Below are 56,029 nucleotides of genomic sequence, written 5' to 3'. Positions count from 1 at the left end.
ATGGCCGTGCAGACGCTCGTTCTACGCGAGCGCGCACAGGCTGCTGCGTAAGCTCTCCGGCGTAAGGCTCCAATGTGTTTCGAAGACTTCGCGACGATTGGCATGAGCCAGCAAGCTATCGTCAAGGGTTGTACGTCTCTGTGGTCAGAGCTTGCTCCGCAGATACTTGCTCAATGTCCTAGATCTGCTTCTCAATGAAGTGGAGCAATCCTGCGTGGATTGAAGAAATGTCGCTTCTATCCTTTAGCGACAAATAGATTCCTCCACCGATATCAGCAGGCATCTTCGCCCCCTCCTCTCGAACAACCAGGACGCGCTCTCGCCCTTTCGCTTCCATGAACATGCCCATCTCAAAGATGACGTTATCTCTGGGGGCCGCATAGTTTTCCTCACCGAGAAACTCGTCATCCTTTGTCAGAAGCATCACCGCACCGAGGCAATTGCGTGACGCTTCGTGAAGACGGTCGAGTATCGTTCCAGCGGGGGCAAAGTCGATTTCCCAGTCCTTGACGGTCACGTTTCGGGATGTCAGAAATCGATGTATATCAAGCGCAGTGCTTCTTCCTTTGCTGCTGTATGCAAGAAAGATGTCGTCGACGTCTTTTACCGCTTCAATCCAAGCGTCAAGTTGCCGCTTTGCATCCTCCGATTGCAGCCATTCAGGGCCAGTTTCGGTCGGAGCACGAAGGACCAACTGCCCTCCGCCGCCCCAAGTGATTCCGTCTTCCGAAACATGCTCTTCTGTGATTACAAGCAATTCCTTCTTTAGCGCGAGTGCGAATGCACCTTCAAAGTGATTCCAGACCGTGGGAATCGCGAGCCCATTCTGAACACCTTGAGCGTGCCATCTGGCGAATCCCAATATCAGTGCGCCATGGCACCGTGCCATGATGTCCCGAACTGCTTGGAACGTGTATGGTGAACGCAGTGGTAATCCGGAAACCTGAAATTCCTGCGGTTCAATTCCCTGGGCGCGCAATTCTTTGAGAATGGCCTGTTTCAGTATTCTTTGCGTTGGCCCTAAATTGTGGTCTCTGGGAACGCTGATAAATACCCGCTTCGGCCGGTTCTTCGTACTGTCCATCGTCGCTCCGATCAAGAGGAAGTGGTTGCGCTTGGAGACGCGGCGTTCTCCAACGGAATCTACCGTTTGACTTGACGAACCTCAAGCGAAATGGTGAAACGCTCGGCTTCGAGTGTTCCACCATGAGGCGCTTGCCCTTCCGGTTTTTGATCCGGGCCAACACGGCCACCGCCATGCGACGCTTCCGCCGCGATTCCGGTGTGCGTCGACTCAGCGCGTCGGCGGGTTCAGGATCACCGGCGGCGGAGGCGGCACCGGCATCACGGGCGCCGGCGGATTGAAGGGCTGCTGCGGCACCACCGGCGTCGCGCCGGGAATGGAATTCGCCGGCACCGGCACCGGGCTGATCGTCGCGGCCGAAGGCACGGTCGGCGAAGCGCCCGCCGCCGCACTGCCGGCCTGTGCCAGCGTGGCATTGATCGGCTGCAGGTCCACCGGCACCAGCGTGCCGTTGGCTTGGCGCAGCTTCAGGTTGCCCAGCAGCACGCCATAGCGCGCCAAGGCCAGGTCGCGCTTGGTCTGGTAGAGCTGGCTCTGCGAATTCAGCACGTCGATGTTGATGCGCACGCCGACCTGGTAGCCCAGACGGTTGGCATCGAGTGCGCTCTGGCTGGAGGCCTCGGCCGCTTCCAGCGCCTTGACCTGCCCCGCGCCCGACACCAGGCTGAGGTAGACACTTCGCGTGAGCTGGTTGACGGTGCGGCGCGTCGAATCGAGGATCGAGCGCGACTGGTCTTCCAGGGCCAGTGTTTCCTTGATGCGGTTCTCGGTCGCGAAGCCTGCGAACAGCGGCATGTTGAACACCACGCCGACCGTGCCCGCGTTGATGCGCGACTTGCCGAGCGCCGTCGAGGTGCCTTGCGGGTTGTTGGTGACGTTGTAGCCGGCCTGCACGTCGAGCGTGGGCTTGTGGCCGGCCTCGGCCTTCTTGACTTCGAGCCCGGCCACGTCGACGCCGAGCTTCGCCTGCAGGATCGATGGATGCACCGCCTCGGCCTGCGCCACCCAGACATTGACATCCGCCGGCAGCAAGGCGGGCAGGGTCACGGGCGCGGCCAGCGGCGTGGGGTTGGTGCCGATCCGGCCGACCAGTTCATCGAGCGCGATCTTCTTGATCTGCAGGTCGTTCTCGGCCGCGATCTCCTGTGCGACGACCAGGTCGAAGCGGGCCTGGGCCTCGCGCGTGTCGGTGATGGTGGCGGTGCCGACTTCGAAGTTGCGCTTGGCCGACGCCAGTTGTTCCGCCGTTGCCGCCTTCTGGGCGCGCACCAGCGCCAGCGTGTCCTGGCTGGCGAGTACATCGAAGTAGCCCTGGCTCACGCGCACGATGAGGTCCTGCTCGGCCGCGGTCAGCACTGCTTGCGCGATTTCGGCCTGGCGCTTGCCCTGCTCGTAGGTGGCCCAGTTGGCCGGACGGTACAGCGGCTGCGTGGCATTGACGCCACCGGCCTGCGTGTTGATCTTTCGCGTGATGTCGGCCTGCGGCGTCTCGACATTGATGTTGCTGTGCACGGCGCTGCCCGACAGACCCACGGCCGGCAGGATGCCCGCCTTGGCCTGCGCGGCGCGGGCGATGCTGGCGTCGTACTGCGCAAGCGCCGCCTTGTAGGTGGCGTCGTAGCCGCGCGCGGCGTCATAGAGTTCGATCAGGCTCTGGCCATGAGCCGGCAATGAAAGCGCCACGAGCAATGCGGCAGGGAGGGGGAGCAGCCGGGGCCAGAGGGGCATCAAGAATCCTCAAAGATAAAGCGGGACGGATGGGTCACGATGCCGTTCGTGAAACACCGCAGGGCGAGCAAGGCAAAGCCTGTTCGTGGGCACCCGCGGAACCGGCTTTGCCGGGCCGCTGGGTGCGCCCCCTTGAGGGGGAGCGCCGCAGGCGCATTCGGGGGTGGGCCATCCTAGTAGCGGGGGACGGTGGGGTCGTGCTGGACCGACCAGGCGTTGATGCCGCCGGCCACATTGGCCAACGCATCAAATCCGTTCTGGGCCAGGAACATGGCCACGCGCTGGCTGCGCGCGCCGTGGTGGCACAGGCAGGCCACGCGCTGGGCCGGATCGAGTTCGGACAGGCGTCCCGGAATCTCGTTCATGGGAATGGTGAGCAGCGTGAAGCCGGAGGGCGTGACGCTGGCGGTCTGCCATTCCCAGGGCTCGCGCACGTCCAGCAGCACCGGCGCGGCGGCCGCATCGGCGGCGAACCAAGCGGCCAGGTCGGCGGGGGCGACTTGATCGATCATCGCGTCGTGCTCAGAACGCGAAGCGCGAGGGCTCGGGGAAGTTCAGCAGGCGCGGCGCCACCGTGTCCCAGGGCTGGGCGGTGCTCCATTGGCCTTCGCCGGTGCGCGTGACGAAGTGCATGCGCATCATGGGTTCCTGGCCGACGATGGCTGCGAGGCGGCCGCCGATCTTCAGCGAGCCCAGCAGGTTCTGCGGGATCTTCGCGACCGAACCGCTCAGCACGATCACATCGAATGTGGGGCCACTGGGCAGCGGCTTGGAGCCATCGGCCACGCGCACCTCGACGTTCCGCACGCCGTTGCGGCGCAGCGTCTCCCTGGCGGTCGCGGCGATCTCGGGGTTGATCTCGAGCGTCAGCACGCTGGCGCCGCTGCTGGCCAGCAGCGCGGCCATGAAGCCGGAGCCGGTGCCGATCTCGAGCACGGTCTCGTGCTTCTGCACCTTCAGGTCGTTGAGCGTGCGCGCTTCGATCTTGGGCGCCAGCATGATTTCGCCGGGCACGCTGCCGTCGCCGAGCGGCAGTTCCATGTCGAAGAAGGACAGGGTGCGGTGCGCCTCGGGCGTGTAGTCCTCGCGATGGATCTCGTTGAGCAGTGCAAGGACGGCTGGATCGTGCACATCCCAGGGTCGGATTTGCTGCTCGATCATGTTGAAGCGCAGGTTTTCAAGCGTGGGGTTGGCGTGAGGATTCATGGTCTTTCTCGGGCGGGTCAGGACAAGCCTTCAATTTTAGGTGTGGCGTCCACCGGCGCGGCTGGCGCGCCATGCCATTTGCGTCGCGCCCAGTTGGCCAGGTCGTCCATGTAGCAGTACACGACCGGCACCACGACCAGCGTCAGCAGCGACGAGGTGATCACCCCGCCGATCACCGCCTGGCCCATCGGTGCACGTTGCTCGGCGCCTTCGCTCAGCGCAAAGGCCAGCGGCACCATGCCGAAGATCATCGCCAGCGTGGTCATGAGGATGGGCCGCAGCCGTACCCGGGCCGCGAGCAGCAGGGCGTCCGCACGGTCCAGGCCGGGCACCGTGCTGCCGTCGTCGGCAAGATGCGGCGCGCGCGAACGGATGGCGAAGTCGACCAGCAGGATGGCGTTCTTCGTCACCAGCCCCATCAGCATCACGATGCCGATGATCGAGAACATCGACAGTGTCGAATGGAAGGTCAGCAGCGCCAGCACCACGCCGATGAGGGTGAGCGGCAGCGCGGTCATCAGCGCGAGCGGCTGCAGGAAGCTCTTGAACTGGCTGGCCAGGATCATGTAGATGAAGATGATCGCCAGCGCCAGCGCCGATACGGCATAGCCGAAGGACTCCTGCATGTTCTTGGCCGAGCCGCTGAACTGGTAGCCGTAGCCGGGCGGGAAGGCGATGCCGTCGAGCGCGGTACGGATGTCGGCCGACACCTCGCCGGCCGAGCGCACGTCGGTGTTGGCGTTGATCGAGACTTCGCGGGCGAGGGCGCGACGGTTGATCTGGTTGGGACCGGTGGACTCGCGCACGTCGGCCACCTGCTGCAGGCGCACGATGCGGCTGCTGCCGTCGGCGTTGGCGCCCATGGCGTTGCTGACGAAGGGCAGTCGCGCCAGGTCGCCCGGTGTGTTGCGCACCTCGGGGGCGAGGCGCACGTTGACGTCGTAGGTCTGGTCGTCCGGTGCGCGCCAGGTGCCGACCGTGGTGCCGGCCACCAGCGTGCGCAAGGCGTTCGCGATGGACGCCACGCCCAGGCCCAGGTCGGAGGCCGCGTCGCGCTTGACCACCACGCTCACCGTCGGCTTGTTGGGCTTGAGGCTGGAGTCGAGGTCGACCAGGCCGGGGATGGTGCGGATGCGCTCGGTGACGAGCTTGGTCAGGCGCTCCAGTTCCTGCAGGTCGGGGCCTTGCAGCGAGAACTCGATCGGCTTGTTGCCGCCCACCGAATCGCGCAGGCCGACGTGCGTGACGGTGATGCCGGGCACTGCGCGCAGCTTCTCGCGCAGCACGGCGGACATCTGGTCGACGCTGCGATTGCGTGACTTGCGGTCGACCAGGCGCACGTAGATGCTCGCGTAGATCTTGCCCTGTGCATCGCCGGTGTTGATGGTGGTGAGCGTGTAGCGCACCTCGGGCATGTCGTGCAGGATGGCGTCGACCTGCGTCGCCTTGGATTCCGTCACTTCGAGCGAGGAGCCGACCGGGGTGTAGAAGTTGATCGCCGTCTCGGAGAAGTCGGCCTTGGGCACGAACTCGGTGCCCAGCAGCGGCACCATGAAGATGCTGCCGATGAAGATGCCGACCGCGGCGAACACTGTGGCCAGCTTGTGCTTGAGCGACCAGCGCAGGATGGACTGGTAGCCGTCCGCCAGCTTCTCGGTCGCATCGTCGAACCAGCCGGTGACGCGGCCGATGGTCTTGTCGTAGAAGGTGACCGGCTTGCCGCGCTTCTTGCCGTGCTTGTCGATGGCGGGGTCGTGCCACAGGCTGGACAGCATCGGGTCCAGCGTGAAGCTCACGAACATCGAGATCATCACCGCCGCGACGATGGTGATGCCGAACTCGTGGAAGAACTTGCCGATGATGCCGCCCATGAAGCCGATCGGCAGGAACACCGCGACGATCGACAGCGTGGTGGCCAGCACCGCCAGGCCGATCTCCTGCGTGCCGTCGAGCGCGGCCTTGTAGGGTGCCTTGCCCATCTGCACATGGCGCACGATGTTCTCGCGCACCACGATCGCGTCGTCGATCAGCAGGCCCACGCACAGCGACAGCGCCATGAGCGTGATCATGTTGATCGTGAAGCCGAACATCTGCATGAACCAGAAGGTGCCGATCAAGGCGATCGGCAGCGTGAGCCCGGTGATGACCGTCGAGCGCCACGAGTTCAGGAACAGGAACACGATCAGCACGGTGAGCAGCGCGCCTTCGATCAGCGTCTGGCGCACGTTCTGCACGGCCACGCGGATCGAACGTGACGCGTCACCGATGGGCTCCAGCTTCACGCCGGGCGGCAGTTGCGGCTTGATGTCGGCGATGGCCTTGACCAAGCCGTCGACCACGCCGATGGTGTTCTCGTCCTGCGCCTTCTGCACGGAAAGCAGCAGCGTGCGCTGGCCGTTGTAGAGGGCGAGGGTGTCGACCTCCTGCGCGCCATCCGAGACGCGCGCGACCTGGTCCACGCGGATCGGCGCGCCGGCCTTGCGGGCCACGATGATCTTGCCGAAATCTTCCGGCCGCTCCATGCGCGCATCGATCTGCACCACGCGGTCCTGTTCCAGCGAACGCACGGAGCCGACCGGCAGCGCCTGGTTTTCGTTGCGCACCGCGTTCACCACTTGCTCGGCGGTGACGCCGAGCGACTCCATCGCGCCCGGATTGAGGTAGAGATTGATCTCACGCTTGGTGCCGCCCACGAGCGTGACGGAGCCGACGCCGCGCACGTTCTCCAGGCGCTTCTTCAGCACCTGGTCGGCCCAGTTGGTGAGTTCGATGGCGCTGGGCTGGCGGCCTGATGGCGCGCTCGTCGCCGCATCGGGTAGCACCGCCACCGACCACACCGCGCGTGATGCCGGGTCGAAGCGCAGCACCCGTGGGTCCTTCACCTCGTCGCGGAACAAGGGGCGAACCGCGGCCACCTTCTCGCGCACGTCATCGGCGGCCTTGCGTCCGTCGACATACAACTGGAACTCGATGATGACGACCGACTGGCCTTCATAGCTGCGCGAGGTCAGGTTGTTGATGCCGGCGATCGAGTTGACGCCTTCCTCGATCTTCTTGGTGACTTCGCTCTCGACGATTTCGGGCGAGGCGCCGGGGTATTCGGTGATGACCACCACCACCGGAAAGTCGATGTTCGGGAACTGGTCGATCTTCAGGCGCTGGTACGAGAAGGCGCCGAGCACCACCAGCGCCAGCATCAGCATGGTGGCGAAGACAGGGTTGCGCAGGCTGACGCGAGTGAACCACATGGCCGGGCGCGCCGATCAGGGCGCCGGACGCGCGGCGCCCGATGCGGCGGGGGCGGCGGGCGCCGACGCAACAGCAGCCTCGGGGGCCGGTGCCGCAGGGGCTGGTGCCGCCGGGGCCGCGGGCGCGGGCGAAGCAGCGGGTGCTGCGGATGCCGCAGGCGCGGCAACAGGCGCCGCCGCGCCCTCGGCCAGCTTGACGCGCGTGCCTTCGCGCAGCGGGCCGACCGTGCCGGCCACCACCAGCGCACCGTCTTCCACGCCGGTCACCGCCACCAGCGTCTGGCCGTTCACTTGGCCGCGCAGCCCGGTCTGCACTTGACGGTAGGCAATGCGCCCATCGACCACGGTCTGCACGTAGGGCGCGGGCTTGTCGATGCGCACGGCAGTCAGCGGCAGTGCCAGCGCGGTGGTCCGACCCACATCGATCGTGCCCTGCGCGAACAGCCCTTGGCGGAAGCCGGTGTTGCTGTCCAGGCGCAGGTAGACCAGCACGCTGCGGCTGCCCGCCTGTGCGCTCGGATTCACGCGGACCACGCTCGCAGTGACCTTGCGTTCCGCCGACGCCGTGCTCGCCATGCCTGCGGTGCTGCCTTCGATCTGCAGCGAGGCGCGCTGGCCGACGCGCACCGACACCGAATCGGCCGCCGACATGGTCGCCTCGACTTCGATCCGGCTCAGGTCGACCACTTCCAGCACGCGGCCATCGATGGCCACGCGCTCGCCGGGTTGTGCCAGGCGTGCCGCGACCTGACCGGAGATCGGGCTCTTGAGCACCGTGTCGTTGAGCGACTTGCGCGCCACGTCGACCGCGGCGAGGGCAGCACGGTGCGTGGATTGCGCCGCGTTGAGGGTCGATTGCGATGTGTCGAGCGCGTTGCGCGAGATGAAGCCCTGGTCGACCAGCGCCTTGTTGTTGTCGAGCGTGCGCTGCGCCATTTCGGTTTGCGCGCGGGCCGAATCGGCCTGCTCCTGCGCCTGCTGCACGCGGAAGTTGTATTCGGTGGGATCGATGCGCGCGACCACCTGACCGGCCGTGACCGAGTCGCCTTCGCGCAGCGTGAGGCCGATCAGTTCGCCGGCCACGCGCGCCTTGACCACGGCCGAGTCGACCGCGCGCAGCGTGCCGGAGACCGGCAGCGTCTGCATCAGTTCGCGCTGCGTCGCGCGCACCGTCTCGGAAGGCGTCAGCACCACTTCGGTCTCGGCGGGTTGCGCGGCGGCGGCGATGGCGGCTTGCTGGGCCTTGCGCGCCGAGAGCGCGCGCAGCACGCTGGCGCCGATCAGCACCAGCACCAGTGCGGCGATCACCCAGCGCAGCCAGGTCTTCTTCATGCGCCGCTCCCAGTCGGCGAACAGACGCCGTTCAACAGCGTCTCGGCTTGCAGTGCGATGTACTTGTCGGCGTCGAGTTCGATGCTCGGCGCCATGCAGATGTTGCTGGAATGTTTGGACAGCATGAGAAAGATCATGGGGGCGACGATGGTGTAGACCGCCATGTCGATATCGATCGGCTTGAATTCGCCGCGTTCCACGCCGCGCCGGAACACGCGACGCAACAGTTCATGGCCGGGCATGACCACCTCGGCCTGGTAGAAGGCGGCGAGTTCCGGGAAGTTGCTGCCCTCGCTCATCATGAGCTTGGTGATGCCGGAAAGGCGCGTGGCACCGATGCGTTCCCACCAGGTGCGCATCACGTGGCGCAGCATGTCGGGCGTGCTGCCCTCGAAGGCCTCGAACTCCTTGTTCCAGTCCGGGAAATGGCCGGACATGTTCTCGCGGACCACGGCCTTGAAGAGCTCTTCCTTGCTGGGGAAGTAGAGGAACAGCGTGCCCTTGGAAACGCCGGCGCGCGCCGCGACTTCCTCGGAGCGAGTGGCGGCAAAGCCTTTTTCGACGAACAGGTCGAGGGCGGCGTCGAGCAGTTCGCCAGGGCGGGCTTCCTTGCGGCGCTCGCGCTTGGCGCTGACTGCGCGCACCTTGTCGGCAAGAAAGCTGGAAGACGGCATGAAAATTAATGACTAGCGGGTTAGTAATGTAGTGAGCGACGCGCCGAGCGTCAAGCCGCGACAATGCCGGGCTGTGTCTTTTGCCACATCCGGGACTGCAATCCATGTCTTCCTCGACTGAATCCATCGTGCTGGGCGGCGGCTGTTTCTGGTGCACCGAGGCGGTATTCGACCGCGTCCAGGGTGTGACCGACGTGGAATCGGGCTACTGCAACGGCCCGGTGGTCAATCCGAGCTACGAGCAGGTGTGCACCGGCCGCACCGGGCATGTGGAGGTGGTCAAGGTCGAGTTCGACACGGCACAGATCTCCTTGCGCGAGATCCTCGAGATCTTCTTCGTGGTGCACGACCCGACCACGTTGAACCGGCAGGGCAACGACACCGGCACCCAATACCGGAGCGGCATCTACACGACCACCGAGGCGCAACGCGAGGTGGCGCAGTCGGTCATCCGCGAGACCACCGAGAGCAAGACCTGGCGCTCGCCCATCGTCACCGAGGTCGAGCCCCTGGCCAACTACTCCACGGCGGAGGCCTGGCACCAGGACTACTTCAAGAACAACCCGAACCAGGGCTATTGCGCCTTCGTGGTCGGGCCGAAGGTCGAGAAGTTTCTGAAGACCTTCGCAAGTCGGGTGAAGCACTGAATACGACGGTCATTTCCTCGCTGCTGCCCGTGGTCCTGCTGATCGCGGCGGGCTACCTCGCGGGCAAGCGCGGCTGGATCGGCGGCAAGTCGGTCAAGGACCTGTCGAACCTGATCTTCATGCTGCTGGCGCCGGCGCTGCTGTTCCGCTCGATGAGCACGGTCCACGTGGAGCAGTTGAGCCTGCGGCCGGTGGCGGCGTACTTCCTGGCGGCCGGGCTGATCTTCGCGGCGACGATGTTCTGGCGCGGCTTCAACCGGACGGCCGCCGTGCTGGCGCTGGCCAACACCTACAGCAACACCGTGATGATCGGCATCGCGCTGGTCGGGCTGGCCTACGGGCCGGAGGGCATGGTGGTGCTGTTGACGCTGATCTCGCTGCATTCGCTGGTGTTGCTGACGAGCGCCACGGTGGTGCTGGAACTGGCGGTGGCACATGAAAACGCGGCCCAGAGCGGCGGGCGGCAGGACCGCAAGGCGATGCTGCGCACGGTGGGCCGCGCCTTGCGCAACGCCATCATTCATCCGGTGCCCCTGCCCATCATCGCGGGGCTGCTGTTCGCGCAGACCGGCTGGACGTTGCCGGTGGCAATCGATACGCCCATCAATCTGCTTGGGCAGGCCTTCAGCCCGGTCGCACTCGCCATGGTGGGCGTCACGCTGGCGCTGACGCCCGTGGGACAGCACTGGCGCGGCGCGCTGGTGCAGGCGCTGTTCAAGAACGTGGTGCATCCGCTGCTGACGCTCGGCCTCGGCTGGGTCATGGGCCTGCGCGGCTTACCGCTGGCTGTGATGGTGGTCGCTGCGGCGCTGCCGATCGGCGCCAACGTGTTCCTGTTCTCGCAGCGCTACAAGGTGGCGGAGGAACTGGTCACGGCCAGCGTGGTGGTGTCGACGGTGCTGGCGTTGGTCACGCTGTCGGGTGTGATGGCCCTCGTCGGCTATCTCTGAGGCGTTTCAATCAAGGTGCCAGGCGCTCACGCAGCCATGCACCGTCTTGCAGGCGGTAGCGCAGCCGGTCATGCAGCCGACTCGCGCGGCCCTGCCAGAACTCCCAGCGATCAGGCACCAGCCGATAGCCACCCCAATGCGGCGGCCGCGGCGGCGACAGCAGATGCTTGGCCGCGATGACCGCGGCGTTCTTCACCAGCACTTGCCGCCCCTCGATCACTTCGCTCTGCGGACTGGCCCATGCACCGATGCGGGAATCCAGCGGACGGCTGGCGAAGTAGGCGTCGCTCTCGGCCCCATCGACCTTCTCGACGCGGCCCTCGATGCGCACCACGCGCTCCAGCTCGACCCAATGGAACTGCAGCGCCGCGAACGGATTGCCCGCCAGCTCCTGGCCTTTGCGGCTCTGGTAGTTGGTGAACCAGACGATGCCGCGGGCGTCGTAGCCCTTGATCAGCACGATGCGCGTCGAGGGCCGCAGGTCGCCGGCCACGGTGGCCAGCGTCATGGCGTTGGGTTCGGGCACCTTGGCGTCGATGGCTTCGGTGAGCCAGCGCTCGAACTGCTTCAGCGGATCGCTGGCGCTGGCGGTTTCGTCCAGTTCGGCGCGCTCGTAGCTCTTGCGCAGGCCGGCGAGGGAATCGTTCGGTGAGCTCATCCGTCCATTGTCGCGCCCTGCCGCCGCACACCGACAGGACACCGATACTCCGACCATGACCGACACACTGCCCACCGTCATCGTGCTGGCCTCCGGACGCGGCGAACGCTTCGTCGCTTCCGGCGGCACTGGTTCCAAGCTGCAGGCCTTGCTGGCCGGCAAGGCGGTGCTGGCGCACACGCTGGCCCATGTGCAGGCGAGTGGCTTGCCGTGGCGCCTGGAGGACGCGGGCCATCCGGGCATGGGCGACTCGATCGCGGCGGCGGTGCGCAACACGCCCGATGCAGCCGGCTGGATGATCCTGCCGGGCGACCTGCCGCTGGTCCGGGCTTCCACGCTGCGTCAGGTCGCAGAGGCGCTCGGCGGCGAGACGCAGGCGGCGCAGCCCTTCTTTCGGGGCGAGCGCGGCCATCCGGTCGGCTTCGCACGGGCCAACCGTGACGCGCTGATGGCGTTGGAAGGCAACCTGGGCGCCGCGCCCGTGCTCAAGGCGCTGCGGGCTGCAGGCAAGGTCGCGGACATCGAGGTCGACGACGTCGGCATCGTGACCGACATCGACACGCTCGAAGCACTCGCACGCGCCGAGGCGCTGTTGGGGCGACTCTGAACCAGTCCTTCGCGGGCCGCGCGTCCTCGCGAGGACTTTTTCAGAGCCTCCCTCTCAACCCTTCGTGATCACCGCGCAAGCAGTGCGCGGCCCCGAGTTGCCGGCCGGTTGCGTCTTGAAGTCATCCGGGTCGCGATGAACCACCAGCGCGCGCCCCACCACGTTGTTGGTGGCGCCGTCGGTCAATGAGATCGAATGCACCTCGACGTTGAAGCGCGCGACGCCGGTGCCGTCGGCCACCAGGCTGGGCAGTTCGCCCGCGTGGCTGCCCGCCTGCTCGAACTTTCCATGGGTACCGCCGGCCGGGTTGAAGTGGCCGCCCGCTGCCATCGCGTTGTCGCCGCAGTCGCCTTTTTCATGGATGTGGAAGCCATGTTCGCTGCCCGGAGGCAGGCCGCTGACTTCGCCTGTGAGGCGGACGCCATGGTCCAGCGCCGTGAAGCTCGCCTTGCCCTTGGTCGGGTTGGGTGTGAGGGCGCCCGTGGGCGCGAGGTTGGCGACGGCAGCGGCCTTTCCCGTGCCCATGCTGCCGCAGCCGGCAAGGAAGGCACCCGCAAGGACGAGGGTGGACAAGGCAGCGAATCGAAGGTTCATGGCTTCTCCTGATGTATTGCGGCACCAGTATCCGGCGGCGCCTTGCGCGGGTAAAGGCCGCGCAGCACAAGCCTCCGCATCACGGGGAGTTGTCCGACGCCGCCGATGCCTGCGACGCCGGGTTGCCGTGCAATGCCGCCACCAGGTCATCCCCTGCCATCCTCACCAGCCGCGCCAGTGCCGCGTCATGGATGCCATGACGGCGCAGTTCCAGGAAGGTCTGCCGCGCATAGTCGATCGACGTGCCGTAGCGCCCGGCCGCACTGGCAAAGATCTCGCGGTAGCGCGCCTCGGCCAGTTCACCGGTGAAGTTGGGGCTGCGCCGCGACAAGGTGAAAGCCAGCGCGCGCACCTTGCCGCCGGGCGTGTTGCAGTCGAGCCAGCGCGGGTCATACACGCCGGTCGGCATCTCGCGCAGCCACAGGCGGCCCAGCGTCTCCAGCCCGTCGGCTGCCGGGATGCGAAACACCATCCCCTGCACGCTGCCGCCCGAGAGCAAGCCGAACACCAGCCCCGGGTTCGACGGTGTGCCGCGATTGACCCGGCTCCACATCTTGAGCGCACGGTGCCAGCCATGCACCTTGGCGGGCCGGCGCTCGGCGTGCTCGAACTCCTGCTTCCAGATCAGCGAGCCGTAGCCGAAGAGCCACAGGTCGTGGTGGCCGCCCCATTCCTCGATCACGCGGTCGAGCATCGGCTTGGGGTCGCGCAGCGGCTTCGGCATGGGGTCGAGCCCGGGGGGACCGGGATCGGGCACCGGTGCACCTACAATTTGCTGTACATGGTTCACCGCACCATTATTTACTTGCCCCTCAATAACGGAGTTCGCCCGATGGCATCCCCCAGCGACGACGATAGTCAACAAAACCTCATTCTCGGCATCGCAGTGGGCGTCATTGCCCTGGTGCTGTTCCTCGTGATCGGCATTGCGCTGTATGCGAACGGCAAGGCGCACAAGGCCAAGCCTGCGGTCGTGGCAGCCACTGCACCTGTCGTGGCCACGGTCACCGAAACAGTGGTGGTCGTGATTCCGGATGGCGCCAGCATCCGTGTGGAAAACGGTGTCGTGAACTTCTACTTCGCTACCGGCAGCACCGACCTCGCTCCTGGCGCTGCCGAAGCGCTGGCCGCCGTGATCCAGGGGATCCAGGCCGGCAAGCGTGCCGTGATCTCCGGCTACCACGACACCACGGGCGACGCCGCCATCAACGAGCAACTCTCCAAGAAGCGCGCCGAAGCGGTGCGTGACGTGCTGGTCGGTCTTGGTGTGCCGGCCGACAAGCTCGAACTCAAGAAGCCCGAAACCACCGAGGGCACCGGCAGCAACGCGCAGGCCCGTCGCGTCGAAGTCAAGCTGGTCGACTGACAACGGGGCGCGCAAGGCGCAAGAGCGTATTGATGAAAAGCCCGGTAGCACCGGGCTTTTCATATTGCTTTGGTACGATGATTGGCCATGACCACACACCCCACAGTCCTAGAGGTCACCGAGCGGATTCGTGCGCGCAGCCAGCCGATGCGCAGTGCCTACCTGCAGCAGTTGGCCGAAATACGTGACCGCGACCGAGGCTCCGATCGCATGGGATGCGCCAACGTCGCGCATGCCGTGGCCGCCATACCGGCCAATGACAAGTTCAAGGTGGTGAGCGAGCGGGCGCCGAACATCGGCGTCGTCACCGCCTACAACGACATGCTCTCGGCCCATGCGCCGTACCAGCACTACCCCGACATCATCAAGAACGAGGCGCGCAAGCTCGGCGCCACTGCCCAGGTGGCCGGCGGCGTTCCCGCCATGTGCGACGGCGTGACGCAGGGCACGCCCGGCATGGAACTGAGCCTGTTCAGCCGCGACATCATCGCGATGAGCACGGCCGTGGCCCTGACCCATGACATGTTCGATGCGGCACTGCTGCTCGGCGTGTGCGACAAGATCGTGCCGGGCCTGCTCATCGGCTCGCTGCACTTCGGTCATCTGCCGACGGTTTTCGTGCCGGCGGGGCCGATGCCGTCGGGCCTGTCGAACACGGCCAAGTCGAAGGTGCGCGAGCAGGCCGCGCAAGGCCTGGTCGGCCGCAAGGGCTTGCTCGAAGCGGAGATGGCGGCCTATCACGGCCAAGGCACCTGCACCTTCTACGGCACCGCCAACAGCAACCAGATGCTGCTGGAAGCGATGGGCCTGCATGTGCCCGGCAGCGCGTTCATCCAGCCCGCCGATTCGATGCGGGAGGCGCTCACGCGCGAGGCGGTTCGCACGGTGCTCGGACGTGCCGCGGCGCAGGCCTACGACTGCCCGCCGATCGGTGTGATGGTCGATGAACGGGCCATCGTCAATGCGATGGCCGCGCTGCTGGCCACGGGCGGCTCGACCAACCATTTGATCCACTGGGTGGCGGTCGCCCGCGCGGCCGGGATCCTGATCGACTGGGATGACTTCTCCAAGCTCTCCGACGTGATCCCGCTGCTGGCGCGCGTGTATCCCAACGGCGTCGCCGACGTCAACGAGTTCCAGTCCGCGGGCGGTCCGGGCTTCGTCATCGGCGAGCTGGTCGACGCCGGCCTGATGCATGCCGATGTGATGACGGTGCGCGCGGGCGGCATCCGAGAATTCGCCGGCATCCCTGAACTGGCGGACGCAGCCACTGCAACGCTGCGTTGGAATGCAGCGGCGCCGCTGGCCAACGAGGCCATCACGCGACCGGTCGGCAAGCCCTTCAGCGCCACGGGCGGCCTCAAGCTGCTGAGCGGCAACCTGGGGCGCAGCGTGATCAAGGTGTCGTCGGTGCCTGATGACCGCCATGTGATCGAGGCGCCGGCGCGCGTGTTCGATTCGCAGTTCGCGTTGCAGAAGGCCTTCACCGCTGGCGAACTGGATCGCGACGTGGTGTGCGTGGTGCGCTGGCAGGGTCCGCAGGCCAACGGCATGCCGGAGTTGCACAAGCTCACGCCGCCGCTGTCGGTGTTGCAAGGCAAGGGCTTCCGCGTGGCGCTCGTCACGGACGGGCGCATGAGCGGCGCGTCGGGCAAGATCCCTGCGGCCATTCATCTCTCGCCCGAGGCGGCTGCCGGCGGCCCGCTGGCCAAGGTGCGCGACGGCGACCTGATCCGTCTCGACGCCGTGGCCGGCACGCTGGCTGTGCTGCTGCCCGAAGACGAATGGGCCGCGCGCGAGAACGCCGTCCAGCCTGAATCCCAGCGCGATGCCGATGGCCGAGGCCTCGGCCGCGAACTGTTCGCCGGCATGCGCCGCAATGCTTTGACCGCAGAAAAAGGAGCCTGTACATGGCTGTGAAAGAGACATTGACCGCGCTCCAGGTGATGCGCGACGCACCGGTGATCCCGGTCATCGTGCTGCACGACGTGGCCCATGCCGTGCCGCTGGCGCGCGCGCTGGTGGCCGGTGGCATCCGCATGCTGGAGGTGACGCTGCGCACGCCGCAGGCGCTGCAGTGCATCGAGGCCATTGCCAAGGAGGTGCCCGATGCCGTTGCCGGCGCCGGCACCATCCGCAGCGCGGCGGACGCGCAGGCCTCCGCGCTGGCTGGCGCGAAGTTCGGCGTCAGCCCCGGCTACACGCGCGCCGTCGGCAAGGCCTGCCATGACCTCGGCCTGCCGCTGTTGCCTGGCGTTGCGACAGGCAGCGAGATCATGACGGCGCAGGAGGACGGCTACACGGAGCTCAAGTTCTTCCCCGCCATGCAGGCCGGCGGCCTGCCGATGCTGAAGGCGTGGCAAGGCCCGTTCGGCGATGTCACCTTCTGCCCGACAGGCGGCGTGAGCCTGGCCAACGCCCCGGACTTCCTGGCGCTCTCCAACGTGGCCTGCGTTGGCGGCTCATGGATCGTGCCGACCGACGCCATCGCCCAAGGCGACTGGGCGCGGATCGAGACGCTGGCGCGCGAGGCGAGCCGGTTGACGCGCTGAGCGCTTCGGCAATGCGGATGGCCGGCTACGGACAGCCGAACGCAGAGGTCGCAAAGGTTTCGCAGACGGCGTAAGAGAATCCAGTTTGCCTCTGTTTGCTGGGTGAGTCGCCTTCCTTTGGGCTGGCTAAATCAACGCCTGCGTGATCGGAGCATGAGCGGCCATACCGATCGTGCTCTGCCACTGCGCGCACCACTATGAACAGCAGACCCATCGCGAGGGCGAACAGCACCTTCCAAACTGGCGAGGAGTACCGACGGCGGCTCGGTGGCGGTCCGTTCTAGGGACCATCCGTGTTATCGGGCACATAGAACGTGCCGCCACGCTCAACCGTTTCCGCCTCCTTGCCAGTTCGCCGCTTCCACCACGCATCCTGCTGTTCTGGGGTCATCCTTTTCACTCCTCGTCGCCGTGAAATTCTTCGTGCATGTCCTCCAAGGATTTTCCATTGAACGTCCAATACAACTTCGACGCCACTCCCCGGCCAACGATTTCCGGCATGAGCTTTAGCGAGACGCGCTGCAACGAGGATTCCTCGCCTTGGTAGTTCACCGTGTGCGGCCCGGCAATCGTTGCTGTCGCGACCCCGTCCTTGAACGTGATGGTGTCGCCCACCTGAAGGCCGATTTCAAGGTAGTTGATCTTGGGGCGCATCTTTCGTTTGTGGCTGGCGGCTGATGCTAGAGACTCGGGATCGGTCTGCGCTTCGGCCTGCTCCTCCACCTGCGCTGTAACTTCCTCGCCCTGATGCAGCAACTTCAGTATGGCTATGACTTGATCCGGTTTCGTTTTGAAAAACTCGCGCGATGGATTGATGCGGTCCGGTGCGAACGCACGGTGCAGCGCCTGCTCCACCTTTCTTGCATCCGGAACATTGCAGGCAAAGACGCAGTCAAAGGGAAGGGGGACGGATGTACTCTTGCCCAGTTCTGCAATGCGTTGGGCCACATCCGACGCCTTCGTCATCCCAATCTTCACGATGTCCGGCATGGCCGGATTCGTAAGCACGTAGACCGTTTGAAGCTCCGGCGAGACCGTCTGAACGGCCGGCGAGACCGGCGGCGAGTTTGCTTCTTCCATCGCGTTTCCCTCGGTGTTGCTTGACGCATTGTCGCCGCGTGGATGGTCTAGTGCGACGAGGGCGACGAGCCGGCTGGTACGACTACGGCCCTGCACAGTCGGCTGGACCGCCGCGCCGGACCGCCTCCGGACACTTCCTCTCAAGCGCCTACCATGCTCCCTCCGTCCCGCGCTGCCTCCGACTTCCAGCCCGTAGCTGTGCCCAATCGGTGTACGGTACACGCTGCGTACACCGGAGGGGAAAACTATCATCCCCTTCATCAGCCCCGCAGCGGGCGTCAAACGGAAATCGGGGAAAGATCAAGGGAAACGATGAACCAAGAATCGCAGAAACCCAGCAGCGACGCGCTCAAGGTCATCGCCTTCGACATTTTCGGCACGGTCGTCGACTGGCACGGCGGCATCTCCGCCGAAGTGGCGCAGGTGCTGCCCGAGGTCGATGCCGATGCCTTCGCCATGGCTTGGCGCGCGGGCTACCAGCCGGCGATGCGCGGCGTGATGGAGCGGCTCGCGGCGGGCGAGGGCGGCTTTACGCTCATCGACGAATTGCACCTGGCGATCCTTGAAGATGTGCTGCGCGAGTTCAAGATTGACCGTCTCGACAAGGTCCAGAAGCGCGACCTCAACCGCGCCTGGCATCGCTTGCCGGCATGGCCCGACGCGGTCGAGGGGCTGACGCGGCTCAAGCGCAAGTTCACGATCTGCACCTTGTCGAACGGCAACATCGGCCTGCTCACCGAGATGGCCAAGCGCGCCGGCCTGCCCTGGGATTGCGTGCTGTCGGCAGAGGTATTCAAGGCCTACAAGCCGGACCCGCGCACCTACCTGGGCGTGGCGGGTGTGTTCGACCTGAGCCCCGGTGAAGTGATGCTGGCCGCCGCGCACCACGACGATCTGGAGGCCGCGCGCAGCTGCGGCTTGCAAACCGGGTACATCGAGCGGCCTCTGGAGTTCGGTGCGAAGCGGCCAAAGGATGTTTCGTCGCGCGAGAGCAACACCCTGCACGCACACGATATCAATGCGCTGGCGGATCTGCTGGGCTGCGGCGAACAGCGCTGAACCCTGGGTCAGGGGCGCCGCGTTCGCGCCCCCGTAGCGCTTCGTTGCCTGGCATCTTGATCACGGCACAAGTGGCCGGTCTGGCTTGTCGCCTGCCGTCGCCCACTTGGCCCACCCCGTGACGAACAAGTTCGCCGCGCGTTTGCCTAAAACCGCACCATCCCGCGGGCTTACCGATGCCATTGGCCAATTGACAAAACAATTGGACCTTGAGCATGAAGAAATATTTCCAATTCAATCGAAGGATGCATTGACCGGCGCGAAAGGCGGGAAAAGGGCTGTCCGCGTCCAGGGAGGACGCGTCGTCGAATTGCGCGAACCAAAAAATAACAATTGTCTAATTAAAATTGACAATTCGCGAAATGGGTAAATTGCACTCCCGGGTTGTAGGCCTTTAGTTGTTCATGATTTACTTCGAGTGGGGCGACTATTGAACTATTAACTATTCCCGAGAATTGTCAATGAATAAGAATCATCGTGTGGTCTGGAACGAATCGCTGGGCGGCTACGTTGCGGTGCAGGAAACGGCCAAGGGGCGCAGCAAGTCCGCCACTCGCAGCAGGTTACCGCAACTTTTGCTGGGCGCCGCAGCGCTGACCAGTGGGCCGGCGATGGCGCTCGACGTGACCATCGCCGAAGACTGGAACAGTGCCAGGAACAGCAACAAGGCAGGCCAGACCGTTTTCACCACCAACGGCACGAACAGCCTTTCCGGCCCCGCCAATTTCCAGACAATTCCGGCCGGCTACTACATCCCATGGGCCGATGCGATTTCGCAGGGTTATGCCACCGCCCCGGACGTGACGGGCAAGATGCAATTGGTGGTGGGTGCCAAGAATTCGACAATCACGCTGCCGGACCCGATTACCGGCAATATGCAGTCCCTGCCGGTTTACAGCGCCGCGTCATTTACGCAAGGGCCTATCGGAACGGCCTTTGCAAATGCCTACTTCGTCAATGCGGTGCAGATTTTCCCGAAGAATGCCCAGGCTTATGTCGACTTGCGCCTCGCGACCGTCCAGAACGGGACGCTCAATATCGATCTGGGCACCAGCCGTCTTGACCTGAACGCCGCCAAGCAGACCGCCCTGGTCCATGTCGACGGCACGACCGGCAGCAAGACGGAGGCCCGCTGGCAATCGGGCAATTACGTGCGGTTCGGCGATGCTTACCAGATCACGGCGGCCCCGACGCAGACTGCCGCACGCGACCAGGTCTTCGATGCCGTGGCCTACAGCGGCACGTTCAACGTCAAGGATGCCAGAGGCACCACCACCTCTCACACGGTGACGGACCTGGCCTCGCTGACCCAGTACAACGCCTGGCTGGTCCAGGAAATCCGAGCTGGCCGCATCAACTACGCGAACTACGACGCGAGCGTGAAGCTGGCCTATGGCACATCGCCGGTCACGGTTCACATCATGCCGACGGGCAGCGATGCGCCACTGCCGCCGAACGATCCGCTCTACATCAACGCCGGCAATCGCGCCGTCCTCCAGGCCGTGGGGCCCAACGCCACGGCGCGCGTCGCCAATCCCGGCGGCACCACCCTGCAACTGGCCGATGGCGACGCGTTGCGCGGGGAGGGGGGTGCCACCGTGATCAATGACGGCCGCATCGCCGAGCTGGCGGGGACGGCGCGGGCCTTTGTCGTCCAGAGCGGTTCGCAGGGCGTCAACAACGGCGTGGTGACGGTGGGCTACGCGTCGACCGCCGCCAATGCTTCGGCGCCGGGCGTGGTCTACATCGGGGGCAACAGTTCAGTCGATGGGGCGGGCTCGGTGCTGACCAACAAGGGCATCTTCAACGTCGGCGCGGTCAACTCGGACACGCGGGCGCTCACCGGTTTCTCGCGCATCGATGTGACCAACCAGGGCAGCTTCATCAACGAAGGCGCGATGAACATCGGCGCCAACAACTCGGAACTGGCCAGCCCGGTGCTGGGTGTGATGGCGACCAAGGGGAGCAAGGTCGTGAACACGGCGACCGGCGTGCTGTACCTGGGCCGCGAGGCGGCCGGTGAGATCGAATCAGGAAGCCTGGCCGGCAGCATGGCCGCGGGCGGCGCCGACACCTCGGTGCGGGCCGGTGGGCAAGCGGTGGTCATCCAGGACAGCAGCCAGTTCGTCAACGATGGCTACATCGGCATCGGCAGCGGCATGCAGGACGCGACCGGCATCCTGGTGCAAGGCGTGACGTCGGCCAGCGTGGCGAACAACGGAACGATCGACGTGAAGGGCGCGCGTGCCGGCGCGCCGCTGGAGAACCGCGGGATCTGGGTCCAAGGCCCCACAGGCAGCTCGATCATCGACAACGCGGGCACGATCAACCTGCTCGGCACCAACGGCGTCGGCCTCAAGGTCACGGGCGGTGGCAAGGCAAGGAGCAGCGGCACGATCAACCTCGGCACCTCCAGCAACCCGAGCTTGCCCAACTACGGCGTGTGGGCCGAAGGCACCGGCAGCGCGGTCACCCTCGGCGGCGCGGTGAACCTGAGCGGCGACAACGCGATCGGCGTGCATGCGCGGGCGGGCGGCACGATCGACGTGAACGGCGGCAACGTCACGTTCAACGGCGGTGAGCGCCAGGTCGGCTTCTTCGCCCATGGCGTGGGCTCCGTGGTGAACATCAACAACGCGCCGGCGGGGGGCGCGCTGGACGTGTCGACGAAGAACTCGACGCTGTTCCGCATCGAGGACGGCGCCACCATCAACAACGCGACCTCCGCGCCGCTGGAGGCCTCGGGCGAGGGGTCGACGGCGATCCTCGTGACGGGCGTGGGCTCGACCGCGAACCTGGACAACATGGACCTGACGGTCTCGGGCAAGGGCGCCACGGCAGTCAAGGTGGAGGGCGGGGCGACGGGGACGATGACCGGTGCGGCGAAGGTCCTCTCGTTCCGCGACGACACGATCGCGGTATCGGTGGACAACAACAAGTACGACCTGGGCGGCAAGGTCGTCGGGCAGGGGGCTTCCAGGTTCACGAACACTGCCGACATCACGGTGGACGACAGCGCGCTCAACGTGACCGTGTTCCAGGTGAAGAATGGCGCGGAACTGAGCAATGCCGGCGACATCGACCTGGCGCATGGCACGGCCATCGAGATCACGGGCGTGGGCTCGCGCGTGACGCCGATGGACGGCAAGGCCGGCACCATCACCGTGCACGACGGCAAGGCTGGCATCTGGGTGCATGACGGCGGCACGCTGACCACCTCGGACACCATCACGGTCGACAAGGGCGCTTCGGGCGTGCTGATCGGTACGGACGCCGGGCGCGTCGTGCTGACGAAGGACGCTTCGATCATCGGCCTGGGTGGCGGCTTCGGCAATCTGGTCACCAACCAGGGCAAGCCGGGCAACACGCTGCTGGACGGCACCTTCCTCGAAATGAAGGGCAGCGGCGCGGCGCTGCTGACCGAGAACAATCTCGATGCGGCCTCGCACGGCACGATCCTCGTGAGCAGCAACACGGCCGGCAAGGGCTTGGCGCTGACGCGCGCCGACGGCACCGCGACGGACGGCGACCTGGTGGTGGGCAACGCGTTCGACATCAGCGTGACGGGCAATGGCTCGGGTGTCTACGCGAACACGACCGGTGACCTGACGGTGACGAGCAAGTCGATCAATGTCGGCGGCACGGGCCAGGGCGTGCTGGTCAAGTCGGCCGGCACGGTGACGATTGACCAGGAGGCCAAGCTCACGGCTACGAATCCGGGCGCGGTGCTGGTCCAGGGCGCGCCCACGTCGCTCGTCAACCACGGCACGCTGCAAGGCGTGGCCGGTTCCAACGCGGTGGTCCTGGACGACAGCGGCCATGCCTTCGAGAACAGCGCGGGCGGCAACATCACCGGTAACGTCGTGATGGGCAACGGCACCAACACCGCTTTGCTGACGAACAGCTCGATCACCGGAAATGTCGTGGGCGGCACGGGTCAGGACACGGTGACCCTGCGCGGCAACGCGGTCCAGGTGACGGGCTTGCTGGATGGCGGCGTGGGCGCTGCGCGCGACGCGCTGGTGCTCGACAACGTGCAGATGAGTTACGACAGTGCGACGAGCCCCATCCGCAACTTCGAGAATGCCAACCTGACCAACGGTTCGGTCGTCACGCTGAAGACGGCCCTCAAGCTCGACGACAACCAGGCCGATACCGGCATCCTCAGCATCGACAAGAGCAGCACGCTCGCCACCGCGACCGGCGGCGCCTTCGCGTTGAACAACAAGCTGGCAGGCACCGGCACGGTCGTGACCGACACCGCGGGCCAGGCCTTCGATTTCACTGGCAATGTCGGAAATGCCTTTGCGGGCACGGTCAGGCTCGGCAACAGCAGCTTCGCGCTGGGCGGCGCCAACACCGCGGCCCTGCAGAACGCCATGCTGGAACTGGGCGCGCAGAGCATCACTACGGTGGGCGATGGCGAGCAGAAGATCGGCGGGCTCAGGTTCAACGGCGGTACCGCGCTGTTCAACGGCACGGCGCCGGATTACAAGGTTGCGGTCAGCTCGATCACCGCCGGCACGCTGGATGCGAGCGGTGCGGGCACGGTGCGGGTCAATGTGCCCGCGCCCTACAACGCCGAGAGGCCGACCGTCGACACCCGGGCCTCGCTGATGGAGCAGGACGACGCGAACATCGGCATGAAGCTCGTCAACGCGGCCACCACCGTGGGCACCGGCGGCAACCTCGTGCTGCGCGACCAGGGCGGGCAGTTGATCTCCGACAAGCGCACGCTCGACATTGCCCAGGGTGGCCAGGTCGTCGCGAAGGGCGATTACGACTACCGGCTGGCTGTCCGGAAAGACGACGGCCTGTACGTCAACTACGGCCTGACGCTGCTCGACCTGCTGCAAGGCCGGACGCTGACCCTGCAGCAACGCATCGGCGCCGCGGGTGATGCGGCCGATCAGTCGGCCCGCATCACGGGCAGCGGCAACCTCGCGATCGACGCCGGCTCCGGGCTGGTGTCCTTGTCGAACACGGCCAACGACTACAGCGGCCAGACCAGCGTCGTCGGGGGCACGCTCCAACTCGCGGCCGACAACGCCTTGGGCAACACCAGTTCGCTCAACCTCAGGAATTCGACGCAGGCCCAACTCGCTGGCCACACGCAGGCCATCGGCCAGTTGCAGACGGATGGGGGCTCGAAGCTGGACTTCGGGCGCGGCACCCTCGACATCGCCAACGGCGGCCGGGTCGATGGCAGCATGGCCGGCGCGGGCCAGCTCGACATCAACGGCGGCACGCTGGCCGTTTCGAGTTCGAACGCATCGATGACGGCGGCGACGTTCATCGCCCAGGGCGCAGGGGCTTCGATCAAGCAGGTGGATGGCCTGGGCAGTGGCGCCATCGCGAACGCCGGCACCTTGACCTTCGACGGTGCGCAAGGCACCTTCGTCAACACGGTCGGCGGCCCAGGTAGCGTGGTCAAGAACGGCCCGGGCGCCGTGACGGTGAATGACAACATGCAGCACACCGGTCGCACCGACATCAACGGCGGCACGCTGATCGCGCTCGGCAGCTTCGGCGGCGTCGGCGCAGGAGAGGTCACGGTGGCCCCGGCCGGCGTGCTGTCGGGCACGGGCACGGTGAACGGCCATGTGAGCAACTACGGCACGGTGGCGGCCTTCAACGCGCTGGGCGCGATGCCGAATCCGGGCAACAGCGTGTTCACGCTGGCCAACGGCCTGGGCAACAGCGGTGTCGTCAACCTGGCCGGCCCCTTCGGCAGCGTGCCTGGCAACAACCTGGTGGTGCAGGGCGGCTACGTCGGCAACGGCGGAAGCCTGGTGATCCGCACGGTGATGGGCGGCGACGCGTCGCCCACCGACAAGCTGGTGATCGACGGCGGCAGCGCGACCGGGTCCACGGGCCTGGTGGTGAAGTCCGCGGGCACCGCCGGCGCGCAGACGCAGCAAGGCATTCGCGTGGTGGAAACGCGCAATGGCGGCACGACCTCTGCCGGCGCGTTCGGGTTGGACCCCCGCTCGGACGGTTACCGCATAGGCAGTGGCGCTCTTGCTTCCGGGGCCTTCAACTATCGCCTTGTGCGCGGTGGCGACGGTGGGCAGGTGCAGGATTGGTACCTCGTCAACACCTCGAGCCTCGTGGCCTTCCGGCCGCCGGTCGATGGCGGCGGGGGGGTATCGGTGCAGCTTCCTGTGTATCGCCCGGAGGTCGGCGCCTATCTGGCCAATCGCCAGGCCGCGATGCAGATGTCCGTGCACACCCTGCACGAGCGGCAAGGACAGGCGCCAGGACTGGAAGGCAAGGATCTCAAGGCGTCGAGCGACAGCAACGGCTGGCTGCGCGTGGTGGACAGGTACGCCAGCCGCGACGGTGCGAGCCCGCAGTCCACGCTCGCCGGCCGCACCTACCTGCTGCACGGTGGCGCCGACCTGGCCCGCTACAGCGACTGGGGTGACGGCAGCATCCGTATCGGCGCGATGGGCATGTACGGCCGGACTGAAAGCCGTTCGAACAATGCCGACGGCACCTCGGCCGAAGGCACCGTGCATGGCTACAACGTGGGCCTGTACGCCACCTGGTACGGCAACCGCGACATCCTGTCCGGCCCGTATGTGGACGCGTGGATCCTGGGCGGCTCCTACAAGAACAAGGTGAAGGGCCTCGGCCTGCCGCAGGAGTCGTACAACTCGCGCAGCATCACGGCGTCGCTGGAAGCCGGTTACTCGTTCAAGGTGTTCGACGACGGAAAGAGCCAGATGTACTTCGAGCCGCAGGCGCAACTGATCCTTCAGGACCTGCGCGCCAGCGACCACATCGAGTCGACGAGCACGGTGGTGTCGCGACTGAATGCCAGTGGTCCGACCACGCGCGTCGGCCTGCGCGTGCATGGCAACACGGACGACGACGCAGGCAACAAGCTGATGCGTCCGTTTGCGGAGGTGAACTGGTGGCATGGGACCGCTGCAGACAAATCGATGATGTTCGACTCGGATCGCGTGGTCGATCGCATGCCCAAGGATCGCTTCGAATTCAAGATCGGCCTGCAAGGCAACTTGACGAAGAGCGTGAGCGTCTGGGGCAGCGTGGGCGGCGAGTTCGGCGCGCGCAACTACACGGCGAGCAAGGCGCAGGCCGGCGTGAAGTACAGCTGGTAGCGCGGGGGGCAGTGCGTGCGCGGAATCAGTCGGTGGTGAGTTTTTCCACCGTTCGCAGGTTCCGCGTGGTGATGCTGGTCTTGTAGACCGGCTTGGCCAGCAGCCTTGCGACAGGGGTGTCGGTGCTGCTGCCTCGCGGGCATTGCCAGTACAGCACGCCCTTGCCGGCTTGCAGGCGCTCGACGGCGGGGTCGATGGGTGCGGACTGGTGGATCAATGCGTTGAGCACCTTGGCGTCCGAGCTGAAGACGACGTAGGGATGGCGCTCGTCGTCGATGCGTTCGAAGGGCCAGGCTGCCGCGACATCTGCGAGTTGCGCCTGGGTCTGCAGCACGATCCAGGCGTCATAGGCGAAGCGCTCGCGCAAGGCGGCTTCGATGCGCTTCTTGAGTGTTGCGGCACTGCCCGTGGCGTCGAACAGCACATTGCCGCTGGCGAGCACCGTGCGCACGTTGGCAAAGCCAAGTTCGACGAACAGCTTCTTCAGGTCGACGCTGCGGATGGTGATGCCGTTCACGTTCACGCCACGCAGCAGTGCGACGTGGCGTGTCATGGCGCAAGTGTCAGCGCAGCCCGCCGCCGGCGGCGTGTTCTGCGCGCTGGATGAGTTCGATCTTGTACCCATCCGGGTCCGTCACGAAGGCGATGACGGTGGAGCCGCCCTTGACCGGCCCGGCTTCGCGCGTGACGTTGCCGCCGTTGGCCTTGATCTTTTCGCAGGCGGCGTAGGCATCGGGCACGCCAAGGGCGATGTGGCCGTAGGCCGTGCCGAGGTCGTAGCTCTCGGTGCCCCAGTTGTAGGTCAGCTCGATCTCGGCTTGCGCCGGGTTGCCTTCGTAGCCGACGAAGGCCAGGCTGTACTTGTATTCGGGGTTTTCTGAAGTCCGCAGCAATTGCATGCCGAGCACCTGCGTGTAGAAGTCAATCGAGCGCTGGAGGTTGCCAACGCGCAGCATCGTGTGGAGGAGTCTCATGAAAGGGATTATTGCGCTCCCCCAAGGCGCCGCGCCACGGGAATGTGACTCTCCCCCAGGTCGCTGCGTCACTGCGTGTCGCGACTCCCACCCCCTCGCCGGGGGCAACACCAGTGGCCCTGCAAAGCCGGTTCCACGGTAAGGACTGTCGCTCTCCCCCAGGTCGCTGCGCTACTGTGTGTCACGACTCCCACCCCCTCACCGGGGGCAACACCAGTGGCCCGGCGAAGCCGGTTCCACGGTGTTTCTGGAAAGAGACCGGCGTGCTATTCGCCAGGAGGGCGAGTGGCGGTCCAGTGCGCGAGCTTGCCGGAATGCATTGTGCCCATGTGATCGGCCAGCGCGTGGGCTTCGGCCTCGTTGTGCGTGACGAGCATGGCGGTCTGGCCGGCCTCGCGCAGGATGGTGCGGACCTCCGCGACCAGTCGCTCGCGGGTGGCGCCGTCGAGGTTGGAAAACGGCTCGTCGAGCAGCAGCAGGTCCGGCGACGGCGCCAGCGCACGGGCCAGCGCCACGCGTTGCTGCTGTCCGCCGGACAACTCATGCGGATAGCGTCGCGCGGCATCGGCCAGGCCCACCAGCGACAGCATCCCGGCGATGCGCGACTCGCGCTCCGCCCGCGCCATGTGGCGCAGGCCGAAGGCCACGTTGTCGTGGGCCGAGAGGTGCGGGAACAGCGCGTACTCCTGGAACATCATGCCCACGCGCCGGCGCTCGGGCGGCAGGTGCGTCGTGGCCGAGGAGAGCAGCGTGTCGCCCAGGCGGATGCTGCCGGCACGCGTCGGCTCGAAGCCGGCAATGGCGCGCAGCACGGTGGTCTTGCCGCAGCCCGAGGGGCCGAGCAGGCAGCCGATCTGCCCCTGCGCGAGCGACAGCGAGAAGCCGTCGACGACGGTGTGCAGGCCGTGCGCGCCTTCGTACGCGAGGCGCAGGCCTTCGATGTGCAGCGGCGCGGTCATGCGGCGGCCTGTCCCATGGGTTGGTGTTGCAACTGCGTGCGCGCCAGCCACGCGACCGGCAGCAGTCCGGCCAGGACGATGGCGAGTGCGGCCACGGCGCCTTCCTCGTAGGTGCCGCGTGCGGCTTCGGCATAGAGCAGGGTGGCCAGCGTGTCGAAGTTGGCCGGACGCAGCAGGAGCGTGGCCGGCAATTCCTTCATCGCGTCGACGAAGACCAGCAGCGCGCTGGTCGCCAGCGCCGGTGCGAGCAGCGGCAGGTGCACCCGACACAGCGTGCCGGTGGCCGTCTCGCCCAGCAGGCGCGAGGCCTGTTCGAGCGCGGGCGGGATGCGGCTGAGGCCGGCCTCGATGGCGCCGACCGGCATCGCCAGGAAGCGCGTCGCGCAGGCGGCAACGAGCACGATGCCGGCGGTCATCAAGGGCAGGTTGCGCAGGCCCAGCAGGTCGGCCAGCGCGTTGTCCAGCGCGAGCGCGGGTGTGAGCAGCCCGATGGCCAGCACCGTGCCCGGCACCGCGTAGCCGAGGGTGGCGATGCGCGCCGCGCCGGCGCCGGCACGCGGCCCGCTGCCGGCACGCAGCGCCCGCGCACTCCATGCGACCACCAGTCCGCAAGCGACCGCGGCGGCGGTGACACCGGCTGCCAGCATCAGCGTGTTCCCGAGGCTGCCGACCAGGGCCGGCGACAAGCCATGGCCGAGCCGGAATCGCTTGACGCTCTCCCACACCAGATAAAGCGCCGGTGCCGCAAAGCCGATGGCGATCGGCGTCGAAGCCACCACCGTCGCGGCCCAGGCCGCCGCCCCCTGCAGGCGGCGCGGCTGCATCGCACGCATGCGCTGGCCCGACGAAAAGCGCTGGTGCCGGCGGCCGTGCCGCTCCAGCATCACCAGCAGCACCACCGCCAGCAGCATCGTGCAGGCGATCTGCGCCGCGCCGGCCAGGTCGGAGCGCGTGATCCAGGTGGTGTAGACGGCCACGGTGAGCGTGTTCACGCCGAGGAACTCCGAGGCGCCGATGTCGTTGATGGTCTCCAGCAACGCGAGGCTCAGCCCCACCGCCAGCGCCGGCCGCGCCAGCGGCAGCGCGACGCGGAAGAAGGCCTCGCTGCGGGTCGCGCCGAGCGTGCGTGCGGCTTCGAGCAGGTGGGCCGGCTGCGTCATGAACATCGCGCGTGCCGTCATGTAGACGTAGGGGTAGAGCACGAAGCCGAGCACGAAGACCGCGCCCGGCAAGGAGCGCAGGTCGGGGAGCCGGAACTCACGCGGGCTGTCGTAGCCGAGCAGCCAGCGGATCGCGCCCTGCACCGGGCCGATCGGGTGCAGCAGGTCGAGGTAGGCGAAGGCGACGATGTAGGTCGGCATCGCCAGCGGCAGCAGCAGGGCCCAGTGCAACACACCGCGGCCCGGAAAGTCGCAGGCCGACACCAGCCAGGCGCAGCCGGTGCCGATCAGCAGCACCAGCAAGCCCACGCCGGCCAGCAGCAAGGCGGTGTCGACCACGGCGTTCGGCAGCACGTACAGCGCCAAGTGCGCCCAATGCGCGGCCTTGCCGTTCAGCGCCAGCCACAGCAGCGACGCGATGGGCGCGAGCACCCCCAGCGCGATCAGCAAGGAGGCCGCGCGCCAGGCCGGCCCCACGGGTTGCAGGCCGCGCGGCGCGAGCCACGCGCGCAGCGCGGTCACTGGTCGAAGCCGACCTTGTCGACCAGCGCGCTGGCCTGCTTGCGGTACTTGGCGACCTCGGTCAAGGGCAGCGGATCGACCGTCAGTTGACCGATGCTGCCGGCGATGATCGGGTCGAGCGCGACGCCCTTGCGCACCGGGTATTCGTAGTTGGTCTGTGCATAGAGCACCTGCGCCGGCTCGGAGACCAGGAACTCCAGCAGCTTGACCGCGTTGGCCTTGTTCGGCGCGCTCTTCGCGACGGCCGCGCCGCTGATGTTGACGTGCGTGCCGCCGCTCTTCGGGTTGGAGAAGGTCGGGCGGATCACCTTGATGGCGTCGCCCCACTTGCGGTTGTCGCTGCCTTCCTTGGCGCTTTTCATCTGGCCGACGTAGTAGGAGTTCGCCAGACCGATGTCGCAGATGCCGCCGAGGATGTCGCGCGCCACGTCGCGGTCGCCGCCGGTGGCCTTGCGCGCGAGGTTGGCTTTGACGCCGCGCAGCCATTGCTCGGCCTCGGGCTCGCCGTCGTGCGCGATCATCGCGGCGACGAGCGCCGTGTTGTACGGGTGCTGGCCGGCGCGGATGCAGACCTTGCCCTTGTACTTCGGGTTGGCCAGGTCTTCGTAACGGAAGCTGGTGAGCTTCATGGCCTTGTCGGCATAGAGCACGCGCGCGCGCAGGGAGAGGGCGTACCACTGGCCGTCGGTGCCGCGCAGGTTGGCTGGCACGGCCGCGTCGAGCGCGGCGGATTTCACCGGCTGCGTGACGCCGCCGTCGACCAGGTCAAGCAGGTTGCCGATGTCCACCGTCATCAGCACGTCGGCCGGCGAGCGGGCGCCCTCGGCCTTGACGCGTTCGAGCAGGCCGTCCTTCACGAACACCGTGTTGACGTTGATCTTCGTCTGCGCCGTGAAGGCGGAGATCAGCGGCTGGATCAGGCCGGCCTCGCGCGTGGTGTAGAGCGTGAGTTCCTCGGCGGCGCTGGCGGGGATGGCGAAACAGGCGGCCGAAGCAAGGGCAAGGCAGGTCAGCGCACACGAAGTGCTTGGCGAACGGGTCATCGGTTCCTCCGGAGGGCGGTTGTTATGAGGGCATCAGGCAGCGCTCGACGCTGATGCGAATCATTATTAACTGCGTTTCCTCCGGCCCTACGCAAGAACCTGCGCGGCCTGGGCTCTTTTTCAGCGCTTGGGCAGTTCGAACACCAGGCAGGTGGTCGTGGCATGCGCGTACAGCGTGCCATCGGGCCCGAACAGGCGCGCCTCCGCGGTGGCGAGCTGCTTGCCGCAATGGATGACCTTGCCTTCGGCGCGCACGCGTTCGATCCTTGGCGTGAGGCCCTTGACGTAGTTCACGCCGAGTTCTGCGGTGGTGTAGCCGCGGCCGGGCGGCATCATGGTGTGGACCGAGCAGCCCAGCGCCGAATCCAGCATCGTAGCGACCCAGCCGCCGTGGATGGTGCCCAGCGGATTCAGGTGCTGCGGCAGGGGCGTGCCCTGGAAGATCGCGACGCCGGGGCGGGCCTCGATGATGGTGAAGTCCAGCGTCTTGGCGATGGCGGCATAGGGAATCGCGCCGGCCAGCATCATCTGCATGACTTCGAGGCCGGTCTTGCCCTCGATCTGGTCCGGGCGTGCCAGGCCAGGGCCGGGGCCGCCATCGAGGCGGGCAATGATTTCGCGCTCTTCGGCGAGCCACTGTTCGAGAAGGTTGCTTTGCGACATGGTCTTTCCTTTACGGTTGCATATGCAATGATTGTAGCTACAATTCAGCCCATGAACACAATCGCCAAACCCCAAGGTTGCACAAATTTGCGACTGCGACGCCTCAGCCGCCTGGTGTCGCGCCACTACGACGCGCACGTGGCGGCGAGCGGGCTCAAGACGACGCAGTACTCGCTGCTCTCGCATGTGCTGCATCTCGGCCCGCTGCGCCCGGTGGACCTGGCTCGCGCAATGAACATCGAGGCGTCCACGCTGACGCGCAACCTCAAGCCGCTGGTGGTGGCGGGATGGGTGACGCAGGGTGAAGGCGTCGATGCGCGCAGCCGTCTGATCGCCATCACCGAGTCCGGCCGCGCCAAGCGCGCCGACGCCCAACGGCATTGGCGCGAGGCGCAGGAAGGCCTGAACGAACTGCTGGGTGTGGAGCGCGTGCTGGCACTGCACGCGCTGCTCGATGAAAGCCTGGAGGTGCTGCAGCGCGCGGGCCTGTCCGACGAACAAGGAGAGAACGATGAATGAATCCCTCACGGCCTCCGCGGCGCAGGCCACGAAGCCGGCTTACCGCACCCTCTGGCTGGTGCTGCTGGGCGCGGCCGGCGCCTTTGCGCTCACGATGGGCGTGCGGCAGACGATGGGGCTGTTCCTGTCGGCGCTCAACACGTCGACGGCGCTGGGTGTCGGCAGCATCAGCCTGGCCTTCGCGTTCGGCCAGCTCTGGTGGGGCCTGACGCAGCCTTTCGCTGGCGCGGTGGCCGACCGGATCGGCACGGGGCGGGTGATCTTCATCGGTGTGGTGCTGGTCGCCATCGGTACGGTGATCACGCCGCTGATGACGAGCACAGCAGGCTTGATCCTGGCGATCGGCGTGCTGGCGGCGGGTGGCGCGGGGATGGCGGGACCGTCCGTGCTGATGGGGGCGACGACGCGCCTCGTGCCGCCCGAGAAGCGCGGCCTGGCCACCGGAATAGTCAACGCGGGCGGCTCTTTCGGCCAGTTCGCGATGGCGCCGATTGCGATCGGGCTCACGGCGGCGGTCGGCTGGGCCGGCGCGATGCAATGGCTGGGCGTGCTGGTGTTGCTGGCGCTGCCCGCGGCCTTCCTGCTCAAGGGCAATTCGAAGGCGCTGGCGGCGCAGGCTGCGGCGGCTTCGGGCCAGAAGGCGCTGACTGCGCGTGAGGCGGTCAGCCAGGCGCTGGCCACGCCGAGCTATCGCTACCTCGCGCTCGGCTTCCTGGTCTGCGGCTTTCACGTGGCCTTCCTGGCAACGCACTTGCCGAGTGTGATCGCGGCGTGTGGACTGCCGGCGGAGGTGGGTGGCTGGTCGCTTGGGATGATCGGGCTTTTCAACATCGTCGGCAGCCTGGCGATGGGCTGGGCGGTGGGGCGCTGGCGCATGAAGTCGCTGCTGTCGCTGCTGTATGCGACGCGTGGGTTGGCGGTGCTCATCTTCCTGTTCGCGCCGAAGACGACGGGCGTGATGCTGGTGTTCGCCGCCGTGATGGGCGTCACCTTCCTGTCGACCGTGCCGCCGACGGCGGGGCTGGTCGCCAAGATGTTCGGGCCGGCCAACATGGCGATGCTGTTCGGCATCGTGATGCTGGCGCACCAGGTCGGCGGCTTCCTCGGCGCGTTCCTGGGCGGCTACATCTTCCAGGCGACGGGGAGCTATGACTGGGTCTGGTACATCGACATCATGCTGGCCGTCGGCGCCGCGCTGGTGAACCTGCCGATTCGTGAAGCACTGCTGCCGGCACGCACCGCCAAGGTGGCCGCATGAGCGCACAAGAAAAAGCGCTGGACCCGCGCACGCGGATGCTGCTGGAAGCGCCGATCGTGCCCACGCTGCTGAAGCTGGCCGCGCCCAACATCCTGGTGATGGTCGCGCAGGCGGCGACCGGGCTCATCGAGACCTACTTCGTCGGCAAGCTGGGGCTCGATGCGCTGGCGGGCATGGCGCTGGTGTTCCCGATCGTGATGCTGATGCAGATGACCTCGGCCGGTGCGATGGGCGGCGGCATCGCGTCGGCGATCGCGCGTGCGCTCGGTGGCGGGCGGCGGGCCGATGCGGATGGCCTGGTGCTGCATGCCATCGTCATCGCGCTGGGCTTTGGCGTGGTCTTCTCGCTGGCGCTGTTGCTGGGCGGGCGCTGGCTCTACACGCTGATGGGGGGCTCGGGTGAAGCGCTGGAGGCGGCGCTGGTCTATTCGAACTGGGTGTTCGTCGGCGCGATCCTGGTGTGGCTGTTCAACTCGCTGGCGGCGGTGATCCGGGGCACGGGCAACATGGCGGTGCCGGCCAACGTGATGGTGGCGGGCGTGGTGTTCCTGGTGCCGGCGTCGCCATTGCTGATCTTCGGCTGGGGCCCGATCCCGGGCATGGGCATCGCGGGTGGCGCGGTGGCGCTGCTGCTGTACTACCTGCTCGGCACGATCGCGCTGGTGGTGTACCTGCGCTCGAATCGCAGCCTGTTGAAGCTGAAGCTCACCGGCATACCGCTGCGCTGGGCGCTGTTCCGCGACATCCTGCGCGTGGGGCTGCTGGGGTCGGTGTCGACCCTTTCGACCAATCTCGCGATCGGCATTGCGACGGCGCTGGCGGGGCACTTCGGCGCCAGCGCGATTGCGGGCTACGGCACGGCGTCGCGGCTGGAATACCTGCTGGTGCCCTTGGTGTTCGGACTGGGTGCGCCACTGCTGGCGATGGTCGGCACCTGTATGGGCGCCGGGCAGCGGGAGCGGGCGATGCGGGCCGCATGGGCGGGCGCGGCGCTGGCGTTTGCATTGACCGAGACCATCGGGCTGGCCGCTGCCCTGTTCCCGCGCCCATGGCTGCAACTGTTCGGCAGCGACCCCGGCATGCTGGAAACGGGCACGCAATATTTGCAAGCGGCCGGGCCGATGTATGGCTTCTTTGGCGTCGGGCTGGTGCTGTACTTCGCCTCGCAAGGGGCGGGGCGGCTGTTGTGGCCGGTGATGGGCAATCTGGTGCGCCTGGCGGTGGCTGCAATCGGCGGCTGGCTGGCCCTTCGTTGGGGTGGCAACCTGATGCAGGTTTTCGCGATGCAGGGCGTGGCGATGGTGGCGTATGGCGTGGTCATTGCGGCGGCCATCGCGGGTGGTGCCTGGTTCGGCCGCGTGGGCTGGCCGCGCACCACGGCCGGCATGTTGCAGCGCGTGCAGCGCGCCTGATTTCTTTTCCTACTCAACTGAAAGATGTCGATGAAGCTCAAGGATTCCGTCGTATTCGTGACTGGGGCCAACCGTGGCCTGGGACTGGCCTTCGCGAAGGCCGCGCTGGCTGCCGGGGCACGCAAGGTCTATGGGGCGGCGCGCGACCCGGCCACCGTGACGCTGGCGGGTGTGACGCCGGTGGCGCTCGATGTGACGAACGCTGCACAGGTCGAGGCGGCGGCTGCGGCTTGCGGCGATGTGACGCTGTTGATCAACAACGCGGGGATCTCTCGGGGTGGTGCGCTGCTCGGGCCTGCGACGGCCTTCGATGCGGCGCGTGCGGAGTTCGAAACCAACTTCTTTGGACCGTGGTCCATGGCCCGTGCGTTCGCGCCGGCGCTCAAGGCCAATGGGGGCGGTGCGATCCTCAACGTGCTGTCCGTGCTCAGCTGGCTCAGCCTGCCGAATGCCGCAACCTACAGCGCATCGAAGTCGGCCGCGTGGTCCTTGAGCAATGGCTTGCGCGATGCATTGCGCGAACAAGGCACGCAGGTCACGAGCCTGCATGTGGCGTTCATGGAAACCGACATGACGGCCGGCATTCCAGGGCCGAAGGCTTCGCCGGAAGACGTGGCCCGCCAGGCGCTGGAAGGCGTGGAGGCCGGGCAGGTCGAGGTGCTTGCCGATGGCTTGACGCGGCAAGTGAAACAGAGCCTGTCGAGCGACGCACCTGCGTACGCGGCAGCACGCTGAGCGCTTCCGGCCCGACGATTCAAGCGACGTGGGCCGCACTGTTCAACCGGCCTGCCGCCTTCGCCCCGCCTCGCCCCGAAGAGGGAACTGTCGCCGCGGCACCTTGCATGCCGCGGCGACGGACTCAATAGCGGTACGGATTGTTCGGCTGACGGTCGTAGCGGTTAGGCACGCCATCGCCATCGCGGTCGCGGCGGTAATGGCCGTGTCCGTGGCGCTCGTCCCAGCGGCGGGCGCGATCATGGTCGTAGAAGCGATGCTGGGGCGGCGGGGGCGGTCCGTAGTAGACCGGTGCCGGACGCACGTAGACAGGCTGCGGCGGGCTTACATAAACCGGGGGAGGGGCGCCGAGGTAGATCTGCGCGTTCACGTGGGGCTGTGCTTGCGCAACGGTCCCAACGGCGCCGAGCGAAACGAGGGCCGCTGCGGCAACTGCGAAAGTAAGCTTTTTCATGACAACTCCAGAAGAGCGATAAGTGCCTTCATGGTGACCCGCTCATGTCAACGGCGTGTAAGCGGGAAGCGAAGTGTCGTGAAGTTCTGTGAGCCGTCAGGTTGCCCTCAGGGTGCTGCGTGGGAATCCGCTGACGCGAGGAATGCGTGAAGGTGCGCAGGTTTGGGCCACGTGGCGGTCAGGTTGGTCTGGTTCTTGCCCAACTTCGCATAGGCGGGTGGCGATGTCCTGCTGGCAGTTGCGCATGCCCACTCATCGCTGCTGCTGACGCACCGGGGCGGCCTTGTCGCCGCCGGGAGCATGAAAACAAGCGGCAAGGTAGCCTGTCGCCATGGATTCCCTGATCGCCGCCGCCGCACGCGCGCTCGCCGCGGGCGATGCGCTCGGCGCGCTCAAGCGCGTGGCCTTGCGCGACGACCCGCCGGCGCTGGCGCTGCGAGGCATCGCCATGGCCCAGCTTGGCGAGCTTGCGCGGGCGCGTGAACTGCTGCGCCGTGCCGCGCGCGGATTCGGCGCCCATGAGCAACACTCCCGCGCCCGCTGCGTCGTCGCTGAAGCCGAGGTGGCGCTGGCCATGCGCGACCTGGGCGGTTCGCCGCGCGCGCTGGACGCCGCGGCGAGCACGCTGGAGGCGCGCGGCGATCATGCCAATGCAAGGCAGGCGCGGTTGATCGCGGCGCGGCGCCTGCTGCTGATCGGCCGACTCGACGAGGCGACGCTGGCACTCGCGGGGATCGACATGCATGGATTGCCGCCTTCATTGGCAGCAGTGGCGGAACTGGCCGCCGCGGAACTGGCGCTGCGCTCGCTGCAGATCGGCCCGGCGCAGGCGGCGCTGGCACGGGCGTGCGAGGCGGCAGAGCGCGCTCGCGTGCCGGCGCTGCGGGGCGAGGTCGCGGAAGCGCAGGCCGCGCTGGGTCGCACGGCTGCAAGGCGGCGTGTCAATGGCAGCGAGCAGGCGCTGCGCCTCGACGAAGTGGCCGCACTGCTCGACTCCGACGCGCTGGTGGTCGACGCGCTGCGCCACCGCGTGCACGCCGCCGACGCGTGGTTGCCGCTGGCACGCCGGCCGGTGTTGTTCGCGCTGGCGCGCGCGCTGGCCGAGGCCTGGCCCGGCGATGCCGACCGCGAGGCCTTGATCGCGTACGCCTTTCGCACCCGCCACCCTGATGAGACGCACCGGGCACGCTTGCGTGTCGAGATCGGCCGCCTGCGCGCACTGCTCAAGCCGCTGGCCCGGATCGAGGCCACGGCGCGGGGCTTCGTGCTGCAGCCGCACGACGCGCGCGATGTCGTGGTGCTCGCGCCGCCCGTCGATGGAGAACAGGGCGCATTGGTGGCACTGCTGTCCGACGGCGCGGCCTGGTCGACCTCCGCGCTGGCCTTGGCGCTGGGGGCCAGCCAGCGCACGGTGCAGCGCGCGCTGGCCGACCTGGAGGCGGAGGGCAGGGTGCGCGCCATCGGCCAAGCGCGGGCGCGGCGCTGGTTGTCGCCGCCGCTCGCGGGATTCACGACGATCTTGTTACTCCCCACGGCGCTGCCGATTGAATAGAGTTCGCTCCATGGCGCCGCTTCCAGGCGCGACAAGGAGTCAGCGATGGCCGTCAGTACCACCCCCACCCGCAGCAAGGCCAAGCCCGAAGCCGCCGCGCAAGCCGCGGAGATCGTGCGCGAATACGGCCCCTTCGCCGGCGCCGAAAAGATCGCCGGCGTGACCAGCGACGGCGAGCGCATCTGGGCCGCCACCGGCGCCCGCCTGATCGCTTTCGACCCTCGGAGCGGGGAAACCACGCGCGCACTCGATCGCGCCTGCGATGCCGGTACCGCCTTTGATGGCAAGCACCTCTACCAGATCGCCGAGCAGCGCATCGACAAGATCGACCCGGCCACGGGCGAGGTGCTGGCCACCATCCCGGCGCCGGGCCATGGCTTCGACTCCGGGCTTACCTGGGCCGAAGGCAGCCTGTGGGTGGGCCAGTACCGCGACCGCAAGATCCACCAGATCGATCCGCAGACCGGCACGGTGATCCGCACCATCGAGACCAATCGCTTCGTCACCGGCGTGACCTGGGTCGACGGTGAGTTGTGGCACGGCACCTGGGAAGAGGAGGCGAGCGAACTGCGCCGCATCGACCCGGACAGCGGCACGGTGATCGAGCGGGTGGCGATGCCGCCGGGTGTCGCCGTCAGCGGCCTCGAGTCCGATGGGGCCGGCCTCTTCTACTGTGGCGGTGGGTCGAGCGGCAAGGTGCGCGTCGTACGCCGACCTGCGCGCGCATCGCGCACCACCTCTGCTTCAGGCAAGGCAAGCACGCCGGGCTGACGACCCTTCCGGTCTTCCGATCACGACACGCGCGGGCCAGCGATGGGCTGGCCGGGCCGCGCATTGTCAAACGCAAGCCTCTCATCGAGCCAAGGAGCACACCGCCATGAACACCGCCACCGCCGAATCCAGCACGACGAACCATCCCGTCGTCTCGCGCGAGCGATGGCTTGCTGAACGCCTGGCATTGCTCGATCGCGAAAAGGAACTGACGCGCCTGCGCGACGACATCGCCCGCGCACGCCGCGCGCTGCCCTGGACGCGCATCGACAAGGACTACGTCTTCGACACGCTCGACGGCCCGTGCCGCCTTGCCGACCTGTTCGAAGGCCGCAGCCAGTTGCTGGTGCAGCACTTCATGCTCGGCCCGGGCTGGGCGCAGGGCTGCCAGAGCTGCTCGTACATGGCCGACCATATCGACGGCATGCAGGTCCACCTCGAACACCGCGACGTGACGATGCTCGTCATCTCGCGCGCGCCGCTGGTCGAGATCGAGCACTTTCGGGAGCGCATGGGCTGGCGCTTCAAGTGGGTGTCTGCGCACGGCAGCGACTTCAATTTCGACTTCGGCGTCAGCTTCACGCCGGAGCAAAAAGACCGAGGCGAGGTCGACTACAACTTTGGCAAGCGCGGCTTCATGAGCGAGGAACTTCCCGGCGTCAGCGTGTTCTGCAAGGACGATGCGGGCGACGTGTTTCATACCTACTCGACCTACGGCCGAGGCGTCGAGGTGATGATGGGCACCTACGCCATGCTGGACCTCACTCCCAAGGGCCGTGACGAGCACAACCCGGCGTATCCCATGGATTGGGTGCGCCACCACGACCGCTACGCGCCAGCGCCGGTCGCGAAGCCTGCGCCGGTCAGCGGGGCGTGCTGCCACGCTGAGGCGTGAGACGCGGCGGCGACGTGCGTCGAGGGCAATGACATGGACAGCATGGCGAGCCTCTGGCCCTGGCTGGCGGTCGCGGGGCTCGGCGCCTTTCACGGGCTGAACCCGGCCAGCGGCTGGATGCTGGCTGCCGCCTGGGCCTTGCGTTCGCACGATCGGGCGCAGGCGCTGCGGGCCTTGCTGCCGATCGCGGCCGGGCACGCCGCATCGGTCGCGCTCGTCGCTGCGGCGGTGGCCTTCGGCGTGTCGATGGACCGCACCGTGCTGCAGGTTGTCGCTGGCGGGCTCATGGTGGTGGCCGTTGCGGTGCACCTGTCGGGGCACGCACCCCGCGTGGCGCGCAAGCCGGCAGGGCATGCCGGGCTGGCGCTCTGGTCTTTCATGATGTCCACCGCGCATGGCGCCGGCCTGATGCTGGTCCCGGCCCTGGCGCCGTTGTGCCTGGGTGGCCCCGTGGCGGGGCAGGGCGGTGCATCGGATGCCTTGCTGCTCGCGTTCGCGGCCGTGGGCGTCCACATGGTCGCGATGCTCGCGGTGACGGGCGTCGTTGCCAGCGGGGTGTGCCGCGGCTTTGACGCTTGGCGACGTTGGAGAGAAGTCGACGAATCCTGACGCGTGCAGCATAGGTTTGGGGCTACATCAGGGATCATCGGCGAGTTCATGGCGGACCTTCCAGGAGTTTCCGCCGCGGCAGAAGGCGGCGAGCTTCACGGTCGAGCAAGCGCATGACAAGTTGGCGAGTTCGGGGAGTGCGTCGAAGTAGGGCGCTGCGGATTCACACCCTTGTCTTGGCCGTCGGTGACTTGGCCATCGTTGCGCGGTCGAAGCGCAACCGTTATCGGATCGAGATTCCGGTAATTCGAATCCATGGGGATGCACTCGCTGAGCGAGGGCTGCGTCAGCCTCTCCCGGGCCTTGGCGCGGCCGCCCTTTCAATTCAAAGCATCGCTTGCAGGCATCTCATTCCATATCGGAGGTACGTGCATTCCTATATGCTGGTGCTGCGTGAAGGGACGCGGTCGGTCGCCGTCTTCTCAATCGGGTTTCGCGTGCCGCCCAGGCAACAGGAGGTCCACATGAACAGCTCGGATTTCGATCGTGGAGAAGCAATGCGTCGGACGGTGCTGGGCGATCCCCACGTGGATCGTGAGCTGAGCAACCCCGACCAGTTTTTCCAGCCAATGCAGGCGATGGTGACCAGCTTTGCCTGGGGCGACGTCTGGACGCGAGACGATCTACCGCTCAAGACGCGCAGCCTGATCACGCTGGCCATGCTGATAGCCCTCAACCGCCCGAACGAACTGCAGGTTCACACGCTCGGCGCTTTGCGCAATGGGTGTTCAGTGTCCGAGATACGTGGTGTGCTGATGCATTCGGCCGTGTACTGCGGATTCCCAGCTGCGCTGGATTCGTTCCGCACCGTGTCCAAGGCCCTGAAGAGTGCCGGCATCGACACTGAAGAACACTTCACCAAGTTCCCGGTTTGAAAGTGTGGCCGTCTGTCGAAGTCACCTCCGACAGATTCGGCCGCACCCATGGCTCCTACTTCAGGAAGCCCGTGGAGAACCACGGGATCGCAGTCACGACGATCAGACCAACGAACAGGGCGAGCATGTAGCCGATGATGGGCTTCATGCCTTCGTCCGGGTGAATGCGACTGATGGCACAGGCCGCGTAGTACCCAACGCCGAAGGGCGGCGCAAACAGGCCCAGGCCCATCGACAACACGACCACCATCGCGTAGTGGATGTCGTTGATACCGAGCTTGTGCGCAATCGGAAACATCAAAGGGCCGAACAGCACGATCGCGGGGATGCCTTCAAGCAGACTTCCGAGCACGATGAAAGCGAGCACCGAGACGGCCAGGAAGGTCCATGCGCCGCCAGGGAGCGAGCCCATGAAGTCGGCCAGTGCATTGGAGAAGCCGGACTGGGTCAGCGCCCATGCCATGGCAGTCGCTGCTCCGATGATCAACAGGATCGCCCCTGACAATGAAGCCGTGTCCACCAGCATTGGCCGCAGGCGCCGCCAGTCGAACTGCCGATAGACAAGCAGGCCCATGACGACTGCATAGGCGATGCCGATGGTCGACACTTCGGTTGCGGTTGCCACGCCTTCGATGACGGCGGCTCGAATGATGAAGGGCAACGCGATGGCGGGCAGGGCGATGACCAAAGTCTTGCCGATCTCTGCGAAGCTGGCGCGCTTGATGCCCTCGAGGCTCTCCCCGCGATGGCGCCACCAGACCACCATGCAGAGACCGACACCAAGAACAATGGCCGGCATCAGGCCGCCAATGAACAATGCCGAAATCGAAAGACCGGTGACGGATCCGATCGTGATCAGGACGATGCTTGGCGGCACGGTTTCGGTCTGCGCGCCCGTGGCCGACAAGAGGGCGACCAGATCGCCGCGCTTGGCGCCCCGCTTTTCCATCTCTGGAAACAGGACCGGCGCGATGGCCGCCATGTCCGCCGCCTTCGATCCGGAGATGCCGGAAACGAGATACATCGCACCGACCAGAACATAGCTGAGGCCGCCGCGCACATGGCCGAGAAGACTGGCCAGGAAGCGCACCATCGCGCGCGCCATGCCGGTCATCTCGATCAGCAATCCGAGGAACACGAAAAGCGGGACAGCGAGCAGGATCAGGTGCGACATGCCTTCGTCCATGCGGCTTACAACGACCGTCAGTGGCATCGGGGTCGCCACCGCCAGATAGCCGAAGGTCGCAAGCCCGAAGCAAAAGGCAATCGGCACACCGGCCAGGACAGTCCCTGCAACGATGACAACGAAGAAGATGACGAGGTTCAGGTTTCCAAGCCCCTTGAGAACGGGTTGCAGCCCCCACAGCACCGCGCAAATGGCGGCGATTCCCGCCAGCGCCGTTGCCACCAGTTTGACGTTGCCGACCTGCGCGAGTCGAATCAAGGCGGTCGCAATCATCAACGCGATGCCCACGGGAAGCGCGCCTGCGCGCCATGAGTTGGGGATTTCCAACGCGGGCGTCGTGATGAAGGCTTCATCGACGAAATACTCGTACGAAGGCCAAAGCATCATCACCAGGAAGGCCAGCGCAGCGGCGACGGCCACCACTTCGAAGAAGGCACGTCGCGATGGCGATAGCCCGCTCACGAGCGCCGTCATGCGCATGTGCTCTCCGCGGCGGAACGCCACCACTGCACCGAGCATCGCCAGCCACAGGAAGAGGATGGAGGCCAATTCATCCGACCAGATCACGGGCCGGTGCAAGAGGTATCGAAAGACCACGCCCGTCAGGAGCACGATCACTTCGGCCAGCACCAACAAGGCGGCAGGGACCTCGACCAATACGCCGAGCCACCTGTCGATGACCGATAGAGCGCCGCCAACCCGTAGCGGGTTGACGTCGGTTGCGGGATGTGCAGTGTGTTGCATGTCGTTCAACCGCGGTTGCTCAGCTCAATTGCCCGGCGTACTTTTCAAGCAAAGTCCAGGCTTCAGCGCCGAACTTTTCCTTCCATTCAGCGTAGTAGCCGGCCTGCTTGAGCTTCGCGCGGAAGGGGGCGACGTCGATCTCGTTGAACTTCAGCCCCTTCGTCGTCAGGCTCTGGCGCAGCGACGCGTCCTGGTTGGCCATGTCGGTGCGCTGGTCCAATGCCGAGCGGTCGAAGTTCTTGCTCACGATGGCCTGGAGGTCGGGCGCCAGACGCGCGAATGATTTACGGTTTCCCAACACCCAGTAGCCGTCCCACATGTGGTTCGTGAGCGTGCAGTACTGTTGCACCTCGTACAGGCGGTTGGTGTCGAGGATCACCAGCGGGTTCTCCTGGCCGTTGACCACCTTTGTCTGCAGCGATGTGTAGAGCTCGGCGAAATTGATGGCGGTCGGACTCGCCCCGAAGCTCTTGAAAAGCGACACCCACATCGGGCTCGCCGGGACACGGATCTTGAAGTTGTCGAAGTCGGCCGGTGTGCGGATCGGGCCCGTGCTGCTGGTGACCTGGCGGAAGCCGCTGGTCCAGACCTTCGGCATGGTGATGAGGCCGGCTTTCTCGATCTGCTTGCGCAGGTGGGCACCGACATCCCCGTCCATTGCGGCGAGCGCGGTGGCGGTGTCCTTGAAGGCGAACCCGACGCCTGGCAATGCTGCGCCAGGCACCAGCGGTGCGACAAGTTGGGTCGAGTACATGAAGAAGTCGAGTGCGCCGGAGCGCAGCTGATTCAGCATGTCGGGGCCGCCACCCAACTGGTTGTTGGGGAAGAGCTTGATGTCGACGCGACCGCTGGTCTCCTCCTTGATGCGGGCGACGGCTTCCAGTGTCCGCACGTTGCACGGGTGACTCGCGGGCGTGTCGCTGGCGATCTTGAATTCGAACTCCGCGGCATGCGCAAATCGCGGCAGCAGCACCGTGCCTGCAAGCGCTGCGGAACCGGAGAGGATTTGGCGACGATTGAGTTGATGTCTCATGATTTGATACTCCAGAGTGGTGCCAGGCCGGTCGTTGAAAGTGATACCGGCACAGCGGACAAATAACTTGCAAGAGGAATTCGCGCGCTCTGTTCGGAGCGAGACGCGAAAGGCAATCAGCCTTCGTTTTCGGACTTTCCGAGGAAGCCTTCGTCATCCAGGGCCAGCACCAGCGCCGTGAGGGCCCCGATGTAGCTGTACTGGCGCATGCCCATGCACATGCCTGTCGCCGTGTGCGTGAAGCTCGAACGGATGCTGCCGCCGCCGAGGCCGCGCGCGCCTCCGGCGCCCGCGCTGATGTTCGCGAAGTGAACCTCGATCACCGGCCGACCCGTGTCCTCGAGTGCATGGCGCACGCCTTCGCCCACGGTCGTCAGGCCTGCCGGGTTGATGATGTAGCCGTCCACGCGTTCGGCGGATTCGTGGATGAACTCCAGGATGTCGCCCTGGTGGTTGGAGGAGAAGGCTTCGACATCGACGCCGAGTCGCGTGCCGAAGCCGGCCACGTAGGCCTTGAGTTCATCGAGTGATCCGATCTTGCCGTAGACCTTCTTGCTGCGTGCCCCGAGGTTGGACATGTTCGGACCATCGATCACCGCGATGCGATGCCTGCGAGCCGTCTCGCGCTCGATCGTTGCCGTGCTTGCGGATTGCATGTTTGTCTTCCTTTTTTGGCGCGCCGGCTTCAGTTGAAGCGCAGGCCGGCGTCGACGTTGAGCGTCTGGCCGGTGATGTACTTGGCGGCGTCGGAAGCCAGGAACATGGTGGCGCCGATCATGTCGCTCACGTCGCCCTTGCGCTTGAGCGCCTGCGCGGAAAGGATGGCATCCCACTGCTCGGGCTTGATGGTGTCGCGCGGGACCTCGGTCACGATGCCGTGCGGGCTGATCGCGTTGACGTTGATGCCCACTTCGCCGAGCTCGGTCGCGAGCGCCCGGGTCAAGGCCACGACGGCGCCCTTGGAAGCGACGTAGTGCGCGTAGTTGGCACGGCCCGTGACGACGACGCTCGACGAGATGTTGATGATCTTTCCGCTTTTCTGGGCGCGCATCGGCTTTGCGGCTGCCTGTGCGCTGAAGAACACGCCGCGCGCATTCACAGCCATCACGCGATCCCATTCGTCGCCATCGATTTCCTCGAATGGCTTCATCTTGAGGGTGGAAAAGATGGCGGCGTTGTTGATGAGCACATCGACGCGGCCGAAGCTTTCGATGGCCTTGTCGATCATGGCCTGGGCGCTCGCCTTGTCGGCCACGTCGACCTTGATGGCGACGGCCTTGCCACCCGCCGCGTTGACTTCCGCCGCGACCTTGTTGGCCTGCTCTTCGTTGAGATCGGCCACGACGACCGCGGCGCCAGCCTTGGCGAACTCGATGGCATAAGCGCGACCGATGCCTTGGCCGGACCCCGTGATGACAACGACCTTGTTGGTGAATTCCATGATGTGCTTCCGTAGTGATAGTGAATGTGAGAGGTGAGCGAGATACGTGAGTGAGAGCGCCTCAGCGGGGCATGCGCAAGGCCGTCATGCCACCGTCGAGGTTGATGACGCTGCCGACCGTGGAGTGCGCGCCCGAGCGCGCCAGGTAGGCGACCGCTTCTCCGACTTCTTGCGCAGAAATCATGCGGCCGGTGGGTTGGCGGGATTCGAACGAGGCGCGCTTGGCGGCGGGATCCGGATCGCGTGCGGCGAGCTCTGCCATGAAGGGCGTGTCGACAGTGCCCGGGCTCACGCAATTGACGCGGATGCCTTCGGTGACAAGGTCCGCCGCGACGGCCATGGTCATCGACTGGACCGCACCCTTGGTCGCGGAGTAGAGCGCGCGCTGCGGCAGCCCGTTGACGGCGGTGCAGGAGGACATGTTGACGATCGCGGCATCCGACGAACGGCGCAGCCATGGCAGCGCGGCGCGCGTCGCGCGCATCATGCCGACCACGTTGATGTCGTAGATGCGATGCCAATCGGCGTCACTGCCGTCCTCGATGGTGCCCACAAAGCTGACACCGGCGTTGTTGACCAGCACATCGATGCGGCCATGGGCCTCTCCGAAGCCGCCGATGGCTTGATCGAGTGCGGCCTGATCGCGCACATCGGCGACCAGGGCCGTCGCGCCCTCCGGCACACCCTTCGCGGTGAGGTCGACGGCTCCGACGATGTAGCCGTGGCTCTGCAAGACGGCGACGACGGCTTGCCCGATCCCGGCTGCACCTCCGGTCACGACGGCGACGCGTCCGCGGGTTGAATCTGTGCCTTGCGGCTGGGTAGTGTTGGCCATGGTCAGTGCTTCGATGAAGGTTGAACGGTGTGGGCGAGCCAATGCACGCGCAGTGCGCCGACCAGCTCGGGCGCGGCGAACAGCGGAGCCATGTGGCCGCCGGAGGCAAGCGTCGTGAACGCCACGTTGTCGGCTCGCCCCGCCTTTTTGAATGCCTCCACGATGGGCTGCATGGCATGCGGCGGGGTCGAAAGATCGTCTGCCGCCGTGATGCAGAGGGTCGGCGGCAGCAAGTCGGCGATGTCGTCGTAGCCCGGGAATTGCGCGAGCGCCTCCCAGGCACCGGCGAAGCCCTCCGACTGCATCGCATTCAGGGTCGATCGCGCATAGCTTTGGGGTGCGTTGTCGAGCGCGGCACCTTCTTCGCCAAACCAGCGAAACATCGTCGGCGCGACAGCCGCTCGAACGCCGTCAGCACGCACGGCGGCCGCGCGCTCCGTGAACCCAAGCATGCCGCGCGAGGGCGAGGAAATGAGCGTGAGCGTGGCGATGCGGCCCGGGCTCCCGCACGCCGTGCGCGCAGCAAGAAGCGCGGCAACCGCCCCACCCATCGAATGGCCCAACAGATGAACGGGGCCATCACTGCATTCGGCCAATGCCAGGGCGGCATCGTCGACATACTGTTCGAGCGACGTTGCCGGCCGATTCACTTGCGCGCCGTGTCCCCGCTGATCGAAGGAGGTGATGCGCCAATCCGGTCCAACGGCCTCACGCAACGCGTCGAAGGAATGGGCATCCAGCCCGATCGAATGAAGCGCCAGCACCTGGCCGCCCTGTCCGACGGGAAGGTTGTTCGTGCTCACGGCGCCACTGCCTTGGCGGTGGCCGAGGCACCCGATTGGAGACTGGCGCACGCCATGCGCTGCACCAGCACGCCGCGTTCCACTAACGAACCGACCTCGTCCTCGCTCACGCTCAGCCAGTCATCCAGAACCGCCCGTGCGTCTTCGCCAAGGCGTGGTGGGTAGGTCGCTTCGCGCTCCGCCTCGCCGACAAAGCGAATGGGATTGCCGACCACTTCAATGCGTTCGCCGTGTTTTCCATGGAGCGGCAAGACCATGCCGCGACCCGACTCGCGCGCATCCTGCAGGGCCTCAGGGACGTTCTTGATGAGCGCAACCGGCACGCCGTTGGCCTGCAGCGGCTCGATCCAGTCAGCAGCGGAACGCGTCAGGAAAGCCTGTTCCAGAAGCACCCACAGATCGTCGCGATTCTTCAGGCGTTGGCCGCTTGTCGCGAAGCGTTCGTCATCGATGAGATGGCCGACGTTCAGTGCCTCGCACAGGCCTTTCCACATCCGCTCAGTGTTCGCCGTGACGACCAGTTCGCGCCCGTCCCCGCCAACGAACGAACGGTACGTGGGAATCGAATCATGGCGTGCGCCTTGCGGGCTCGGCGTGGTGCCGGCGACCAACGCGTAGGTGCTCTGGTAGGACAGCATGGCCAGCTGACAGTCGAGCATCGAAACGTCGATGACGCGGCCTTCGCCAGCTTCGTCGCGTTCACGGTCCGCAAGTGCGGCGTTGATGGCAATCGCGGCGTACATGCCCGCCACCATGTCGCCGGCCGGGATGCCCAGGCGCACGGCCGGTCGGCCCGGCTCACCGGTCATGCTCATCACACCGGAGAGCGCCTGGACGATCATGTCGTAGGCGGGCCTGTCCCGCCATGGACCGGTCTGACCGAAGCCGCTGACCGAAGCCCAGATCAGCGACGGATCTTGTTCACGCAGCGCTGCGATGTCGAGCCCGATGCGCGCGGCGACGCCGGGCCTGTAGTTCTCGACCACCACGTCCGCCTCGCCGATGAGGCGCTTGACCAAGGCCAGGCCTTCGGCTTGCTTCATGTCCACCGCAATGCTCTGCTTGTTGCGGTTGATGCCGAGGTAGTAGGCGCTGTCGTCGGAGACGAAATGCGGCGGAATGGCGCGGCTTGAATCGCCTTCCGGCGCTTCGATCTTGACGACTTCGGCGCCCAGGTCAGCGAGGATCTGTGTGCAGAACGGCCCTGAAAGGAAGGTCGTCAGGTCGATGATGCGATAGCCGGCCAGCGGCTGGGGACGTGGTGCGTTCACTTGAAATCAGCTCCGAGGTCGTGTGAAAGCGCTTTGGCGCGCTTCGAGACTTCGACGCCTATGGCGTCTGTACTGGAGTGCGGCATGCGCGCCTTGGGAGAGGTCAGGCAGATGCAGCCGATGACCCCGGTCGGGCCGAACACAGGGGCAGCGATGCCTCGTGCGTCCGGCAGTTTTTCGCTTTCGCTCATCGCCCAGCCGCGGACTCGAACTTGCTCGAGTTCAACTGCGAGGCGTGCGGCATCGGGCGGCATGGCACCGGTCACCGGCGAGGGCCCCTCGGCCGCCAGGATCCTGCTGGCTTCTTCTGGCGGGAGGAAGGCAAGAACGGATTTCCCGGAGGCACCCCAGACCACGGACAGTGGGGTGTGCATGTCGATCTGGTACTTGAGCTTTTGCTGCCCGTCTGCTCGCGCGGCGAAGCTCATCGCACCTTCAGTTGGCAGATAGAGACCGAACAGCACCGTTTCGTTGAAGGCCTCTGCGATCGCTTCGATGACTGGCTGCGCCATGGCGACCGGCGACTTGCCGGCCATGACACGGGCAGCGACGCGGTAGAACTGCGGCCCGATGCCGTATTGCCCTCCGGCAACCGCATCCACAAAGCCTTCCTTGCGCAGCAACTGGAGCATGCGGTGGGCCGTCGATGGGGGCACCTGCATCACGTCCCCGACATGCTTGACCGACACGGTGCCACCCGCATCGGCGAGGAGGGTCAGCAATGCCAATGCCCGGCTGACGGTACCTGTTCCCGCGCCGCCTTCGGCGGACGGCACAACGATGGGCGGTTCCTTGGTCATACGGTGCTTTCGAACAGGTGGACAGTGCAGGCGCCATGGTCCAGCCCTGCGATACCGCCGCCGGTCACATGGGACAGGCCGATGCGCGCCTTGTCGACCTGACGCGCGCCGGCCTGATCGGTGAGTTGCCAGTACATCTCCACGGCTTGCGCCACACCACTGCAGCCCACCGGATGTCCCTTGGACAACAGCCCGCCACTTGGATTGACGACCACGTCGCCGCCATAGGTGGTTTTGCCGGCCTTGAGGTAGTCAGCCGACTCGCCCGGCTTGCAGAGTCCCAGCGCTTCGTAGTAGACGAGCTCCGCGATGGTGAACGCGTCATGCAGTTCCACCACATCGACATCGGCGGCACCGATGCCAGCGGCTTCATAGGCATCGGCTGCGGAGTGGTACGTGATCTCGGGGCGCAGCATGTCGCGGAAGCCGGTCGTCATCGAGCCCGAGTGCAGGATCGATGCCGCCACGCGAACGGCGGGCAGACCCAGGCGCTTGCGTACCGCATCGGAGACCACCAGCACCGCAGCGGCGCCATCGCCGGTCGGGCAGCATTGCAGCAGGGTCAGCGGTTCGCAGATGTAGCGCGATGCGAGGACTTCGTCGACGGTCACTTCCTTGCGGAACTGCGCGTAAGGATTCCGGGCGCCATGACGACGCGCCTTCACGCTCACCTCGGCAAGATCCGATGGCTTCGCGCCGCGTTCATGCAGGTAGCGCCGGGCGCGCATCGCGTACAGCGCCGGCATCACCATACCCTGCTGCACCTCGGGATCTTCGAGCACGAGCGGGAGCGTTCCGCCTCCGAACTGGGTGAGCTTGTCGACGCCGATGACCAGCACGATCTCGTGACGACCTGCCTGGATGTCTTTCCATGCCTGGTGCAACGCGGTGGCGCCGCCGGAACAGGCGTTGTCGACATTGGTCACAGGTACCGTGCTGATGCCCATTTCCTTGACGATGCGCTGGCCGGTCAGCATGCCGCCGAAGGCATGGCCGCAGATCACCGACTGGACATCCGAGGGCTTCAGCCCAGCCGATGCGAGCGCGTTCAGCACGGCCGGAAGTGCGAGCCCCGAGTAGCTGGATTCACGATGCTTGGCCATCGGGATCATGGCCGCTCCGACGATGAATGCTTCGCTCATGCCGATGCTCCTTGCGTGTCGACCACGGAGACGAACCAGCGGTCGCCGTCGGTGCGCAGTTCGACGGGAACGTCGCAACCCAATGCACCCGCGGGTGCCTCGACCACCGCCAGGACGCGGACGCCGTTGTCGAAATCGACGTAGCCGATCGTGTACGGCGTCGGGCGCGAGGAGGAAACGTGCACGGTGGAATAGCTGTAGAGCGTTCCGTTGGGACCGAAGGTCATGCTCTCCATGTCGCGTGCGCCGGTGACCGGGCACACGTCGCGCGACGGGAAGGCGCGGCTTCCCGAAGAGCGCGAGACGCTGCCGCGCAAGAGCACCGTACTATCGCGAACTTCGAAAGGCAGTTGGTCCGGCGCGGCCAGGTCGGCGTAGGGGAGCGCGTTCGGCCCGAAGGCGGCGCCTGATGTGACGATGGGTTCTGATGTCATGTTGGGACTTCGTTAATGAGTGGATTCGCGGAGAGTTGTCGAGGCGATGAAGCGGGTTACTTCGCGAGCGAAGCGTTCCGGTTCTTCGATGGGCGGGGTGTGACCGGAGTCGTCCATCACGACGTGACGGCTGCCCTTCACCCGGTCAGCGATGAACTGCATGTCGGCCGGGTTCTTGGCGCGATCGAGTGCGCCGCTGACCAGCAACATCGGCGTGCGGATTTCCCGCAGCATGTCGACGTAGCTGCGCCTGGCGAAGACTTCGTGAACCGCGTCCGGAATGCGTGGGTCGATGGCGGCAAGGTGAGCACGCCAATGCGCAAGTGCTTCCCCGCCGTCTTCGATGAAGCGAGTTCCGAACATGGTGGCGACGAGGGCCTCGACCATGGCTGCGGCGCCTTGCTGACGCAGCGACGCTTCGAGCGCCTCGAAGCGCTCTGGCTGCTGTTCCGCCTCCGCCGTGCAGCAGGAGAGCACGCATGAGCGCAGGAGCTCTGGCCTCTGGCTGATGAGCTCAAGTGCGACGTAGCCTCCCATCGAGCTTCCGACGACATGCACCGGCTCACTGCCGAGTGCGTCAATCAGCGCGGCCGTATCCGAAGCCAATTGACCCATGGTCGGGCGCAGCGTTCCGGATTCGCTGCGTCCCTGGCCGCGATGGTCCGGGCAAACAAGACGCCATTCGGCCGGCATTGCGTTCAGCACATCCGCAAACATGGTCGAGCCGAAAAAGAGCGACGGCAAGAACACGACGGTCTCGGCAGCGATGTTCCTGGCTGGCCGCTCTAGGAAGTGCAGGGCCGCGCCGTCACTACCTTGGTAGGAGGCGGAGCTGACTGAATCGAGCGGGTTTGGAGTCATTTCAATATTCCGTTAAACGGAATGACATTTGATTTAATGGAATGAAAGGAGTCTAGGGCCCCAGAATTGGCGCTGATCTCGGGGAAAACCCGAGTCCATTTGTTCATAGATGTTTCGGCAGGGAGAGAAGGCGCCGAGGGCAGCGCCTGAGATGCCGGGACCCAAAACGAGACGCCTGGAACACGATTCCTGAACCGGACGACCTAGCATCCCGGCATCGCACTTTCGAGTCCTCGCCATGCACCTCTTTGCCGATCACCTTCACGACGAATACGGCACCTGGCCGTTGGGCTACATCCCGTACGGCGGGGCCGACTACGGGGAGATCGCGGCCGTCGCCCGCGCTGTCGGCAATGGAAACGACGACGCGTTTCACGCGGCGTGGACCGCAGCGGCCGAGCGCCTTGCAGCGCAAGCGGAGCAGGCGCTGGCAAAGGGGCATGAAGACAGTGCACGCGGGCTCATGCTGCGCGCGAGCTGCTTCCACGCGGCCTCCTACCACCCGCTCTACGGCGAGCCGGTGGACCCCAGGCTGATGGAGTCCTTCCGGCGCCAATCGCAACTGCTGGCCCGCGCGCTGGCTCTGGGGCCAACGCCTGCCGTGCCGCTGCGCATCCCGTTCGAGGGCACGACCCTCCCTGGCTACCTGCTGCCGGCCGAGGGGCGCGCCAGCGAGCGACGGCCACTCATGATCCTCACCAACGGCTACGACGGCACGCTCACCGACATGTACTTTGCAAGTGCCGTGGCGGCCACGCGGCGCGGCTATCACTGCCTGGTGTTCGACGGGCCGGGGCAGGGCGGTGCCCTCTACGAACAGGGCCTGCGGCTGCGCCCGGACTGGGAGACCGTCGTGCGTGCCGTCGTCGACCATGCGCTCGGCTTCGACATCGTCGATGCGCGGCGCATCGCGTTGAGCGGCTGGAGCCTCGGCGGCTACCTGTCGGCGCGCGCCGCGTCAGGCGAGCCGCGCCTGGCGGCGTGCATCTGCGATCCTGGGCTGTCGAGCGTTGCGGCGGGTTTTCGCAAGGCGGCGATTCAACTCGGCGTGCCAAGCGAACTGGCCTCGCGCCTGGGAGAACTGCCTGCGCAATGGCTGAAAAAAGTGGAGCAGACGATTGCGGTCGATCGCAAGCTGCGCTGGAGCGTGACCCAGCGCAACTACTGGGTCCATGGTGTGGACAACCTGGGCGACTATCTGAAGCAAGTCGAGCACTACACCCTCGACGGAAGAGTGGAGGCGATCCGTTGCCCCGTCCTCGTGACCGTCGCCGAGGGCGATTCGCTGGGCCACACCGCCGTCGAGTTCTTCGAAGCGTTGAGCAGCCCCAAGCAGCTTCTGCGCTTCACGGCCGAGGAAGGTGCCGGGAGTCATTGCGAGATGCACAACCGCTCGCTCGTCAACCAGCGCGTGCTGGACTGGCTGGACGAGCAACTGGTGGAGGGTTGAACGCGTGAGCCGCCTCCTGGCTTTCATGCTGACCGCTTCTAAGCCATCGAGCCCGCTCTTACCGCAAAGCGCCGCCGGTAGTCCCGAGGCGCCACGCCCAGGTGGCGCTGGAAGGTCACGCGCATGCGCTCCTCGTCTGCGAAGCCGCACAGCATGGCGATCTGGTCGATGTTGCGGCTGGAATCCTCCAGCAGGCGCCTGGCCGCCTCGAGCCGGAACACCTCGACCGCCTTGGCCGGCGTGCGCCCGGTCTTCTGCTTGTAGACGCGGGCGAAGTTGCGTGGACTCATGTGGGCCTGCTCGGCCAGTTGCTCGACGCCGAGGTTGGGTCGCTCGAGGTTGCCGGCGATCCAGAGGTTGAGTTCGTCGAACATCGCGGCCGAGTCCTCGGCCTGGGCCTGCAGCAACTCACTGAACTGCGACTGGCCGCCGGGCCGCTTGAGGTACACGACCAACTCGCGCGCCACCTCCATCGCCACGTCGTGTCCGCAGTCGGCCTCGACCAGCGCCATGGCCAGGTCGATGCCGGCCGTGACGCCGGCCGATGTCCAGATGGCGCCCTGCTGCACGAAGATGGCGTCGCGGTCGATTTCCACGGACGGGAAGCGCTGGCCCATCATGTCGAACATCAGCCAGTGCGTGGTGGCGCGCTTGTGGTCGAGCAGGCCGGCGGCGGCCAGCAGGAAGGCCCCGCTGCACACCGAAATCGTGCGGCGTGTCTTGCCCGAGGCGCGTCGCAGCCACTGGATGAGCGGCGCCGATTGGTCGAGCACCCGGGCCATGTGCGGCGATCCGGGCAGGACCAAGGTGTCGACCGACGACGGCCTGAAGCGGGTGAGCGCGTCGGTCTGTACCTCCAGCCCTTCGGCGCTGCGCACCAGGCCGCCGTCGAGGCTGGCGGTGCAGCGCTCGTAGCCCGGCAGGCCGCGCGCCTCCATGGCCTTGTTGGCCGCCCAGAACACGGTTTGCGCACCGGTCAAGTCGAGCAGGCCGACATCGGGGAAGGCGACGAACAGCACGCGTTTCAGGCGTGCGCGGCGAGCCGGCAGTTTTGGCAGTAATTCAGGGGTCTTCGTCATTTCAGCCACATTGTTCCACGCCTACCATCGATGCATCAACTCATCGAGGTACATGAAATGAAGATCGTCGTCATCGGAGGCACCGGCCTCATCGGCAGCAAGCTCATCGCCCTGCTCCAGCAACGCGGCCACGAGGCCGTCGCCGCTTCGCCCAACACCGGCGTCAACACGCTGACCGGAGAAGGCCTTGCCGCCGCGCTCACTGGCGCGCAGGTGGTGGTGGACGTGGCCAACTCGCCGTCGTTCGAGGACACCGCGGTCATGGCCTTCTTCCGGACCTCCGGCCGCAACCTGCTCGCGGCCGAGGCGGCGGCCGGCGTGAAGCACCATGTGGCGCTGTCGGTGGTGGGCACCGAGCGACTCCAGGGCAGCGGCTACTTCCGCGCCAAGCTGGTGCAGGAACAACTCATCGAAGCCTCGGGCATTCCGTACACCATCGTGCGGGCCACCCAGTTCATGGAGTTCCTGCCGGCCATCGTGCAGTCGGGCGCCGAGGGCGCCATGGTCCGGCTGCCGGCCGCGCACGTGCAGCCCATTGCGGCGCAGGACGTGGCCGTCGCCATGGCCGACAGCACCCTGGCCGCCCCGGTCAATGGCAAGGTCGAGATCGGCGGGCCCGAGCGCGCCGGCATGGCCGCAATGGCCGAGCGCTACCTGCGCGCCTCCGGCGATGCGATCTCCGTGGTGGCCGATGCAAGGGCGTCCTACTTCGGCCAACGGATCGACGACGCTTCGCTGACCACCGCCGCCGGTGCGTGGCTCGGCGCGACCACGCTCGACGCCTGGCTGGCCGCACGTTGAACGTCGGCTGCGGGTAGCGGCGGCGCTTCCTGTGCACGCGGTGGAGGCGCAACGGATCAGCCAAGCGCAAGGAGGATCAGCTGTGGCAGCATGCGACTCCCGCATCCTCCAGGAGTTGCAATGAAACGGATTCCGTCAAAGTCCGCACGTGCCTTGCCGGCGGCCGCCACCGGCGCGCATGCCATCGGCACGGCCGCGATGGGCTCCGTCCTGATCGGCGCCGCGGCCCTCGGTGCCCTGGCCGTGGGTGCCTTGGCGATCGGCCGGCTCTTCGTGGGCAAGGCTCGAATCCGGCGGCTGGAGATCGACGAGTTGGTCGTTCGCCGCATTCGGGTCATCGAGCAACTGACGCCCCCGCCAAGCTCGAAGCCTGGTGGGGTCGTCGACGATTCGAGGTCGGTTCCCGAGTCCGGCTAGGCCGCGTCCGGCACCGGCCTTTGCGGCTGCCCGTCATAGCGCCAGATGTACTCGCGCGGAATCGGCCCCTTGTTGCGACCCCCTTGTTGCGTCTGCTCCCACGCATGCGCCAGGATGCCGACCGAGCGCGACAGGCAGAAGAGGCCGCGGGCCAGTGGCGCGGGGAATCCCAGTTCGGCGTAGATCACGGCCGTGGCCCCGTCGATGTTCATGGGGATGCGCTTGCCGTTCTTCCGCGCCGCCAACTCGTCTTCAACGCCGCGCGCGATGCGAGCGAATCGCCCGCCGACGTGGCCCGCCTGTGCCGCTTGGTCGACCAGTTCCAGCAGCCGCGGTGCGCGCGGATCGATGGGATGAAAGCGGTGGCCGAAACCCGAGACGAACTTGCCGTGCAAGGCAATCGCATCGTCCAGGCCCGCACGCACTGCCGCGGCAAATTCCTCGCCGGCGTCGATGCGCGCCGCGATGTTCTGGTACATCTCGACGGCTTGCTCACCTGCGCCGCCATGGATGTCGCCGAGCACGTTGAGGGCCGAGGCCATCGCATTGTTGAGGCCGACGCCGCAGGTGGCCGCCATGCGCGCGATGGCGATGCTCGGCGCCTGCGGGCCGTGGTCCACGGCGGAGACCAATGCCGCATCGAGCAGCCGAGCCTGACCTTCGCTCGGCAGTTCGCCTCGCGTCATCAGCCAGATCATTTGCGCGAAGCTCACGCGGCCGGTCAGTTCCTCGATGGGATAGCCGCGGTAGCGGATCTCGCCGGGCGCCATCTCGATGATCGATGTGTGCCACCAGTCGCGCACGCCCTGTTGGACACTTTCGACGGTCTTGCTGCTCATATTGCTTTCTCCAGCTTGAGGGCTTCGATCTCCTGTTCGGAGTAACCGAGGCTTGAAAGGATTTCATCGGAATGCTGGCCCAAGGTGGGCGGCGGCGAATCGACGCGCGGCGCCTGCCCGTTGACCTTGAAGCCCGTGCGAACGAGGCGGATGTCACGACCGACGCCCGGCGCATCCGCGAAGGTGCCCACCATCCCGCGGTCCGCCACCTGCGGATGCTCCAGGGCCTGCGGCACGCTGTACACCGGGCCGGCCGGAACGCCGGCCTGGTTGAACAGGCGCCACCACTCGTCAGTGGACTTCGAGGCCATCGCATCCTCCAGCACGCCCTTCAATTCGAAGCGATGCTGCAGGCGGCTCTGGCGGTCGTTGAAGCGCGCGTCGTCGATCAGGTCCGGCCGGCAGACCACGCGGCACACCGCCTCGAACTGCTCCTGCTTGTTCGCCGCGATATTGAGCAAGCCGTCGCTGGTGCGGAAGGTGCCGGAGGGGCTGGCCGTGACGTTCTCGTTGCCCATGGGCTTGGGTTCGCGACCTGCGATCAGGTGGTTCGAGACCGCCCAGCCCATGGTCGACATCA

54 protein-coding genes (2 of these 54 cut by a window edge) are annotated in these 56,029 nt (G+C 66.3%); 22 read left to right on the top strand and 32 right to left on the bottom strand.

Features of this window, described 5'->3' with window-relative positions:
* On the top strand, positions 1–51 hold the final stretch of the coding sequence (locus WKW82_RS05980) for a thioesterase family protein (RefSeq protein WP_340341329.1). 786 nt of this gene lie to the left of the window's left edge; only the last 51 of its 837 coding nucleotides appear in the window; the start codon falls outside the window, past its left edge; it ends in the stop codon at positions 49–51.
* A 127-nt stretch (positions 52–178) separates the two neighbouring features.
* Here the strand turns inward: WKW82_RS05980 and WKW82_RS05975 are convergent, their stop codons facing one another.
* From WKW82_RS05975 to WKW82_RS05945, 7 genes are all read right to left on the bottom strand, one after another.
* Positions 179–1,084, bottom strand: coding sequence for a TIR domain-containing protein (locus WKW82_RS05975; protein ID WP_340341328.1), 906 nt, complete (start codon positions 1,082–1,084; stop codon positions 179–181).
* Positions 1,085–1,294: 210 nt separating this feature from the next.
* Complete coding sequence (locus tag WKW82_RS05970; protein ID WP_340341327.1) at positions 1,295–2,812, bottom strand: TolC family outer membrane protein; 1,518 nt, start codon at positions 2,810–2,812, stop codon at positions 1,295–1,297.
* 173 nt (positions 2,813–2,985) lie between these two features.
* Complete coding sequence (locus WKW82_RS05965) at positions 2,986–3,324, bottom strand: rhodanese-like domain-containing protein (protein WP_340341326.1); 339 nt, start codon at positions 3,322–3,324, stop codon at positions 2,986–2,988.
* A 10-nt stretch (positions 3,325–3,334) separates the two neighbouring features.
* Positions 3,335–4,018, bottom strand: a complete 684-nt coding sequence (locus tag WKW82_RS05960) for a protein-L-isoaspartate O-methyltransferase family protein (protein WP_340341325.1) — start codon at positions 4,016–4,018, stop codon at positions 3,335–3,337.
* A 17-nt stretch (positions 4,019–4,035) separates the two neighbouring features.
* The gene (locus WKW82_RS05955) at positions 4,036–7,266 is read right to left on the bottom strand and encodes an efflux RND transporter permease subunit (RefSeq protein ID WP_340341324.1); all 3,231 of its coding nucleotides are present in this window, start codon (positions 7,264–7,266) and stop codon (positions 4,036–4,038) included.
* A 15-nt stretch (positions 7,267–7,281) separates the two neighbouring features.
* The gene (locus tag WKW82_RS05950; protein WP_340341323.1) at positions 7,282–8,598 is read right to left on the bottom strand and encodes an efflux RND transporter periplasmic adaptor subunit; all 1,317 of its coding nucleotides are present in this window, start codon (positions 8,596–8,598) and stop codon (positions 7,282–7,284) included.
* Complete coding sequence (locus WKW82_RS05945; protein ID WP_340341322.1) at positions 8,595–9,272, bottom strand: TetR/AcrR family transcriptional regulator; 678 nt, start codon at positions 9,270–9,272, stop codon at positions 8,595–8,597. Before WKW82_RS05945 ends, WKW82_RS05950 begins: the two co-directional genes overlap by 4 nt.
* 104 nt (positions 9,273–9,376) lie before the next feature.
* Here WKW82_RS05945 and msrA point away from each other — a divergent pair, with 104 nt between their 5' ends.
* Together msrA and WKW82_RS05935 are read left to right on the top strand one after the other, a co-directional pair.
* Entirely contained in the window at positions 9,377–9,919 is a 543-nt protein-coding gene (gene msrA, locus WKW82_RS05940; RefSeq protein ID WP_422823423.1) for a peptide-methionine (S)-S-oxide reductase MsrA, read from the top strand.
* Positions 9,916–10,869, top strand: coding sequence for an AEC family transporter (locus WKW82_RS05935; protein WP_340341473.1), 954 nt, complete (start codon positions 9,916–9,918; stop codon positions 10,867–10,869). The genes msrA and WKW82_RS05935 overlap by 4 nt, the downstream gene beginning before the upstream one ends.
* 10 nt (positions 10,870–10,879) lie before the next feature.
* Here WKW82_RS05935 and pdxH read toward each other — a convergent pair whose 3' ends face one another.
* Positions 10,880–11,527 (bottom strand): pyridoxamine 5'-phosphate oxidase, encoded by a 648-nt coding sequence (pdxH, locus tag WKW82_RS05930; RefSeq protein WP_340341321.1) that lies wholly within the window; start codon positions 11,525–11,527, stop codon positions 10,880–10,882.
* A gap of 55 nt (positions 11,528–11,582) precedes the next feature.
* Here pdxH and WKW82_RS05925 point away from each other — a divergent pair, with 55 nt between their 5' ends.
* Positions 11,583–12,134, top strand: a complete 552-nt coding sequence (locus WKW82_RS05925; protein WP_340341320.1) for a nucleotidyltransferase family protein — start codon at positions 11,583–11,585, stop codon at positions 12,132–12,134.
* A gap of 54 nt (positions 12,135–12,188) precedes the next feature.
* Here WKW82_RS05925 and WKW82_RS05920 read toward each other — a convergent pair whose 3' ends face one another.
* Together WKW82_RS05920 and WKW82_RS05915 are read right to left on the bottom strand one after the other, a co-directional pair.
* Entirely contained in the window at positions 12,189–12,728 is a 540-nt protein-coding gene (locus tag WKW82_RS05920; protein ID WP_340341319.1) for a superoxide dismutase family protein, read from the bottom strand.
* Between the two features lie 79 nt (positions 12,729–12,807).
* Entirely contained in the window at positions 12,808–13,452 is a 645-nt protein-coding gene (locus WKW82_RS05915; protein ID WP_340341318.1) for a gamma-glutamylcyclotransferase, read from the bottom strand.
* Between the two features lie 108 nt (positions 13,453–13,560).
* On the opposite strand from WKW82_RS05915, the gene WKW82_RS05910 reads away from it, so the two are divergent.
* From WKW82_RS05910 to eda, 3 genes are all read left to right on the top strand, one after another.
* Positions 13,561–14,094 (top strand): OmpA family protein, encoded by a 534-nt coding sequence (locus WKW82_RS05910; protein WP_340341317.1) that lies wholly within the window; start codon positions 13,561–13,563, stop codon positions 14,092–14,094.
* An 87-nt stretch (positions 14,095–14,181) separates the two neighbouring features.
* Entirely contained in the window at positions 14,182–16,014 is a 1,833-nt protein-coding gene (gene edd, locus WKW82_RS05905; RefSeq protein ID WP_340341316.1) for a phosphogluconate dehydratase, read from the top strand.
* On the top strand, positions 16,005–16,646 hold the full coding sequence (gene eda, locus WKW82_RS05900; RefSeq protein WP_340341315.1) for a bifunctional 4-hydroxy-2-oxoglutarate aldolase/2-dehydro-3-deoxy-phosphogluconate aldolase: 642 nt from the start codon (positions 16,005–16,007) through the stop codon (positions 16,644–16,646). The genes edd and eda overlap by 10 nt, the downstream gene beginning before the upstream one ends.
* Before the next feature lie 396 nt (positions 16,647–17,042).
* On the opposite strand, the gene WKW82_RS05895 is transcribed toward eda, so the two are convergent.
* Positions 17,043–17,726 carry a GIY-YIG nuclease family protein gene (locus tag WKW82_RS05895; RefSeq protein ID WP_340341314.1) on the bottom strand — a complete coding sequence of 228 codons (684 nt, stop codon included), beginning with the start codon at positions 17,724–17,726 and terminating at the stop codon, positions 17,043–17,045.
* 312 nt (positions 17,727–18,038) lie between these two features.
* Here WKW82_RS05895 and WKW82_RS05890 point away from each other — a divergent pair, with 312 nt between their 5' ends.
* From WKW82_RS05890 to WKW82_RS05880, 3 genes are all read left to right on the top strand, one after another.
* On the top strand, positions 18,039–18,785 hold the full coding sequence (locus tag WKW82_RS05890) for a haloacid dehalogenase type II (protein WP_340341313.1): 747 nt from the start codon (positions 18,039–18,041) through the stop codon (positions 18,783–18,785).
* A gap of 118 nt (positions 18,786–18,903) precedes the next feature.
* Entirely contained in the window at positions 18,904–19,155 is a 252-nt protein-coding gene (locus WKW82_RS05885) for a hypothetical protein (RefSeq protein ID WP_340341312.1), read from the top strand.
* Between the two features lie 91 nt (positions 19,156–19,246).
* Positions 19,247–25,912 carry an autotransporter outer membrane beta-barrel domain-containing protein gene (locus tag WKW82_RS05880; RefSeq protein ID WP_340341311.1) on the top strand — a complete coding sequence of 2,222 codons (6,666 nt, stop codon included), beginning with the start codon at positions 19,247–19,249 and terminating at the stop codon, positions 25,910–25,912.
* 25 nt (positions 25,913–25,937) lie between these two features.
* Here WKW82_RS05880 and WKW82_RS05875 read toward each other — a convergent pair whose 3' ends face one another.
* From WKW82_RS05875 to WKW82_RS05850, 6 genes are all read right to left on the bottom strand, one after another.
* Entirely contained in the window at positions 25,938–26,465 is a 528-nt protein-coding gene (locus WKW82_RS05875; protein WP_340341310.1) for a DUF1697 domain-containing protein, read from the bottom strand.
* A 10-nt stretch (positions 26,466–26,475) separates the two neighbouring features.
* Entirely contained in the window at positions 26,476–26,886 is a 411-nt protein-coding gene (gene gloA / locus WKW82_RS05870; protein ID WP_340341309.1) for a lactoylglutathione lyase, read from the bottom strand.
* 266 nt (positions 26,887–27,152) lie between these two features.
* On the bottom strand, positions 27,153–27,845 hold the full coding sequence (locus tag WKW82_RS05865) for an ABC transporter ATP-binding protein (protein WP_340341308.1): 693 nt from the start codon (positions 27,843–27,845) through the stop codon (positions 27,153–27,155).
* Positions 27,842–29,527, bottom strand: a complete 1,686-nt coding sequence (locus tag WKW82_RS05860; protein WP_422823422.1) for an ABC transporter permease — start codon at positions 29,525–29,527, stop codon at positions 27,842–27,844. Before WKW82_RS05860 ends, WKW82_RS05865 begins: the two co-directional genes overlap by 4 nt.
* Positions 29,524–30,570 carry a Fe(3+) ABC transporter substrate-binding protein gene (locus WKW82_RS05855; RefSeq protein ID WP_340341307.1) on the bottom strand — a complete coding sequence of 349 codons (1,047 nt, stop codon included), beginning with the start codon at positions 30,568–30,570 and terminating at the stop codon, positions 29,524–29,526. Before WKW82_RS05855 ends, WKW82_RS05860 begins: the two co-directional genes overlap by 4 nt.
* 120 nt (positions 30,571–30,690) lie before the next feature.
* Positions 30,691–31,233 (bottom strand): PaaI family thioesterase, encoded by a 543-nt coding sequence (locus tag WKW82_RS05850; protein ID WP_340341306.1) that lies wholly within the window; start codon positions 31,231–31,233, stop codon positions 30,691–30,693.
* 51 nt (positions 31,234–31,284) lie between these two features.
* Here WKW82_RS05850 and WKW82_RS05845 point away from each other — a divergent pair, with 51 nt between their 5' ends.
* Genes WKW82_RS05845 through WKW82_RS05830 form a run of 4 tightly spaced genes read left to right on the top strand, consistent with a single transcriptional unit; the run spans position 31,285 to position 35,157 of the window.
* A complete protein-coding gene (locus WKW82_RS05845; protein ID WP_340341305.1) occupies positions 31,285–31,752 on the top strand; it encodes a MarR family winged helix-turn-helix transcriptional regulator in 468 nt (155 codons plus the stop codon).
* Entirely contained in the window at positions 31,745–33,010 is a 1,266-nt protein-coding gene (locus WKW82_RS05840) for an MFS transporter (RefSeq protein ID WP_340341304.1), read from the top strand. The genes WKW82_RS05845 and WKW82_RS05840 overlap by 8 nt, the downstream gene beginning before the upstream one ends.
* Positions 33,007–34,422, top strand: a complete 1,416-nt coding sequence (locus WKW82_RS05835) for an MATE family efflux transporter (RefSeq protein WP_340341303.1) — start codon at positions 33,007–33,009, stop codon at positions 34,420–34,422. The genes WKW82_RS05840 and WKW82_RS05835 overlap by 4 nt, the downstream gene beginning before the upstream one ends.
* 30 nt (positions 34,423–34,452) lie before the next feature.
* Positions 34,453–35,157 (top strand): SDR family oxidoreductase, encoded by a 705-nt coding sequence (locus WKW82_RS05830; RefSeq protein ID WP_340341302.1) that lies wholly within the window; start codon positions 34,453–34,455, stop codon positions 35,155–35,157.
* Between the two features lie 124 nt (positions 35,158–35,281).
* Here WKW82_RS05830 and WKW82_RS05825 read toward each other — a convergent pair whose 3' ends face one another.
* Positions 35,282–35,611: a hypothetical protein gene (locus tag WKW82_RS05825; RefSeq protein ID WP_340341301.1), complete on the bottom strand. Its 330-nt coding sequence runs from the start codon at positions 35,609–35,611 to the stop codon at positions 35,282–35,284.
* Positions 35,612–35,942: 331 nt separating this feature from the next.
* On the opposite strand from WKW82_RS05825, the gene WKW82_RS05820 reads away from it, so the two are divergent.
* The 5 genes from WKW82_RS05820 (at position 35,943) to WKW82_RS05800 (ending at position 40,313) form a co-directional block, all read left to right on the top strand.
* Positions 35,943–37,163 (top strand): helix-turn-helix domain-containing protein, encoded by a 1,221-nt coding sequence (locus WKW82_RS05820; RefSeq protein WP_340341300.1) that lies wholly within the window; start codon positions 35,943–35,945, stop codon positions 37,161–37,163.
* A gap of 45 nt (positions 37,164–37,208) precedes the next feature.
* Complete coding sequence (locus WKW82_RS05815; RefSeq protein WP_340341299.1) at positions 37,209–37,934, top strand: Vgb family protein; 726 nt, start codon at positions 37,209–37,211, stop codon at positions 37,932–37,934.
* A 106-nt stretch (positions 37,935–38,040) separates the two neighbouring features.
* A complete protein-coding gene (locus WKW82_RS05810) occupies positions 38,041–38,829 on the top strand; it encodes a DUF899 domain-containing protein (RefSeq protein WP_340341298.1) in 789 nt (262 codons plus the stop codon).
* Between the two features lie 42 nt (positions 38,830–38,871).
* Positions 38,872–39,438 carry a hypothetical protein gene (locus WKW82_RS05805; protein WP_340341471.1) on the top strand — a complete coding sequence of 189 codons (567 nt, stop codon included), beginning with the start codon at positions 38,872–38,874 and terminating at the stop codon, positions 39,436–39,438.
* Between the two features lie 464 nt (positions 39,439–39,902).
* Entirely contained in the window at positions 39,903–40,313 is a 411-nt protein-coding gene (locus tag WKW82_RS05800) for a carboxymuconolactone decarboxylase family protein (protein WP_340341297.1), read from the top strand.
* 55 nt (positions 40,314–40,368) lie between these two features.
* Here the strand turns inward: WKW82_RS05800 and WKW82_RS05795 are convergent, their stop codons facing one another.
* The 11 genes from WKW82_RS05795 to WKW82_RS05745 form a co-directional block, all read right to left on the bottom strand.
* Positions 40,369–42,243: a TRAP transporter large permease gene (locus WKW82_RS05795; protein ID WP_340341296.1), complete on the bottom strand. Its 1,875-nt coding sequence runs from the start codon at positions 42,241–42,243 to the stop codon at positions 40,369–40,371.
* A gap of 19 nt (positions 42,244–42,262) precedes the next feature.
* Positions 42,263–43,276, bottom strand: coding sequence for a TRAP transporter substrate-binding protein (locus WKW82_RS05790; RefSeq protein ID WP_340341295.1), 1,014 nt, complete (start codon positions 43,274–43,276; stop codon positions 42,263–42,265).
* A 116-nt stretch (positions 43,277–43,392) separates the two neighbouring features.
* Positions 43,393–43,932: a type II 3-dehydroquinate dehydratase gene (locus tag WKW82_RS05785; protein ID WP_340341294.1), complete on the bottom strand. Its 540-nt coding sequence runs from the start codon at positions 43,930–43,932 to the stop codon at positions 43,393–43,395.
* 29 nt (positions 43,933–43,961) lie between these two features.
* The gene (locus WKW82_RS05780) at positions 43,962–44,717 is read right to left on the bottom strand and encodes an SDR family NAD(P)-dependent oxidoreductase (protein ID WP_340341293.1); all 756 of its coding nucleotides are present in this window, start codon (positions 44,715–44,717) and stop codon (positions 43,962–43,964) included.
* A 61-nt stretch (positions 44,718–44,778) separates the two neighbouring features.
* On the bottom strand, positions 44,779–45,552 hold the full coding sequence (locus WKW82_RS05775; protein ID WP_340341292.1) for an SDR family NAD(P)-dependent oxidoreductase: 774 nt from the start codon (positions 45,550–45,552) through the stop codon (positions 44,779–44,781).
* Between the two features lie 2 nt (positions 45,553–45,554).
* Positions 45,555–46,316 (bottom strand): alpha/beta fold hydrolase, encoded by a 762-nt coding sequence (locus WKW82_RS05770; protein WP_340341291.1) that lies wholly within the window; start codon positions 46,314–46,316, stop codon positions 45,555–45,557.
* 35 nt (positions 46,317–46,351) lie between these two features.
* Entirely contained in the window at positions 46,352–47,626 is a 1,275-nt protein-coding gene (locus WKW82_RS05765) for a CaiB/BaiF CoA transferase family protein (RefSeq protein WP_340341290.1), read from the bottom strand.
* Positions 47,623–48,426, bottom strand: a complete 804-nt coding sequence (locus WKW82_RS05760; protein WP_340341289.1) for an IclR family transcriptional regulator — start codon at positions 48,424–48,426, stop codon at positions 47,623–47,625. The genes WKW82_RS05765 and WKW82_RS05760 overlap by 4 nt, the downstream gene beginning before the upstream one ends.
* Positions 48,423–49,568 carry a thiolase family protein gene (locus tag WKW82_RS05755; protein WP_340341288.1) on the bottom strand — a complete coding sequence of 382 codons (1,146 nt, stop codon included), beginning with the start codon at positions 49,566–49,568 and terminating at the stop codon, positions 48,423–48,425. The genes WKW82_RS05760 and WKW82_RS05755 overlap by 4 nt, the downstream gene beginning before the upstream one ends.
* Complete coding sequence (locus WKW82_RS05750; RefSeq protein ID WP_340341287.1) at positions 49,565–50,002, bottom strand: Zn-ribbon domain-containing OB-fold protein; 438 nt, start codon at positions 50,000–50,002, stop codon at positions 49,565–49,567. Before WKW82_RS05750 ends, WKW82_RS05755 begins: the two co-directional genes overlap by 4 nt.
* Before the next feature lie 12 nt (positions 50,003–50,014).
* On the bottom strand, positions 50,015–50,863 hold the full coding sequence (locus WKW82_RS05745) for an alpha/beta fold hydrolase (RefSeq protein WP_340341286.1): 849 nt from the start codon (positions 50,861–50,863) through the stop codon (positions 50,015–50,017).
* Between the two features lie 238 nt (positions 50,864–51,101).
* Here WKW82_RS05745 and WKW82_RS05740 point away from each other — a divergent pair, with 238 nt between their 5' ends.
* Positions 51,102–52,313: an alpha/beta hydrolase family protein gene (locus WKW82_RS05740; RefSeq protein WP_340341285.1), complete on the top strand. Its 1,212-nt coding sequence runs from the start codon at positions 51,102–51,104 to the stop codon at positions 52,311–52,313.
* A gap of 38 nt (positions 52,314–52,351) precedes the next feature.
* On the opposite strand, the gene WKW82_RS05735 is transcribed toward WKW82_RS05740, so the two are convergent.
* Positions 52,352–53,392 (bottom strand): GlxA family transcriptional regulator, encoded by a 1,041-nt coding sequence (locus tag WKW82_RS05735; RefSeq protein WP_340341284.1) that lies wholly within the window; start codon positions 53,390–53,392, stop codon positions 52,352–52,354.
* 57 nt (positions 53,393–53,449) lie between these two features.
* Here WKW82_RS05735 and WKW82_RS05730 point away from each other — a divergent pair, with 57 nt between their 5' ends.
* The gene (locus tag WKW82_RS05730) at positions 53,450–54,193 is read left to right on the top strand and encodes an SDR family oxidoreductase (RefSeq protein WP_340341283.1); all 744 of its coding nucleotides are present in this window, start codon (positions 53,450–53,452) and stop codon (positions 54,191–54,193) included.
* Between the two features lie 120 nt (positions 54,194–54,313).
* Positions 54,314–54,610, top strand: coding sequence for a hypothetical protein (locus WKW82_RS05725; RefSeq protein WP_340341282.1), 297 nt, complete (start codon positions 54,314–54,316; stop codon positions 54,608–54,610).
* Here the strand turns inward: WKW82_RS05725 and WKW82_RS05720 are convergent.
* Entirely contained in the window at positions 54,607–55,449 is an 843-nt protein-coding gene (locus WKW82_RS05720) for a citryl-CoA lyase (RefSeq protein ID WP_340341281.1), read from the bottom strand. The genes WKW82_RS05725 and WKW82_RS05720 overlap by 4 nt on opposite strands.
* Positions 55,446–56,029, bottom strand: partial view of a CaiB/BaiF CoA transferase family protein gene (locus WKW82_RS05715; RefSeq protein WP_340341280.1) — the 3' portion only. Its footprint extends 616 nt past the window's final position; only the last 584 of its 1,200 coding nucleotides appear in the window; its start codon lies off the right edge, out of view — the gene reads right to left on this strand; its stop codon occupies positions 55,446–55,448. Before WKW82_RS05715 ends, WKW82_RS05720 begins: the two co-directional genes overlap by 4 nt.

It is taken from the genome of Variovorax rhizosphaerae (genome assembly GCF_037889975.1).
In the GTDB taxonomy this organism is placed as follows: domain Bacteria; phylum Pseudomonadota; class Gammaproteobacteria; order Burkholderiales; family Burkholderiaceae_C; genus Variovorax; species Variovorax rhizosphaerae.
The sequence above is the reverse complement of the archived record's forward strand: the minus strand, read 5'-3'. Positions and strand labels throughout refer to the sequence as shown.

Bases quoted from the DNA above. Each gene is read 5' to 3' on its own strand.
- WKW82_RS05975 (WP_340341328.1), bottom strand. From the start codon at position 1,084: ATGGACAGTACGAAGAACCGGCCGAAGCGGGTATTTATCAGCGTTCCC.
- WKW82_RS05970 (WP_340341327.1), bottom strand. From the start codon at position 2,812: ATGCCCCTCTGGCCCCGGCTGCTCCCCCTCCCTGCCGCATTGCTCGTG.
- WKW82_RS05965 (WP_340341326.1), bottom strand. From the start codon at position 3,324: ATGATCGATCAAGTCGCCCCCGCCGACCTGGCCGCTTGGTTCGCCGCC.
- WKW82_RS05960 (WP_340341325.1), bottom strand. From the start codon at position 4,018: ATGAATCCTCACGCCAACCCCACGCTTGAAAACCTGCGCTTCAACATG.
- WKW82_RS05955 (WP_340341324.1), bottom strand. From the start codon at position 7,266: ATGTGGTTCACTCGCGTCAGCCTGCGCAACCCTGTCTTCGCCACCATG.
- WKW82_RS05950 (WP_340341323.1), bottom strand. From the start codon at position 8,598: ATGAAGAAGACCTGGCTGCGCTGGGTGATCGCCGCACTGGTGCTGGTG.
- WKW82_RS05945 (WP_340341322.1), bottom strand. From the start codon at position 9,272: ATGCCGTCTTCCAGCTTTCTTGCCGACAAGGTGCGCGCAGTCAGCGCC.
- msrA (WP_422823423.1), top strand. From the start codon at position 9,377: ATGTCTTCCTCGACTGAATCCATCGTGCTGGGCGGCGGCTGTTTCTGG.
- pdxH (WP_340341321.1), bottom strand. From the start codon at position 11,527: ATGAGCTCACCGAACGATTCCCTCGCCGGCCTGCGCAAGAGCTACGAG.
- WKW82_RS05925 (WP_340341320.1), top strand. From the start codon at position 11,583: ATGACCGACACACTGCCCACCGTCATCGTGCTGGCCTCCGGACGCGGC.
- WKW82_RS05920 (WP_340341319.1), bottom strand. From the start codon at position 12,728: ATGAACCTTCGATTCGCTGCCTTGTCCACCCTCGTCCTTGCGGGTGCC.
- WKW82_RS05915 (WP_340341318.1), bottom strand. From the start codon at position 13,452: ATGCCGAAGCCGCTGCGCGACCCCAAGCCGATGCTCGACCGCGTGATC.
- WKW82_RS05910 (WP_340341317.1), top strand. From the start codon at position 13,561: ATGGCATCCCCCAGCGACGACGATAGTCAACAAAACCTCATTCTCGGC.
- edd (WP_340341316.1), top strand. From the start codon at position 14,182: ATGACCACACACCCCACAGTCCTAGAGGTCACCGAGCGGATTCGTGCG.
- eda (WP_340341315.1), top strand. From the start codon at position 16,005: ATGGCTGTGAAAGAGACATTGACCGCGCTCCAGGTGATGCGCGACGCA.
- WKW82_RS05895 (WP_340341314.1), bottom strand. From the start codon at position 17,726: ATGGAAGAAGCAAACTCGCCGCCGGTCTCGCCGGCCGTTCAGACGGTC.
- WKW82_RS05890 (WP_340341313.1), top strand. From the start codon at position 18,039: ATGAACCAAGAATCGCAGAAACCCAGCAGCGACGCGCTCAAGGTCATC.
- WKW82_RS05880 (WP_340341311.1), top strand. From the start codon at position 19,247: ATGAATAAGAATCATCGTGTGGTCTGGAACGAATCGCTGGGCGGCTAC.
- WKW82_RS05875 (WP_340341310.1), bottom strand. From the start codon at position 26,465: ATGACACGCCACGTCGCACTGCTGCGTGGCGTGAACGTGAACGGCATC.
- gloA (WP_340341309.1), bottom strand. From the start codon at position 26,886: ATGAGACTCCTCCACACGATGCTGCGCGTTGGCAACCTCCAGCGCTCG.
- WKW82_RS05865 (WP_340341308.1), bottom strand. From the start codon at position 27,845: ATGACCGCGCCGCTGCACATCGAAGGCCTGCGCCTCGCGTACGAAGGC.
- WKW82_RS05855 (WP_340341307.1), bottom strand. From the start codon at position 30,570: ATGACCCGTTCGCCAAGCACTTCGTGTGCGCTGACCTGCCTTGCCCTT.
- WKW82_RS05850 (WP_340341306.1), bottom strand. From the start codon at position 31,233: ATGTCGCAAAGCAACCTTCTCGAACAGTGGCTCGCCGAAGAGCGCGAA.
- WKW82_RS05845 (WP_340341305.1), top strand. From the start codon at position 31,285: ATGAACACAATCGCCAAACCCCAAGGTTGCACAAATTTGCGACTGCGA.
- WKW82_RS05840 (WP_340341304.1), top strand. From the start codon at position 31,745: ATGAATGAATCCCTCACGGCCTCCGCGGCGCAGGCCACGAAGCCGGCT.
- WKW82_RS05835 (WP_340341303.1), top strand. From the start codon at position 33,007: ATGAGCGCACAAGAAAAAGCGCTGGACCCGCGCACGCGGATGCTGCTG.
- WKW82_RS05830 (WP_340341302.1), top strand. From the start codon at position 34,453: ATGAAGCTCAAGGATTCCGTCGTATTCGTGACTGGGGCCAACCGTGGC.
- WKW82_RS05825 (WP_340341301.1), bottom strand. From the start codon at position 35,611: ATGAAAAAGCTTACTTTCGCAGTTGCCGCAGCGGCCCTCGTTTCGCTC.
- WKW82_RS05820 (WP_340341300.1), top strand. From the start codon at position 35,943: ATGGATTCCCTGATCGCCGCCGCCGCACGCGCGCTCGCCGCGGGCGAT.
- WKW82_RS05815 (WP_340341299.1), top strand. From the start codon at position 37,209: ATGGCCGTCAGTACCACCCCCACCCGCAGCAAGGCCAAGCCCGAAGCC.
- WKW82_RS05810 (WP_340341298.1), top strand. From the start codon at position 38,041: ATGAACACCGCCACCGCCGAATCCAGCACGACGAACCATCCCGTCGTC.
- WKW82_RS05805 (WP_340341471.1), top strand. From the start codon at position 38,872: ATGGCGAGCCTCTGGCCCTGGCTGGCGGTCGCGGGGCTCGGCGCCTTT.
- WKW82_RS05800 (WP_340341297.1), top strand. From the start codon at position 39,903: ATGAACAGCTCGGATTTCGATCGTGGAGAAGCAATGCGTCGGACGGTG.
- WKW82_RS05795 (WP_340341296.1), bottom strand. From the start codon at position 42,243: ATGCAACACACTGCACATCCCGCAACCGACGTCAACCCGCTACGGGTT.
- WKW82_RS05790 (WP_340341295.1), bottom strand. From the start codon at position 43,276: ATGAGACATCAACTCAATCGTCGCCAAATCCTCTCCGGTTCCGCAGCG.
- WKW82_RS05785 (WP_340341294.1), bottom strand. From the start codon at position 43,932: ATGCAATCCGCAAGCACGGCAACGATCGAGCGCGAGACGGCTCGCAGG.
- WKW82_RS05780 (WP_340341293.1), bottom strand. From the start codon at position 44,717: ATGGAATTCACCAACAAGGTCGTTGTCATCACGGGGTCCGGCCAAGGC.
- WKW82_RS05775 (WP_340341292.1), bottom strand. From the start codon at position 45,552: ATGGCCAACACTACCCAGCCGCAAGGCACAGATTCAACCCGCGGACGC.
- WKW82_RS05760 (WP_340341289.1), bottom strand. From the start codon at position 48,426: ATGACCAAGGAACCGCCCATCGTTGTGCCGTCCGCCGAAGGCGGCGCG.
- WKW82_RS05755 (WP_340341288.1), bottom strand. From the start codon at position 49,568: ATGAGCGAAGCATTCATCGTCGGAGCGGCCATGATCCCGATGGCCAAG.
- WKW82_RS05750 (WP_340341287.1), bottom strand. From the start codon at position 50,002: ATGACATCAGAACCCATCGTCACATCAGGCGCCGCCTTCGGGCCGAAC.
- WKW82_RS05745 (WP_340341286.1), bottom strand. From the start codon at position 50,863: ATGACTCCAAACCCGCTCGATTCAGTCAGCTCCGCCTCCTACCAAGGT.
- WKW82_RS05740 (WP_340341285.1), top strand. From the start codon at position 51,102: ATGCACCTCTTTGCCGATCACCTTCACGACGAATACGGCACCTGGCCG.
- WKW82_RS05735 (WP_340341284.1), bottom strand. From the start codon at position 53,392: ATGACGAAGACCCCTGAATTACTGCCAAAACTGCCGGCTCGCCGCGCA.
- WKW82_RS05730 (WP_340341283.1), top strand. From the start codon at position 53,450: ATGAAGATCGTCGTCATCGGAGGCACCGGCCTCATCGGCAGCAAGCTC.
- WKW82_RS05725 (WP_340341282.1), top strand. From the start codon at position 54,314: ATGAAACGGATTCCGTCAAAGTCCGCACGTGCCTTGCCGGCGGCCGCC.
- WKW82_RS05720 (WP_340341281.1), bottom strand. From the start codon at position 55,449: ATGAGCAGCAAGACCGTCGAAAGTGTCCAACAGGGCGTGCGCGACTGG.